Origin of the sequence: Arthrobacter sp. Bi26 (assembly GCF_918697925.1) — a bacterium.
Classification (GTDB): Bacteria; Actinomycetota; Actinomycetes; order Actinomycetales; family Micrococcaceae; genus Arthrobacter.
On record NZ_CAKKMF010000040.1, the window covers coordinates 1 to 41,761 of the forward strand.

Sequence of the window (41,761 nt, forward strand, 5' to 3'; positions counted from 1 at the left end):
GGGCGGGCATGGGCAATATCGACCCCGCCGAACTCGCCAAGGCCGCCGGCCTCCCGGACGATCCAAACCTCCTTGCCCAGATGTTCTCCCAAGTGCAGGCGATGATGAGCGCCCCCTCGGAGGGGCCCGTGAACTGGCAACTGGCGCATGAGAACGCCCGGCGGGTTGCGGCGAGCGGATCCGATCCCTCGGTCACCGCCCAGCAGTCGCGGGAGGTCGATGAGGCCCTCCGGCTGGCCGAACTCTGGCTCGACCAGGTCACCGGGCTTCCGGCCACGGGGCTGATCGGCCGGGCGTGGTCCCGTGCCGAGTGGGTCGAGGAAACCCTCGGCACGTGGAAGCGGCTGACCGAGCCCGTCGCCAACAGCATTGCCAATGCGCTCTCCGCCGCCATGACCGAGCAGATGCCCGAGGAAATGAAGTCCATGATGGGCGGCGCCTCCTCGATGATCCAGAACATGGGCGGGGCGATCTTCGGCATGCAGCTTGGCCAGGCGATCGGCGCACTCTCGGCCGAGGTGGTCAGCTCGACGGACATCGGTGTGCCCCTGGCAGACCTCGAAATGGCACTCCTGCCGGCCAACGTGGCGAAGTTCGGTGAGGGCCTCAGCCTGCCGGAGAACGACATCCGCCTGTTCCTCGCCGTGCGCGAGGCGGCCCACGCCCGCCTCTTCGTCCAGGTCCCCTGGCTGCGCGGGCATCTGCTCGGCGCGATCGAGGCCTACGCCCGCGGTATCCACATCGACACGTCCAAGATCGAAGAACTCGCACGGGAGATCGATCCCAGCAACCCCGAGGGCATCCAGGAGGCGCTCTCGCAAGGTGTCTTCATGCCGCAGCGCACACCTGCCCAGGAGCAGGCCCTCGAAAAACTGGAGACGGCCCTTGCCCTGGTGGAGGGCTGGGTGGACGAACTTTCTTGGGGAGCGACCGAGAAGCTGCTGCCCTCCGCCGCTGCGTTGCGCGAAACCGTCCGGCGGCGCCGGGCCACAGGCGGTCCCGCGGAGCACGCGTTCTCCTCTTTGGTGGGCCTCGAACTGCGGCCGCGCCGGCTCCGCGAGGCCGCCGCGCTCTGGGCTTTGCTCAAGGACGAGCGTGGCGTGGAGGGCCGCGACGCCGTTTGGCAGCACCCCGACCTGCTGCCCACGGCAGAGGACCTGGAAGATCCACAGGGCTTCAGCGAACGCCGGAAACTCGCCGAGGCCAGCGACAGCGAAGTGGATGACGCCCTGCAGAAGCTGCTCAGCGGAGGCTTTGACGAACCCGCGGGCACCGAGGCCACGGACGCCGGGAGCACCGACACCGGGGGCACCGCTAAGTCCGACGACGGTGCGGAGCCCACCGGGTCCGGCCAGGAACCGGCGGCCGACGACGACCGTCCGGCCAACGACGGGGACCGTCCGGAGGACGGCGGCAAACCGAAGGCCTAGCCGAAAGCTAAGGGGCCCCGGCCGGGATTTCGATTCCGTCCGGGGCTTCGTCGTATCCGCCGGGCGCCAGGCCGCGCGAGGTCGCGAACGAGACCCCGTCCAGGAAGGCCTTGGCGCGCTCCGTCTCCGGGTATGCCGCCAGCAGCCGCCAGAATGCGGCATCGTGGCCGGCCACCAGGAGGTGAGCGAGTTCGTGCAGCAGCACATAGTCGATTACCCATTGCGGCATGGGCTGCAGCTTCGCCGAGAGCCGGATGGTTCCTTCGGACGGTGTCGCCGAACCCCAGCGCGAATTCTGATTGGTGACCCAGCGGACCGAGGAGGGCACCGCCCTGCCGCCAAGGTACTTCGCCGACAGCTCGGCGGCGTGGGCGGCAAGCTCGGCATCACTGCGGGGGCGCCGCCGGCCGGAACCCCGCGCGCCCCGGGCCCCTTGGAGCCGCAGTTTTTCAAGCATGCGGTGAACCCATTCCCGTTCCTGGGCCCTGCTGAAGGAGGCGGGGATGGCGACGACGGCGGTGCCGTCTTCCCAGAACGCGGCGACCGTGCGTCGTCGGCGGGCGGACCGGCGCACCAGCACCGGGGCGCCGTCGGCAGTGGTCAGCGGTATGGCCGCCGGAACCGCGCCGGAACCCCCGGCACCGGACATCACTGAACCGGAACCCCCTGCACCGGACATCACTGAACCGCGCTTTCGGCCAGGACCGTCAGGACGGCCTCACCGTACTTCTCCAGTTTGGACGGGCCCACGCCGGCGAGTTGGGCCAACTGTTCCAGCGATTCGGGGCGAGCCTCGGCGATGGCGGTCAGGGTGGCATCGGTGAACACGACAAAGGCCGGAACGTCCGCCTCGAGGGCCACGTCCTTCCGCCATTGCCTCAGCGCGTCGAATGTCTGTTCCTCGTAACTGGGCGGGCACTGGTTGCAGCGCCCCACCTTCCGCTCGGCGCCGCTGGAGAGCATGCTGCCGCAGACCCGGCACGACGCCGGGACGGCCGCCTTCCGGCGCGGCGCCGGCCCCTTGCCCCTCAGCTGGGAGCTGGCCACCGAGTCGGGGCGCAGGCCATCCAGGAAGCGTGAGGGCTTCCGGTTGGACCGCCCGCCCGGTGTCCGGGCAGTGGACCAGGACAGGAACAGGTGTTCGCGGGCGCGGGTGATGCCCACGTACAGGAGCCGGCGTTCCTCGTCGACCGCTTCCGGAGTGTCCGCGAACGAGATCGGCACGAGTCCCTCGCTCAGCCCGACCAGGAACACGGCGTCCCATTCCAGTCCCTTGGCGGCGTGCAGGGATGCCAGGGTGACGCCCTGGACGGTCGGTGCATGCTGGGCCAGAGACCGTTCCTGGAGCTCGTTGACGAAATCCGGGAGTGAAAATTGCGGGCCCCTGGTGATCACGAGTTCGTCGGCCAGCGCCACGAGGGCGGCCAGCGATTCCCAGCGCTCCCGGGTCGCGCCCCCGCTGTGCGGCGCCGCGTCCGTGTAGCCCAGGGAGGCGACGATGTCGCGGACAAGCTGCCCGAGTGGCTCGGGCGTGGCGGTTTCGGCCACTGCCCGGGTGGCGGCCCGGAGCTGAAGGATGGCGTCCCGGACCTCCTTACGCGCGAAGAACCGCTCGCCTCCGCGCAGCTGGTACCCGATCCCTGCCGAGGCCAGCGCTTGTTCGTAGGCTTCAGACTGTCCGTTGGTGCGGAAGAGTACGGCGACCTGGCTCGCCGGTGTTCCGGCGTCGAGGAGTTCGCGGATCCGCGCGGCGACCGTGGCGGCTTCCGCCTCGTCATCCGAACATTCGGTGAACCGCGGCACCGGGCCTGCCGGCCGCTGCGCCACGAGCTGCAGCGGTGTGGCCCAGGCGGCGTCCGCCACGGGGCCGCCGCTGCGCCGGCCCCCGAGGAGGTCGTTGGCGAGCCTGACAACCTGGGGCGTGGACCGGTAATCCCGGATCAGCTTGACGACGTGGGCCTCGGGATACATGGCTTTGAAGCCAAGCAGGTGCTTCGGGGAGGCGCCGGTGAAAGAGTAAATGGTCTGGCTGGCGTCGCCCACGACGCAGAGCTCGTCGCGGCCGCCGAGCCACAGCTCCAGGAGCCGCTGCTGCAGCGGCGAGACGTCCTGATACTCGTCGACGACGAAGTGCCGGTACTGTTCGCGGACGGTCGCCGCCACTTTCGGGTCCTCCTGCAGGATGCCTACGGTGATCAGCAGCACGTCCTCGAAGTCGATGACGTTGCGGTCGGTTTTGACGTCCTCATAGGACTGGAAGACCCGCGCCACGGCCGTCAGGTCGAAGCCGCCCGGAGTGCCGCGGCCCTGGGCATTTTCCAGATAGTTCGCCGGGGTCAGCATGGACACCTTGGCCCACTCGATTTCGGAGGCGAGATCGCGGATGGAGGCGCGGTCCGTGCTGAGCCGGAGCCGCCTGGCGGCCTCGGCGATCATCTGTGCCTTGTGGTCCAGCAGGTTGGGCAAAGTGCCGCCGACCGCCTGCGGCCAGAAGAACTGCAACTGGCGCAGCGCCGCGGCGTGAAAGGTGCGGGCCTGAACGTTGCCGACTCCGAGGTCACGGAGCCGGCTGCGCATCTCGGCGGCAGCCCGGGCCGTGAAGGTGACGGCCAGGAGCCGTTGCGGGCTGTACACCCCTGAGTGCACGCCGTAGGCGATCCGGTGCGTGATGGCGCGGGTTTTGCCGGTGCCGGCTCCGGCCAGCACGCACATGGGCCCCTGGAGGGTGCTGGCGACCTCGCGCTGCTCGGCGTCGAGTCCGCCGAGGATCCGTTCCTCCAGCGATCGGGAGTCCGGTTCCCTCGCAACTTCGGACAGGGCATCGCCGGGTGTGGTACCGCCGGGTGTGGTGCCGCCGGACGGCTCCCCGCCGGGGATAGTGCTGAAATTCAATTTCTCTGTGGTCACTTTTGCTGCTCAGTCAGTAGTGGGTGTCCTGCGGATGGGGGCAGGCCGGGTCAGGCGCTGTCCGCGGCGTCCTCAATGACGCCGCCGTACCAGTGTTCGATGAGGGACCGGGCGATGGAGAGCCTGCTGGAAATGACGATCTCGCCGCTGAGGACCGCGTCCTGCAGTTCGCTCCGGCTGAACCAGCGCGCCCTGGTGACCTCGACGCCGTCGGGCCGGACTTCGGTGTCCGGTGTGGTGGCCGTGAAACCGAGCATCAGGGAGGCGGGGAACGGCCACGACTGCGATCCGAGGTACTGGGAGGCGGTGACGCGGACCCCGACTTCCTCGCCGATCTCGCGCTGCACCGCCTGTTCAAGCGACTCCCCCGGCTCTACGAAGCCGGCGAGGGTCGAGTAGTTCCGCGCGTCGAGCGGGCCCCCTCCACCCAGCAGCAGCCTCCCGTCGGGACCCACCACGGTCACGATGATGGCCGGATCCGTCCGGGGGAAGTGCTCGGAGTTATCGGCCGGGCAGCGCCGGACCCAGCCGCCGGCTTCCGGCTGCGTGGGGGTGCCGCAGCGGGGGCAATGCGTGTGGGTGGCGTGCCAGTTGGCGATGGCACTGGCCTCGACGAACAGTGCCGTGTCCGTGGCGTTCAAGCGTGCCGCGACTTCGCGGAAACCCGCCCACTGCGCATCGCTGGGGATGCCGGCCACGTGGGCCTCGAACTCCTCGGCCCGGACTTCGAACTGGAGCGGCAGGACGAACAGGACGAGTTCGGTGCCGGCGTCGAGGTCCGAACCTGCCAGGGCGGAACCGAGGTAGATCACGTGTTCCGGAGCGTACGGGGTGTTCGCCAAGTGCCCGGCGAGCTCTGCCGCGTCCAGGAGAACGAGGCTGCTGTCGCTGACGAGGGCCTGCCGGCCGGAGAGAACCATGGCCTGCGCCGAGCCTGAACCCACCAGCTCCGCCAGCATTCCGGGTTTCACGCGTGCCGCGGATCCGCGGTCGACCAGGGCCGGGCGCACGGGAAGGACCGTGTCCATCAGGTGGTTTGCCGGCAGAACCTGCACCGGCGGTGCCGCAGCGTCGGGTGCCGAGGATTCGGAGGGGGTTTGCTCTGATGTAGCTGACTCCGCAAGACTCATGTACCCACCGTACTGACTCGGGCAGACAATTGACATTTGCCGCCCACGCCGCCGCGCGCTCCACGGCGTGTGCGGGACAGGCCGTTTGCGGGGGTTTTCGCCCTCATTTAGTCCCTATCTCAAGACTCGCCGGAGTGCATCGCCGTCTTGGGCGCCGCTCAATCTACCGTGGAAGGGTGAGAAGGAAACCTATCGAACTGGCAGCTGTAGCAACAGCGGCGGTGCCCGGCCTGACCCCGACCGCCGTCAGCTCTGCGCCCGACGATCCGGCGGACTTCGACGCAGCCCTCCTGCTGGACTCCGAGGGCAAGCGTTGGCGTGTCCGCTCCCCCCGGCACGCCGAAGCCAGCGCCCGGCTGGAAACCGAATTCCTGGTTCTGCGGGCCTTTGCTCCCGGCATCCGGGCCGAGCTGCCGTTCCTGATGCCCACTGTGGCGGGAACTGTCCGGCAGGGCCAGCTCAGCACGTTTGTCTACTCGCACCTGGCCGGCGCCACCCGCTCCTTGGACGACCTCAGCAGCGGCTCCCCCGCCGTGGCCCGCGAAATCGGGGCGGCATTGGCCGCGATCCATGACCTCCCGCGGTCAATTGTGAGCAATGCCGATCTGCCCAGCTACACGCCCAACGAATTCCGCCAGCGGCGCCTCAATGAACTGGACCAGGCCGCCACGACCGGAAAAATCCCGCCGCTGCTGCTGCGGCGCTGGGAACACGCCATGGAAGACGTCTCCCTCTGGCGCTTCAATCCCTGTGTCGTTCACGGCGACCTCCACGAGGACAACCTGCTGGTCGACGGTGACCGGGTGACCGCCGTGACGGGCTGGACCGACCTGCGCATCGGCGACCCGGCGGATGACATGGCCTGGCTGGTCGCCTCGAACGAACTGGACTTTGTGAACGCGGTCCTGGATCACTACACCTCCAGCCGGCGCGATGTTCCCGATGCCCACCTGCTGCGGCGGGCTGCGCTGTCCGCCGAATTCGCCCTGGCGCAGTATCTGGTCAAGGGCATGGCCGCCGGCAACCAGGACATGATCGACGAGGCAGAGTCCATGCTCGCCACTCTGGCCGACGACGTCGCCGAACACGGCGGCCAGCCCATCAGCGTGGAACCGCTGCCGCAGCCGGTCGCGGCCCCCGAACCCGGCGCAGAACAAGCCAGTGCAGGTGCCGATGCCGATGCGCCGACGGCGACGCCCGCGGCTTCGGCCGCGCCGGCACTTCCGGCCAATCCGGCCAGCGGTGCGCCGCCCGCCGTCAGCAAGGTCACGCTGCTGCCCATGGAGCCGGTACCCGGTACCGGTCCGGCTGATGATGCTTCTGCTGAAATCAGTGTCAGGCCCGCCGTGCACGTCACGCCGATCCCGCGGGAGGCGGAGGCTGACGCCCCGACGGCCGTCGTACAGCCGGTCGCAGACACGGAAACACCCGAGGGCACAGCCGCGGACGCCGACGCCGGGCCGGTCGCCGGATCCGCGCCCAGCATCCCCGAGGCCCCCCGGAGCCCCGGCTCAGCCGATGCATCGGCTGCCGACGAGGCTGATGACACGCAGGACGATGCCCGGCAGGCAGGGGTCCCGGATTCCGACGCAGGTGAGGCCGGGCAAAGCGACGCTGAGACTGCGGTTCCCGCCGCCGAGGACACGTCGACGCAATCGATCGCCGTCTTGCAGCCGGATTCCGCAGTCCAGCCGGATTCCGCAGTCCAGCCGAAGTCCGCAGTCCAGGCGGAATCCGCAGTGGAGCCCGGCGCTCGTGACAACACGTCGACCGCCGCCATCACGGTGGTCGACACCACGTCCCGCTAGAACCCCCTGCTGGGCGAGTTCCGGCAAGCGCGATCCGGCCGGAAGAATCCGCCTAGGCGCCCCTCGCCGCTGCTGTCCTCCCCAGCGCGGCCGCCACGATTTCCTCAAGCTTTTCCGCTGATCCGAGGTCGTGCGGACGGACCACCTGGTTGTCGGCCACGTAGTAGAAGGCGGCCCGGACGTCCTCCAATGGGATCCCTTTGAGCCGGGCCCAGGCCAGGCGGTAGACGGCGAGCTGGACTGCCTTCACCTTCAGCTGGGCCGCCGAGGGGCGGCGACCGGTCTTCCAGTCCACAAGGTCCCAGCCGCCGTCGGCGTCACGGAACACGGCGTCGATCCTGCCCCGGACCACGACGTCGCCGATCCGTGTCTCGACCGGGACTTCGACATGGGCGGGGGCGCGGTGCGCCCACTCGGACTGGCGGAAAGTTTCCACCATGGAATCCAGGCCGTAGGCCTCGTCGATGTGGTCGTCAGCGCCGGCAGCCTCACCAAAGTCCAGCATCCCGGCGGCGCCGAAGTATTCCTCCACCCAGGCGTGGAAGGCCGTGCCCTTGCGGGCCGACATCCCCGGTTCGCGCGGGACCGGCCTGCGGAGGCGGGCCACGACGGAGCCTGCGTCATCTTCCAGGTCGACCAGAGTGGACGCCGAGATATGGCCCGGCAGATGCACGTCCTGGACCACTGAACGCCGGGAGCGGCGTTCCAGCAAGGTGGCCGCTTCGCTTGCCCATCCGGCCGCAGGGCCGCGCAGGACTGGCCGCCGTCCGCCGTCTCCACCGGCGTGCGCCGGGGCCGCAGCCGAGTCACTGTCCACGTGGCTGTCCGGGCCGGCGTCCATTGCCTGCAGGACGCGGGCTGCGGCGGATTCCATGGCCGCACGCCGGCCCGGGACAAGCCGCAGCCGTTTCCCTGTCCGGGGGTCATGCGGCCCCTCGAGGGGATCGTAGGGCCAGGCGGCGACTTCTAGTTCAGAGGTCAAGGGGCTATCCGCGGGCAGCGCGTCCTCGCTGACGGACAGCGGGTGGATTTCGGCTGCGCCGTCGGCGGTGAGGCCCTCCAGCCCGGAAAGAAAGGGTGACATCTCGGCCAAACCGGCCCGGGATCCCACCCACGCGGCACTTGAAATCCAGAGCACGTGTTTCGCACGGGTGTACGCCACGTAGGCCAGGCGCCGTTCCTCGGCTTCGCCGTGCGCCTGGACGGCAGATTTGAAGTCCTTCTCCGCGTCGAGCCAGCCTTTCTGGTCCGGCTGGTCGAGGTCCCATTGGGGCAAATCGGCGCGATCGCCGCGCAACGGCCACGGCAATGCCGCACTGCCGCTGCTCCACCGCGAGTCCCGGCTGCTGGGGAACGCTCCGGCGTTGAGCCCGGGAACGAACACGACATCCCATTCCAGCCCCTTGGACGCATGCACGGTCAGGAGCTGGACGGCCTCGTGGTTCACCTCCGGCGCTGCGGCATCGAGGCCGTTTTCCTCGGCCGCCGCGGCTTCAAGCCAGGCGAGGAACGCCAGGACGTCGACCCGGTGGGAGGTGTGCAGGAACCCGGCCGCTGCGTCCTGGAAGGCGTCCAGGTTGCGTCGGGCCTGATGGATGCTGATCCCGGGCCGCGCGGCAACTTCGATGTCCAGGAGCATCGCCCGTTCGACTTCGCCCAGCAAGGTGGTGAGATCGTCGCCCATGTAGCTGCGCAGCTGCCGGAGCTCGTCAGAGAGCCGCTGCAGCCGGCCGCGGGCCTCCGGGCTCAGCCTGCGGCCGTGCGCCGAGGTCCAGCCGTCGCGGGGCAGCCAGTCCAGGGCCTCGACCAGGCTGGCGGAATCCGTGATGTCGCCTTCAATCACTGCGTCATCGATCGTATCCTCGTCGGCACGCCCGGCGTCGTCGCCGTCCAGGCCGCCAGGGCGGCCCCGACGGCGGGCCAGGAAACTGGACCAGTCCCGCAGCGCCATCAGGTCCGCCGGGCCGATCCGCCACCGCGCGCCGGCCAGCAGGCGCATGAGGGAGTCCGAGCGGCCGGGGTCGGCCAGGACTCGGAGCGTGGCCACAAGATCGATGATTTCCGGTGTGTCCAACAGCCCGCCGAGCCCGACGATTTCATAGGGAATGCCCCGGACTTCGAATTCGCGGCGAATGCATTCCATTTGTGCCCGCCGCCGGCAGAGGACGGCCATGGCCGGCGGAACCGGGTCGGCGGGCTGCGCGGCGTCGAAGTCCGTCACGCGGAATTTCAGCACGTCTCCGGCGATCGCCGCGGCCTCGGATTCGTCCGTGGCGAACCGTCCCATCACGACCCTGCCCTCGACGGCGGCCGGGCTGGGCTGCAATGGCGGTACCTCGACGGCATCGGCAGTTTCCCGGGCACCGGCGGTCCCAAGGTTCGCCGCCGCCTTGCTCAGAGGAGCCGAAATGAGGTTGGCCGTGGCCAGGATGTTGCGCCCGTTGCGCCACGCGGTGGTCAAATACGAGGTCGGCGCCACGGCGAAGCGCCGGGCCGGGCCGGCCGGACCGCTTTCCTGGCCCCCGCCGGTTTCCTGGTCCCCGCCGGTTTCCTGGTCTCCGCCGCTGCTGTGGGCGGTGCCGTCGCCGCTGACGAGGACCGGGAATTCACGGACGAAGTGGAAAAGTTGCCCGGCGGAGGCTCCCCGGAATCCGTAGATGGACTGGTTCGGGTCCCCCACCGCGGTGACGGCATGGCCGTCACCGAAGAGCCGGGAGAACAGCACCAACTGGGCGTGCGAGGTGTCCTGGAACTCATCGAGCAGCACTACCTTGTAGCGTTGCCGTTCCGTTTGGGCGGCGACCGGAATCTCGTTGGCCACCCGGGCCGCCAGGGCCACGAGGTCGCCGAAGTCCAGGGCGCCGCGGGCGCGCTTCACCGCGGAGTAGCGGCCCACCATGTCCGCGACGCTGGCGCGGGTGCGCAGCATCGCGCTGAGCTCGCCCGCCGCCTGGGTGGGGTTCTTCTTGGCCTCTGCGACGTACGGCAGCGATTCGTACGCGGCGACCCGTTCCAGCAGCCAGCCACGGACCTCGGCCGGGTCCTGCAGGTGCTCCGCGCATTCTCCTGCCAGCTGGATCACGGCCTTGACGAGCGTCGATTTGGCGGACCGGAAGTGTTCGTAGTCCCCGTCAAAGGCTTCCACGACCTCGCTGGCGAGCTGGAACGACTGGGCGCCGCCGAGCAACACGACGTCGCGTTCGACGCCGAGGCGGAGGCCATAGTCGGACACGATGCCGCTCGCGTACGAGTGGTAGGTGGAGACCTTGGGTTCGAGCGCGTCCGTGCTCAGCAGCCCGGCCGGGAAGACAGTGTTCCCGGTGTCGGCCGCCGCGATGCGCGTCAGGGCGGCCAGCTTGGCCCGGATCCGCGAGGCGAGTTCACCGGCGGCCTTACGCGTGAAGGTGACGCCGAGGACCTCCTCCGGCCGGACCCGGCCGTTGGCAACGAGCCAGACCACCCGGTCCGCCATGGTGGCGGTCTTCCCCGAGCCCGCGCCGGCGATCACGAGCCGCGGCGTGAGGGGCGAGGAAATGATCAGGGACTGTTCGGCAGTGGGGCTGTTCTTCTCCCCCAGCAGTGCCGACAGCTCCTCCGGGCTGAACCGCGGTGCGGGAAGGGGATTCGGTGCCGGATGCAGGCCGGCCGGGCCGGTCGCCGGCGCCTCGGGGGTCATTCAGTAACCTGCTTTCCCCGCACGCACAGCGGGCACACTTCAGGGAGCCGGCAGCCGTGGCCGCCGTGGCCTCCCTTGGACGGATCGTGGCGGGCCTGAAAAACACTGCCGGACATCACACGGGCGGCGTCGCCGACCATCTCCAGCGCCCAGTTGTCCTGCGGGTCCAGTGGGGCCTGGGCTTGGATGCCGGGGCTCTTGGTTGTGGTGCCCAGCTGGGCCAGGACGGCCCCGCCTGGCAGCGGCGGCGGCCCGTCGTCGGGACCTGCAAAGCCCCCGGCCAGCACGGCGGCCTGATAGGCGCCCAGCTGCGGGTGGCGGTCCAGATCCGCCTTGCCGGGCTGGCGCTTGCCGGTCTTGAGGTCGATGATCACCAGCCGGCCCTCGGCGTCGATCTCGAGCCTGTCGACTTGGCCCCGCAGCACGGCGGGCCGCGCCGGTCCGAGGCTCCCGCCGTCGCCGGGTTCGGAGGCGGGTCCGGCGGTGGTCTCCGCCGGAACGTCCGGCAGTTTGACTTCAAAGTCCTGTTCGACGCCGATCAGGCTCCGGCCCTCGCTGCGCATCACGAGGACATACTGGGCGAGCTTGCGGACCATGGACTCGGCACGCTGGAAGTCCAGCTTGCCCTCCCAGTTGTCCTTCATCCCCAGTGTGGGCCAGCGCCGGACGAGTTCCGCGACGTATTCGCTTCCCGAGGCGTCCGGGAGGTCCTGCGCGATGGCGTGGACCAGAGTTCCCAGGCTGCGGGCAAAATCCGTCGCGGCTTCTCCGCCGGCGGCCTGGACAAACCAGTCCAGCGGCGATTTCTGCACGGTTTCGACCTTCGAGGGCGACACGAACACGGTACCGCCCGGCGGAACAACCGGCTCCTCCGAGGACAACTCGGCCAGTCCCCACCAGCTCGCGGGGTGTGCGCCCGGAACCGGCGGCTCAGTTGTGGCCAGGGCTCCCAGCACGGCCGCGGCTTCGGCCGACTCCGCAGCCTTGGGGTCGAGCTGGGCGTACTGGCGCAGTTCCGCCACCAGCGCCCGGAGGGTCAGCGGACGCTCGACCGGCGTAAAGCCCCGGCGGTCCTGCCCCGGCCGCAGCGGCGCCACATAGTCCAGGAACGAGGACGGCTGCTCATCCTCCGAGGACACGGCAGTGCAGATCAGCACCTCGCGGGCGCGGGACACCGCGGTGGAAAAGCTTCGGAGTTCGTCATAGCGGATTTCGCGCAGCCGGCTCTGCGGATCCAGTCGCAGGGCATATTCCACACCGTGTTCGACAGCGTCGGCGAACAAAGTGCTGCCGAGCAGTTCGCCGCGCAGCCGGGTGTTGGGCCACACGCCTTCCTGCAGTCCCGGCACGATCACCACAGGCCACTCCCGGCCGGCGGCGCTGGCAGGGGTCATGAGTTCCACCGCGTCCTCCAGCTGCGCCCGGGCGGCCAGGGTATCCATGGGCAGTTCCTGGCTCAGCAGGTATTCAAGGAATTGCTCGGGGCCGGAGCCGGGCAGCTGGTCGACAAAGCGTTCCGCGGTATGGAAAAGCGCCATCATGGCATCGAGGTCACGGTCGGCCCTGGCACCGGCCGACCCTCCGGCGAGGGCGGCCTCGGTCCAGCGGGAGGCAAGGCCGGTGGAATGCCAGAGCGCCCAAAGCACCGTCTCGGCGTTCCCTCCTGGGGCCTCGGCGGCGTCCTGCCCCGCCCGGATCATCCGGGCGATCCGGCGGGCCGAGTGCCCCTCGATGCCCAGCGTTGCCAGCGCCCCGGGCTCCAGCAGAGCTTCGACCAGGAGGGCGTCGCTGGTGCGTCCGCCGCCGCCCAGGAGTTCCTCCCGGCGCAGCGACTGCCGCAGCCTCCGCAATTCAATCGACGTGGCGCCCCCTATCCGGGACGTCAGCAAGGACACGGCCGACTCGGGCGTGAGCGCGGCGGGGTCCAGGGCCACCGCATAGGCATCCAGCAGTGGACGGACCGCGACCTCGTCCCGGACGGCGGATTCGGCGACGGGAATCCGGACCGGAATCCCCTGGCCGGCCAAGTACCGCTGCAGCTGGCTGAGCTGGCCGCCGTTGCGCACGATCACGGCAATGTCCCCAAGTTCCCGGGCGTCGTTCAGCTGTGCTTCGAGGATCCGCTGCGCCACGTACCGCAGTTCGTGGACCGGGGACGGCAGCAGGTGGGCCTCGACCGCCCCAGGGCGGCCGGCGGCGCGGGGCGCCCCGTCCGGCGTCGGGAGCTCAGATCCCGGCGCCGGGACCGGTTCAGGTTGTTCGAGCCGGCGTGCGGACTGTCCGCCGGACCTGCGGGAGATGCGCCCGGCCACCGACAGCCATGCCTCTGCCACGTCCGGGGCATGCCGATGCGCCGTCCACAGGGGACGCTCCAGGATCACTGCGTCAGGGGCCAGGAGGCGGGGAAGCTCCGCCACGAGATCCGGGCGCGCCCCGCGGAAGCCCTGAACCACAGTGTCCGGCGAGGCAGTGATGATGGCGTCCTTGCCGGCGGCGATGTCCGCCAGCAATTCGAAGACCGCGGGGTTCGCCTCCTGGATGTCGTCCACCAGAATCAGTTGCAGGCGGTCACGCTCGGCGGCGAGGAAATCCGGTGAGTCCTGGAAGATCTGGCGTGCGGCAGTGATGATGCCGGCGGGGTCAAAGGCCTCGGGCATGCGCAGGTCCAGGACGTCGCGGTACTCGGAGTAGAGTGCGGCCGCCGGAATCCAGTCGGGCCGGTTGCACTGCCGGGCCAACGCCACGAGGTCCTCGGCCGTCCGCCCGGATTCGATGATCCGGTCAAAGAGCTGGCGCACTTCCTGGCGGAAACCGCGGGTCTGCAGGGCAGCGTCCAGGTCCTCCGGCCACGGCAGTTCGAGGCCGGGCAGCGCATGGCCCTCCAGCAGCTCCTTGATGATCAGGTCCTGTTCCGGGCCGGAGAGCAGCTTCGGCTGGCGCGGCAGCGGCAGGAGGCCTTCTGCCTTGGCACGCCGGATCAGATCGAAGGCATATGACGCCCAGGTCCGCGCCGGCGTCGTGCTCAGGCTCCGGTCCAAGCGGGCCGTGAAGCGGTCGCGGAGCGTGTCCGCGGCGAGCCTTCCGGGAGCCAGGATGAGCATCCGCTCCGGGTCCAGGCCGTCCCGGAGAGTGCGGCGGACGGCAGCCTCGACGAGGACCGTCGATTTACCGGTGCCGGGTGCTCCTGGCACCAGGACGGGGCCGGAGCCGGACGGAACCTCGACGGCGCCGAGCTGGTCCAGCGACAGCACCGGGACCGCGCTGTGGTGGGTCCGGGGCGGCAGCAGGCGCAGTCCTGCAGACTGAGACTTTGCCTGCTGAAACTGTGCCTGCTCTGACTCTGCCTGTTCAAACTCTGCCTGTTTAATCTCTGCCTGTTCAAACTTCTGGCCGTGGCTGGGGGTACTCACACAGTCATTTCATCATCGGGTACCGACAATTTATGCGACTCCCGCTCGAGCCGCTCCGCGATGGCGTCGATCCGGTCGAAGTCGGCGTCGGTGGGCGCCCACCGGCCGGAGGCCAGGTCAACGCGCCAGCGTCCCTCGCCGGTCCGGAGGAAGTCGTCATAACGACCCAGCAGCGGGGTCCCCTCCTGGAGATAGAGGGCCAAGGCCTCGTGCTCGAGGCCGGGAGGCGCGTCCCCGCTGGACTTCAGGACGCGCCACCAGGGCACGCTGCTGCCATGGTGGCTCATGACCGAACCGACCTGGCGCGGGCCGCCGGAGCCGAGGAGTTCCGCAACGTCGCCATAGGCCACCGCAGTACCGGCCGGGATCAACGCCACGAGCTCCAGCACCGCCTCCACATACTCCGTCCGCATCGGTCCAGCCTAGCCGTTCCGGACGCTGGACCCGATCCCGGACGGCACGCGGGCACGGCGGTCAAGAACTGTCGGAGGCAGCAGGTAGCGTTGACGCATGAGCACTTGGAACAGCCTTCCCCGCGCAGCCTTCGACCTCGAAACAACGGGCCGCAACTCCCGCTCGGCACGGATCGTCACGGCGTCGGTCACAGTGGTGGACTCCGTCGGCGGAGTGATCAAGGAACACGAATGGCTAGCCGATCCGGGCGTTGAGATTCCCACCGAGGCCAGCGATATCCACGGCGTCACTACCGAGCAAGCCCGCCGCGAAGGCCGCCCGGCCGCCGAGGTGACGCGCGAACTCGCCGCCGTGCTGCAGGAGCTGTTCGACGCCGACGTTCCCGTCATCGCTTTCAACGCCAGCTACGACTTCACCGTGCTCGCGGCAGAGTCGGCCCGGTACGGCGTCCCGCAGTTGAGCCGCTTCCCGGTCCTGGACCCTTACATCATGAACAAGCAGGTGGACCGCTACCGCAAGGGCAAGCGCACGCTCACCGCCCTGTGTGAGGAATACGGCGTCAGCCTGGACAATGCCCACACCTCCGCTGCCGACGCCCTGGCAACCTTGCGCATGCTCGACGCCATGGCCGGCAAATTCCCCAAGCTCAGGATGCCGGCGAGCCACCTGCACCAGCTCCAGGTCGAATGGGCCTCGGCCCAGGCCGCGGATTTCCAGAGCTACCTGCGCAAAACGAAGCCAGCCGCCGTGATCGAAGGCGACTGGCCCGTCCTGCCGCCCGAGGACGCCAGCCGCGGCGACTTCTAGGATTTCCGGACGCCGGGACAACTGGACGCCGGGGCTCCTTGACGTCCGGAGCAGGGTGCGGGAGCACTTCTTAAAACGAAACGTTCGCCCTTGGAACGGCTTAACTAGACCCCCGCTGCACGTAAATCCAGCAATTGCGACGGAGCTCACACTGCCCGGGGCTTCCAACTGCCGGGTGCTCCTTTGCCGATGATTCCGCAGCCCCGTGCCGCCGCTGCCAGGATCACGGCCGATCACCCGGAATCCTGAAGATACTTCGTGAAACGCTTGCGCCAGCCCTGATTCGTTCGGATTGAATGGGCGTCCACGTCGGATGACACAATTATCTTTCGCGGTGTGCCTGCTCCACCCGGCGCCCAAATCAGCGGCCGGGGGCCCGATGAGCCTCCCGCGACCCTCTGAATTCAGACGAAAGTGATTGCGTGATGAAAAGCAAAGCCTTGAAGTGGCTGACAACCGTTCCCGTGGCCCTCGCCGTGGCGGTCTCCCTTGCAGCGTGCGGCGGCGGGTCGGCGCAGACAACGGCCTCACCCTCCGATGCCCTCCAGGGCAGCGACCAGAAATCCCTGGACAAATACACCACCAAGGACGTCACTCCCCTGGACAAGATTGACAAGTCCAAGCTCGGCCTGATCAGTGAGGGAACCCTGACTGTCGGAACGCTTTCGGACGCCCCGCCGAACATCTACATCGACGAGTCCGGCAAGTTCACCGGCTACGACAACGAGCTCCTGCGTGCCATTGCGGACAAGCTGGGCCTCAAGGTGGAGTTCAAGGCGACCGGCTTCGCGTCGCTGCTCGCCCAGGTCCAGAACAAGCAGTTCGACCTCGGGTCCTCCTCGATTTCCACCACTGACGCCCGCCGCGAGACCGTGGGCTTCACCAACGGCTACGACTTCGGCTACATGGCCGTGGTGGCGAAGAAGGACTCCAACATCAAAGGCTTCAAGGACCTGACTAAGGACACCCGCATCGCCGTAGTCCAGGGCACCGTGCAGGATGACTACGTCACCAACACGCTCCAGATCGAGCCGGTCCGCTTCGAGGACTACAACACCGCCTACGCCAACTTGAAGAACGGCCAGGTCGACGCCTGGGTCGCACCGTCGCAGCAGGCCACCGGCCAGGTCAAGGAAGGCGACGGCACCGTCATCGCCGAGTCGGTTGTGAACACCCAGAACTTCACCGCGTACGCCGTGAACAAGGAAAACCAGCCGCTCATTGACGCGCTGAACTCCGGCCTCGACGCCGTGATTGCCGACGGCACCTGGTCCAAGCTGACCAAGGAATGGTACCCGGACCGCGAGACCCCGGCCACGTGGTCCCCGGGCTCCAAGGCCGTCACCGTTCCGAAGTCCTAGTCCATGGATGCACTCGATCAACTCGTAAAGACCTTCTTTGACTGGGAGGCGATGGCGGCCGTCCTGCCGAACATGATCATGTTCGGCCTGCGGAACACCCTGATCCTGGCGGTCTCCTCGGGTGTGCTCGGGTGCATCCTGGGCATGGTCCTGGCCGTCATGGGCACATCCCGGAGCACTGCGCTGCGGGTGCTCTCCCGGATCTACACGGATGTGTTCCGCGGCGTTCCCGCCATTGTGGTCATCCTGCTGATCGGCCTCGGGCTCGGACCCATAGTCCGGGCACTGACCGGATCCACAAACCCGTTCCCGCTCGCCATCTTCGCCCTGACCCTCATGGCGGCGGCCTACATCGGCGAGATCTTCCGCTCGGGCATCCAGAGCGTGGAAAAGGGCCAGCTCGAGGCCTCCCGCGCCCTGGGATTCAGCTACAGCTCATCCATGCGCCTCGTGGTGATTCCGCAGGGCATCCGGCGGGTGCTCCCGGCCCTGGTCAACCAGTTCATCACGCTGATCAAGGACTCCTCCCTGATCTATCTGCTGGGCCTCCTCGCAAGCGAGCGTGAGATCTTCCGGATCGGTAACGATGCCGCCGCCAACACGGGGAACCTGTCGCCGTTGGTTGCCGCGGCCTTCATGTACCTCATCCTGACCGTTCCGCTGACCCACTTGGTCAACTACATCGACAAGCGCCTGCGTACCGGCCGTCCGGAGAAACGGCAGCCGGACGACGCCGCGGCCCTGATCGGGAAGGGAGCTCAGGCATGAGCGAATTCGCCTCCGGCTCACTGACCGGCAAGAATCTTCACCTGTCCTTCGGCTCAAACCATGTCCTCCGCGGCATCGACCTGCACGTCGCGACGGGCACCACCGCCTCGGTGATCGGCCCCTCCGGCTCAGGGAAGTCCACGCTGCTGCGGGTCATGAACCGCCTGATCGAACCGGACCAGGGCGACATCCTGCTCGATGGCCGCTCGGTCCTGAAGGACAACCCGGACGAGCTGCGCCAGCGGATCGGCATGGTGTTCCAGCAGTTCAACCTGTTCCCGCACAAGACCGTGGTGGACAACGTCTCGCTGGCGCTGCGGAAGCTGCGCAAGCTGCCGGCCGAGCAGGCCCGGGCCGAGGCGCTCGAGCAGCTCGACCTGGTGGGGCTCAAGCACAAGGCCGACGCGCGTCCTGCCAACCTCTCCGGCGGCCAGCAGCAGCGCGTCGCCATTGCCCGCGCCCTGGCCATGAAGCCGGAGGTGATGTTCTTCGACGAGGCCACTTCCGCCCTCGATCCGGAGCTCGTCAAGGGTGTGCTGGCGCTGATGGCCGACCTCGCCAAGGGCGGCATGACCATGGTGGTGGTGACCCACGAGATGGGCTTCTCCCGCAACGTCTCGGACACCGTGACCTTCATGGACGCCGGCGTCGTTGTCGAGTCCGGTTCGCCGGAACAAATCTTCACCAGCCCGCGGACTGAACGGCTGCAGGGGTTCCTCGCGGACGTTCTGTAGTTCGCCGGCCGCGGCATTAACGACTGATGGCACCCGCCGCGGCGGGTGCCATCAGTCGTTTAAGGGCTCAGGCTACGCCGTGGCGCCGGCTGCCGCCTTCGCCGCGGCCGGCAGGGCATCGAAGATCCGGTTCATCGCAGTGTCGTCGTGCGCGGCGGAGAGGAACCAGGCTTCGAAGACCGACGGCGGCAGGTAGACGCCGGAGTCCAGCATGGAGTGGAAGAACGGGGCATAGCGGAACACTTCCTGGCCCTGGGCGTCCTCGTAGTTGTGGACACCCCGGGCGCCCGTGCCGAACGCCACGGAGAACAGGTTGCCCGCGCGCTGGATGGAGTGGTCCACGCCGGCCGCGTCGAGGGCGGAGGACAGCGCCGCGGAGAGTTCCAGCGAGCGGGCGTCCACGAACGCATAGACCTCGGGGGTCGCGTGCGTGAGGGTCGCGACCCCGGCGGCCATGGCGACCGGGTTCCCGGACAGGGTCCCGGCCTGGTAGACGGGTCCCAGGGGCGCCAGGTAGTCCATGACCTCCGCGCGTCCGGCGAGGGCCGCCGTCGGCATGCCGCCGCCAATCACCTTCCCGAACGTCAGCAGGTCCGGGGTCCACGGCTCGGCGGCGTCGGCGGCCCCGCCGGTGAGGCCCCAGTAGCCGGAGTAGCCGGTGCGGAAGCCGGTCAGGACCTCGTCGAGGATCAGCAGGGCGCCGTGCTCGCGGGTGATCCGGGACAGGCCGGCGTTGAAGCCGTCGCCGGGGGTGACCACGCCCATGTTGGCGGGAGCGGCTTCGGTGATGACGGCGGCAATGCTGTCACCGTGCTTGGCGAAGGCGGCTTCGACGGCGTCGAGGTCGTTGTAAGGCAGCACGAGGGTCTCGGCGGCAGTAGCGGCGGTGACGCCGGCCGAGCCGGGCAGCGCGAGGGTCGCCAGGCCGGAGCCGGCGGCGGCGAGGAGGCCGTCGAGGTGGCCGTGGTAGCAGCCGGCGAACTTGATGATGAGGTTCCGCCCGGTGAAGCCGCGGGCCAGCCGGACGGCCGTCATGGTCGCCTCCGTGCCGGTGGACACCATCCGGACGCGCTCGGCGGCAGGGACGCGCTCCTTGACGATGGCGGCAAGGTTCGCCTCGTCCGGCGTGGAGGCGCCGAAGGACAGTCCGCGGTCGACGGCGGCGTGCACGGCGGCGAGGACGTCCGGGTGGGCGTGCCCCAGCAGCGCCGGGCCCCAGGAGCAGACGAGGTCGACGTAGTCGGCACCGTCGGCGTCGGTCAGGTAGGCACCCTTGGCGGACACCATGAACCGCGGCGTCCCGCCCACGGAACCGAAGGCGCGCACGGGTGAGTTCACGCCGCCCGGCATCAGCTGGCGGGCGCGGTCAAAGAGTTCCTCGTTGCGAGGCATGCTGGAAGTCATGGTTCCTATTCTTTCAGTTCGCGGCCAGCAGCGCGGCCACGCGGGGCGCCACGTCGGTGCCGAAAAGTTCGATGGAGCGCATCATCGCCTTGTGCGGCAGGGTGCCGTTGCTGTACTTGAGGTCAAAGCGGTCCACGCCCAGGTTCTTCTTGAGCAGGGCGATCTTCGCGGCCACGGTTTCGGGCGAGCCGACATAGAGGGCTCCCTCGGGCGTGCACATCGCGTCGAACTCGCCCCGGCTGGCCGGACCCCAGCCGCGTTCGGCCCCGATCCGGTTCCGCTGCTCGAGCCAGTGCGGGAAGAACTCCTCCCGGGCTTCCTCATCCGTCGCGGCAACGTGGCCGGGTGAATGCGTGGCCATCTGCTGCATCGGGTGCCCGTACTTTCCCATGGCCTCACGGTAGAGGTTGGCCAGCGGCGCGAAGGACCGCGGCTGGCCGCCGATGATCGCGAAGATGATCGGGTAGCCGTACTCGGCGCAGCGCAGCACCGATTCGGGGGTGCCGCCCACGCCGATCCAGGTCGGCAGCAGGTGGTGTTCCAGCGGCGGATAGACGCTCAGGCCGTTGATGGCCGGCCGGGTGCGTCCCTCCCAGTGGACCGGTTTCTGTGCCCGGACCTTGTCGAAGAGCTCAAGCTTTTCCTCGAAGAGGACCTCGTAGTCGGCCAGGTCGAGGCCGAAGAGCGGGAAGGATTCGATGAAGGACCCGCGGCCCAGCATGACCTCTGCCCGGCCGCCGGAGATGGCGTCCACGGTGGCGAAGCGCTGGAAGACCCGGATGGGGTCATCGGAGCTGAGCACTGTCACGGCGGAGCCGAGCCGGATGTTCTTGGTGCGGGCGGCCGCCGCGGCCAGGAAGACCTCCGGGGCCGAAACCGCGAAATCGCGGCGGTGGTGCTCCCCCACCGCGAAGGCGTGCAGGCCGATCTCGTCCGCAAGTTCGGCCTGTTCCAGGAGCTGCCGCAGCACCTGCGCGTGCGGAACGGGGTGGCCGTCCGGGAAGACGCCGACGTCACCGAAGGTGTTCAGGCCGAGGAGGATGCGGTTGGACCCCACCGGGGCAGTGGGCGTCGAGATCCGGGGCTCGGGGGCCGTGTTCACCGGGATTCCTTCAGCCAGCCGGCGAGCTCGCTCGCCCAGTAGGTCAGCACCATGTTGGCACCGGCGCGCTTGATGCCCAGGACGGACTCGGTGATGGCGGCACGGCGGTCGATCCAGCCGTTCGCGGCGGCGGCCTCGATCATCGAGTACTCGCCGGAAATTTGGTAGGCGGCCACGGGGACGGGGCTCATGGCGGCGACGTCGGCAAGGATGTCCAGGTAGCTCATGGCAGGCTTCACCATGACCATGTCGGCGCCTTCTGCCAGGTCCAGGTCGACCTCCAGGATCGCCTCCCGACGGTTCGCGGCGTCCATCTGGTAGGTGCGTCGGTCGCCGGTCAGCTGCGAGTCGACGGCTTCGCGGAACGGGCCGTAGAACGCGGAGGCATACTTCGCGGCGTAGGCCACAATGGCGGTGTTGGCGTGCCCGGCGTCCTCGAGGGCCTGTCGGATCACGGCGACCTGGCCGTCCATCATGCCCGAGGGGCCCAGGACGTGGGCGCCGGCCTCGGCCTGCGCGACCGCCATCTGGCCGTAGATTTCCAGGGTCGCATCGTTGTCGACGTAGCCGTTGGCGTCGAGGACGCCGCAGTGGCCGTGGTCGGTGAATTCGTCCAGGCACACGTCACTCATGACCACGAGTTCGTCGCCGACCTCGGCGCGGACGTCCCGGATGGCCTTGTTCAGCACACCGTCGGGGTCCAGGGAGGCCGTGCCGAGCGCGTCCCGGACTGCCGGGACGCCGAACAGCATGATGCCGCCGACGCCCAGCTGCACGGCCTCGGCCGCGGCGCGCCGGAGCGAATCGGTGGTGTGCTGCTGCACGCCGGGCATCGAGGCGATCGGGTTGGGCTCGCTCAGGCCTTCGCGGATGAAGGCCGGCAGGATGAGCTCCGAGGCCGAGAGCCGGTGTTCAGCGGTCAGCCGGCGCATGGCCGGGGTGGTGCGGAGCCGGCGTGGGCGGTGGGTCGGGAAGCTCATGTGGTGTCCTTTGCTGAGGGCTCTGCGACTGACGGATGAGGTGAAGAGTGCTGGTGGTCCAGGGACCGGACGACGGCGGCAACCAGGCCGGACGCCGTAGGCTCCTGGGCGACGGCGGCGACGGTGAGTCCGAGTGAGGCCGCCTCGGCCGCCGTCGAGCGTCCGATGGCGACGAAACGGCAGTTGCCCAGCGGGGCGAGGTCCGCGTGGATGCGGCGGACTGCGCTGGGCGAGGCGGCGACGACGGCGTGCAGCCGGCCGGCACCGATTTCCGCTTTCGCCTCGGCCACCGTGAGCACGGTGGGCGGCGGCGCGTCCTGCCCTGCGGGACCGGTCCCGTGCGGCGAGGTCTGCGGCGACGTCTGCGGTGAGGCCGGTGCAGACGCGGGCAGGGCCCGGCGCGGATCGGCCGGATAGTCGACCGTGTTGTAGGCGGTGACGGCCTGGACAGCCGCACCGCGGGCCTCGAGGCCCTTGCGCAGCCGCGGGTCGGCAATGTCCGCCTGGGGCAGGAGCACGCTGCCTTGGTTCTGGGGCCAGATGTCGAGCAGACCCGTTCCGGACTGCTGGCCTGTGGGGGCAAGGTCGACGCTGATGCCCCGGGATTCCAGGAAGCTGCGGGTCGCCGGGCCGATCGTGGCCACGAGAATGCTGCCGGGCAGCCAGCTGCTGAGGGAGGCGCCGCGTTCGGCCGCCTTCGCCTCAAGAGCCTGGACGGTGGTCACACTGCTGATCACGAGCCACGTGTAGGCCCCGGCGCCGAGGGCGTCGAAGGCGACGTCGAGGGAGTGCTGGTCACCGGCCTGCTCGAAGTCGATCAGCGGCAGGAGCAAGGGCTCGGCACCGACACGGCGGAGGGCAGTGACGAGCTGCCCCGCCCGGTCCGGGCTGCGGGCAACCAGCACACGGGCACCGTCCGGCACCCTCATGCCCGGTGTCCCGCCCGTGTGGTTATGGTCGCTGTGCCGTCCCATGAAGTGGTGGAATCCGCTGTTCAGGAAGCTGCCAGGTCCGCGATGTCGGCGGCGCCGCGGGCCAGCAGGACTTCCGCCAGCTCGATCCCGAGCAGCGTTGCCCCGACCTCGGTGAGGCCGTCGGTGGCCTTCTTGTCGCGGACGGTTGCCGTGCCGTCAACCGCGCAGACCACCGCTTCGAGGTACAGCATGCTGCCCTTGCGGTAGGCATAGGCGCCCACCGGGGCGGCACATCCGGCCTCCAGACGGGCCAGCAAAGCGCGTTCGGCCGTGACGGCGAGCCGGGTGTCCTGATCATCGAGGGCCGCGAGGGCCTGCGCCAGCACGCCCTGGGAGCCCTCCGTGGACCCGGCCCTGCGGGGAGCATCGGCGGTGCGGCATTCGATCGCCAGGGCGCCCTGCCCGGCGGCAGGGAGCATGACGTCCGTCTCGAGGTACTCGCTGACCGCGTCGAGCCGGCCGATCCGGTGCAGTCCGGCGGCGGCGAGCACGACGGCGTCGAGGTCGCCGGATTTGCCGTCAACGACGGCGTCGTTCGTGTTGCCCGCCAGGCCGGGAACGCGCCCCAGCCGGGTGTCCACGTTGCCGCGGATGTCGCGGATGTCCAGGTCCGGACGCACGGCGCGGAGCTGGGCCGCGCGGCGCGGGGAGCCGGTGCCGACGCTCGCCCCGCTGGGCAGGTCGGCAAGCTTGAGCCCGTCGCGGGCGCACAGCACGTCCCGGACGTCGACGCGTTTCGGTGTGGCCGCGAGGCTCAGGCCGAGGGCGGGACCTGTGGGGAGGTCCTTGAGCGAATGCACGGCGACGTCGCATTTGTCCTGCAGCAGGGCGTCGCGCAGCGCGGCGACGAACACGCCGGTGCCGCCCATCTGGGACAGCGAGCCTTTGAGGACATCGCCGTCGGTCCGGATGTGGACGAGCTCGACAGGGAACCCGCCGAGAGCGGCCAGCTGGTCCGCTGTCTGCTGGGTCTGGGTCAGGGCCAGTTTGCTGGCGCGGGTGCCGATCCGGACGGTCATGGGGTCACCCGGCCCGCCGCCGTCGCAGCCGTGCCCGAAGCCGTGGGCGCGGCCCGGTAGGGATCGTGTCCGGTCCCCACCATGGTGTCGGCGCCGGCGATGGTGGGCTTGTCGCCGCGGAAGTTCGCGCAGCAGCCGGGACGGCAGACGTCATACCAGGGGCCGAGCTTGGTCAGGTGCGGCCGCTCCGCGATGTTGTTCGCGGCGGTTCGCTCGCAGATGAGGTCCACGAGCCCGGCGACAAACTTGCGGTGCGTTCCGGGCGTGGGGACGCGGGTCGCGGCCAGGTCCAGCCTGGCGCAGGTCTCCAGCGCCTCGGTGTCCAGGTCCCAGACCACTTCCATGTGGTCGCTGACAAAGCCCACGGGCACAATCACGATGCCCTTGACGCCCTGGCCGGCGAGCTCCTCGATGGCGTCGTTGATGTCCGGTTCGAGCCACGGCACGTGCGGGGCGCCGGAGCGGGACTGGTAGACGAGCGACCACGGTGCGGTCAGGCCCGCCTCGGCCTCCACCCGGCGGATGATCTCGGTGCCGGAGGCCAGGTGCTGGGCCACGTAGGCGGAGGTTTCCTCGAAATCTCGGGGCTCACCCTCGGAGCGGCCGGCGGCCTCGGCGTCGCGGGTCGGGATGGAGTGCGTCGCGAACAGGATGTGCATGGGGGCGTCCGGGGTGCCGGCCGCGGCCAGCTGGGCGCGGACGTCGGCGATGCCGGCGGCGGTGCCCTCGATGAAGGGTTCCACGAAGCCGGGATGGTCGAAGTACTGGCGCACCTTGTCGACCTCGAGCTTGCCGTCGAGTCCGGTTTCGGTCAGCGCCATGCCGATGTCCTCGCGGTACTGGCGGCAGCTGGAGTAGCAGGAGTAGGCGCTCGTGGTGAGCATGAGGACCTTGCGGTGGCCGGCGTCGTAGATCTCCTGCAGGGTCTGCGGGATGTACGGGTCCCAGTTGCGGTTGCCCCAGAACACGGGCAGCCCGATGCCGCGGCCGGCAAGTTCGGCCTCGAGGCCGGCTTTGAGCTGACGGTTCTGTCCGTTGATGGGGCTGATGCCGCCGTTGGCGCGGTAGTGGTGCGAGACCTCTTCGAGCCGTTCGTCGGGGATGCCGCGGCCGCGGGTGACGTTGCGGAGGAACGGGATGACGTCCTCCTGGCCTTCGGGTCCGCCGAAGGAGGCGAGGAGCACGGCGTCGTACTCCTTGGGGGCCATCCGGCCGGCCTCGGTGACAGGGTTCACGGCGGTTACTGAGGCTGCGGATTCCTGGGGATCCAGCGGGCTCATGCCAGGACCTCGGCAATCTCGGCGGCGGTGACGCGGCGGCCGGTGTAGAACGGGATTTCTTCCCGGACATGGTGCCGCGCTTCGGTGGCCCGCAGGTGCCGCATCAGGTCCACGAGGTCCACGAGTTCGGGGGCTTCCAGCCCGAGGATCCATTCCCAGTCGCCCAGGGCGAAGGAGGAAACCGTGTTGGAGATGACCTGGGGGAAGTCGCGGCCCAGCATGCCGTGGTCGCGGAGCATGGCGCCGCGCTCGGCGTCCGGCAGGAGGTACCACTCGTAGGAGCGGACGAAGGGGTAGACGCAGAGCCACTCAGCAGGTTCCACACCGCGGGAGAACGCCGGGGTGTGGTTCTTGGCGAACTCGGCCTCGCGGTGCACGCCCATGGCGGACCAGACGATCTCCGTGCCGGCGAACAGCTTGCTGCGCCGGATGTCCCGGACTGCCCGCTGCAGCGCTTCCGGCCGGGGACCATGCAGCCAGACCATGATGTCTGCGTCGGCCCGCATCGCCGAGACGTCGTAGCTGCCGCGGTGGACGACGCCGGCGTCGGCGAGACTCTTCATCAGCGCGTCGAAGTCTTCGGCTGCGTCCGCGCCGCGCAAGATGTCCGCGGACCGCTTGAAAACGGTCCAGAGGGTGAAGAACTGCTCAGTTGAATCTTCGGGCGCCGGTGCCCCGGCGACTGATTCTCCGGGGACTGACATTCCGGTTTTAGTGACAGATTCGGCAGAAGTGTGGCTCATGCATACCAGTCTGCCTCCTCTCCCCAGCTAAGTCGAAAAAAAGCACTTCTACAACGCGTAGAAGTGCTTTATTTCACACCGGGAGGCTGGCCCGCGGGGACGGGTCCGTCAGCTCCGGTCCGCGGGGACGGGTCTGTCAGCTCCGGCGCATCCGGACGACCGCGACGCCGGCGCCGAGCGAGAGCGCCACCAGGCAGATGCCCCAGCCGATCAGCGGGGACGGCCCGGCGGGTTCCACCGCCGAGGTGGCCTGCAGGGAGGTGTTGCCGGAGTGGCCCTTGGCCGGGGCCGTGGACGAACCGGCCGAGCTTGAACTGGTTGCGGAAGGCCGCGGCGCGGCGGGCTTCGACGGCGCCTGCGTGCCGGTACCGCTGCCCGCGGCCGGCACAGCGGTTCCGGGCTGGGCCTCGGCGGCCGGGTCGGCGCCCGTGCTCCCCAGGGCTGGCTGGCCGGGAGCCTGCCCGGTGGCCGGCAGAGCCGGAGCAGAACCGCCTGTGGCGGGCGCTCCCGGCACCGGGGCTGTGGACGGCGGGCCGGCCGGCGGCGCAGCTTTCGCGGACGGGGTGCTGGACGGCGGGGTGCTGGTGTTCGGGGCCGTGGGTTCGGGCTCGTCGGGCTCGGGGTCGCTGGGCTCCGGGTCGCTGGGTTCCGGGCTGTTGCCGTGCGACGGCGGCTGCGACGGGGTGGACTCGCCCGAGCCGGCGGACGGCGAAGGGCTTGGCGTCGTCGAGGAGCCCAGCAGCCCGTTCAGCACGTCATCGAGGCCGAGCGACAGCGAGCCCTGCGTCGACGGAACGGTGGACGCCGCCGCGGACAACCCCGTGGCCGCCTGTGAGGCAGGAACCCCTGCGGTGGCAGCCAGCAGGGCCCCGAGTGCGACTGCCGCCGCACCGTGTCGAAGGCCCCGATGGCGCCCGGTCTTCATTGTGGACACCTTGGACCTGAAAATAACCATGGTCATCGACCCTAGCCGGAATCGACCTGCAGGAAAAACTTGCAAAAACCGCGAATTAACGACAGGAAACACACGGGATCGGAGGGGTTCAGGGTGCCCTTGGAGCAGCTGTGATTCGTGTGACTGAGGGTGCTTTTGGGACTCGCCGGACCGGGGTCAGGGCAGCCGATCTGAGACAGGCGTGTTCAGGGCAGGGGCACCCACAGCTGCAGCCTTGAGTGCGGCCGCGTTGAAGGCAACAGCCTTCAGGGCAGCGGCCTTCAGGACAACAGGGTGCGGACCTGCCCCGGGGTGTCGGCCACAATCGCGGCCAGGCCGTTGCCGGACAGCCAGCCGCCCACCACGGCAAGCGTGCCGTCAGCGGCACAGATGCTCCGGACGGCTGCGACGCGCTGCCTGTGGCCCAGCGACGCAAAGGGCAGTGCACCGGCCCAGCGGACCACGTCCCAGTCCGCCACGTCCCCGGCGCTGACGGAAACGCCCAGCAGGGCCGAGGCGTCGGCCAGTGCTGCGCGGAACAGTTCATCATCAGAGTGCGGCGCTGCGGCCGCTCCCCCGCCTCCGGACCCCGGCGCCGCCCCTGGGGCAGCGGCGCGCCCGTAGGAGAGCCGAAGCACATGCCGTCCCGGGCCTGTCCGCTCCGCCAGCCAGGCCCATTTGGCGGTGGCGTGGGTCAGCGCCTTGGCCTGCACGCCCGGGCTCTGCGGAGCCACAAGCACGCCGGTGCCGCGTGGCGCCCGGTCAAGGGCAGGCAGATCCACCACAAGGGTGACGAGGCTGACATCGGGTCCGGCGTCGGGGCGGAGGCCGGCAAGTTCCGGCAGGGTTTCCTCAAGCAGCCCGACGGCGGCGGGACCCTCCACCGCAACCACGAGGACCCCGGCGTCGAAGGTGGCCTGGTCTGTTGCGACGCGCCAGCCGCCGGCCGTGCGCTGCACTGACCGGGCCGGGGTGCCGCTGAGCAGGGTGACGCCGCGCTGGCGCAGATCGGCGAGCAGGGCGGCGACGAGGGTGTGCATTCCGCCGTGCAGCCCGGCGACGGCGGACCCGGCTTTCGCAAGCCCTGCGGACTGGGCCTTCGCAGACCCGGCTGGGGCAGCCGCCGCTCCCCTGCGCTGGGCCGCGACGGCGGCGGCGAGGGAACCGTGCTGACGGATGCCGGCCCGCAGTCCGGGGGCCACCATGTCGACGTCGAGCACCGAGGGATCGGCCGAGTGGACGCCGCCGACAACCGGTGCCACGAGTCGGTCCAGGACCCGGCTGCCCATCCGCCGGCGGACCAGGGCTGCCACGCTCGTGGCCGCGGCACCGGTGCCCAGCGAGGCCGGCAGCACGGCGTCGATGGAGGCGCGGAGGGAACCCAGCAAGCCCAGCGACCGGCGGACTTCCGGGTCCCACGGGCTGGCCGGGATGCCCAGCACTCCGGTCTTGGGCAGTTCCCGCGGGCCTTCGGGCAGCTGGACCCAGGCGCCGCCGGGGTTCGGCGCGACGATCTCGCTGGCCAGCCCGAGCTCCGCGGCGAGATCGGCTACGGCAGCGGTGCGGGTGGCGAACGACTCCGCCCCGCTGTCCAAGGTCAATCCGGCCACGGTATGGCTGCCGACGCAGCCGCCCCAGGCCTCCCCGGCCTCCAGGACGGTGGTGCGGACGCCTGCCCGGACAAACTCCCGGGCCGCAAGCAGGCCGGAGATCCCGCCCCCGATCACGACCGCGGTGCCCACCAAGGCAGTCCCGGTGGCGCCTGCGTCCATGCCCTTACTCCGGAGCGATGGAGTGGATGAGTTCGACCACGCGCGTGAGCACCGCAGGATCCGTCTCCGGCGGCACTCCATGGCCGAGGTTCAAGACGTGCCCGGGTGCGGCGGAGCCCGCCGCGATCACGTCGCGGACATGCGCTTCGAGGACCTCCCACGGTGCCGCGAGCAGGGCTGGGTCAATGTTGCCCTGCAGCGGAACGGTGCCGCCGAGGCGGCGGTTGGCTTCGTCCAGCGGCAGCCGGTAGTCGACGCCCACGACGTCGACGCCGACGTCGCGCATCGCGACGAGCAGCTCCGAGGTGCCGGTGCCGAAGTGGATCAGCGGGGCGCCAAGGTGCCGGACGTGGTCCAGGGCACGGGACGACGCCGGCGCAACAAAGCGCTGGTAGTCGGCCAGTCCCAGCGAACCGGCCCAGGAGTCGAAGAGCTGGCCGGCCGAGGCGCCGGCTTCCAGCTGTGCCCGGAGGAACATTCCGGAGGCGTCCGCGGCCCAGTTGGCCAGGGCAGTCCAGGTCTCGGGGTCGGCGTGCATCATGGTGCGCGGGCCGAGGTGGTCGCGGGACGGCTTGCCTTCCACCATGTACGCGGCGAGGGTGAAGGGCGCGCCGGCGAAGCCGATCAGCGGGGTGCTGCCGAGCTCGGCCACGGTGAGCCGGACGGCTTCGCGGATGGGCTCCAGGGCCGCCCAGGTCAGCTGCGGCAGGGCGGCGACGTCCGCGGCCGTGCGGACCGGTTTGTCCAGGACGGGTCCGACGCCGGGGACGATGTCCACGCCGACGCCGGCCAGCTTGAGCGGGATCACAATGTCCGAGAAGAAGATGGCGGCATCGACGTCGTGGCGTCGGACCGGCTGCAGCGTGATCTCGGACGCCAGTTCCGGGCGCAGGCACGAGTCCAGCATCGCGACGCCCTCGCGGATCTTGAGGTATTCGGGCAGCGAGCGGCCGGCCTGGCGCATGAACCAGACAGGACGGCGGGAGGGCTTGCCGCCGCGGTAGGCGGTGATCAGCGGGGAGCCCGCGGTGCGGCCGTCCATCAGCGGGTGCCCGGCATCGAGGCCGCCGGCGGCGGCATCCACGACGGCGTCATCGGTGGCAGCACTGCCCTCGGACATACTGAATGTGGTGGTGCCGGTTCGTGCCGCAGCGCTTGGAGTCATGCCTTCGATTGTGCCCAAATTTGTGCCCAAAAGATAACGACAGCCTGTCACGACGCCCATCCTGGGCCGCACCGTGGCGGGAATCACAGGCCAGCGTGCCCGAGCCCACGCCGGGCAGTTGTTCTACACGGAGACGAAAAAGCTATGATGGTGATGCTGTGGTTCTTTTTTCATTGGTGGCTACACACGCCGACATCGACCTCGAAACCGTTGCTCAGTTGAGCACCGGCGCTTCAGGGCTCGCCACATCCGCCCTCGCCGGATCGCCGGCCGTGGCGGGTGCCGTTGTCCTTGCCACCTGCAACCGCCTTGAAATCTACGGTGAAGCCCCGCATCCGGATGCCGTCGACGCCGCCCGGGCAGCGCTCATCACCCAGATCAGCGGAGCCAGCGGACTCAACGATCAACTCGTCTCCCGCGCCTTCAGCACCCGCACCGGTGCCGAGGTCAGCCAGCACCTCTTCGCGGTTAGTTCAGGACTGGACTCCGCCGTGGTCGGCGAACGCGAAATTGCCGGCCAGGTACGCCGGGCCTTGATCACGGCCCAACACGAGGGCACTGCCAGCTCCGGCCTGGTCCGGCTGTTCCAGGCCGCATCAAAGACTGCCAAGGACGTCGGCGCCCAGACGGCGCTGGGTTCGCGCGGCCTTTCCATCGTCTCCGTGGCGCTCGATCTCGCGACGGACCTGTCCGAAAACCCGGACTGGTCCACCAAGAAAGCCGTTGTCTTCGGGACCGGCGCCTACGCCGGAGCCACCATGTCGCTGCTGCGCGAACGCGGCTGCACCGATGTCTTCGTCTATTCCTCCTCCGGGCGCGCCGCCGGCTTCGTCGCCACCCGGGGCGGCACGGCCCTGGACGAGGACACTCTTCCGGCCGCAGTTGCCGCGGCCGACGTCATGATCGGCTGCAGCGGTTCCGACAGCCGGGTCGAAGCGGACGAACTCGCCCGGATCCGGGCGAACTCGCCCCAGGCTCTCATCGCGATCGACCTCGCACTGACCCATGACTTCGATCCCGCGGTGGGCGACCTCGACGGCGTCGAACTGCTCACGCTGGAATCCGTCCGGCTGGCCGCACCGCAGGAACAGGCCGAGTCGCTCGAGCAAGCCAGCAGCATCGTGTCCGGGGCGGCCAGCGCGTTCGAGCAGGAGCGCGAGGCACGGTCCGTTGACTCCGCCATCGTCGCCTTGCGCCGCCACACGATGAACGTCCTGGACGCGGAAATGGAAAAGGTCCGGGCCCGGCACGGCTGCACGGCCGCCGCCGAGGAAGTCGAATTTGCCCTGCGCCGCATGGTGAAACAACTGCTGCACGTCCCCACCGTCCGGGCGCGCGAACTGGCCTCCAACGGACAGCAGGACGCCTACGTTGCCGGTCTTGAGGCGTTGTACGGCATTACGGTGGAGCCCCCCGCCGGCGCAACGGCCTCAGGTACTGCCGGTTCCGCGGCCGCGTGCCCCGTGGACCACACCCCCATTGACCATAACCCTGGCGACCTCGGCCCCGCTGCGGGCGACATCCGCGAAACCGCGTAGCCTCCCCGCGCGGGCTCATCCAGGGCTTATCCGGCGAAGGCGTTGATCCCGGTCATTTCGGCCGACACCTGCCACAGCCGTGCGGCAGCCTCGCGGTCCACCGCATGGGCATCCACGCCCCTGATCCTCGCTTCGGGCGATCCCGGCACCGTGGCTTCGGCGATGTCGCAGTCCTCGCAGTAGACGCCGCCCATTCCCTCGAGCGCCGGCGCCGTCGCGGCCCAGACCGAGGTGGCGGCGCCCTGCGCCGGTGTTTTGAACCGGGGGTCGAGCGTGCCGTGCTCGTCCATCCAGCCCGCGGCGATCATCTCCTCCCGCGGCAGGTGCCGCTGGAGTTCGGTCATGATCCCGCCCGGATGCACGGCGAAGGCGCGCAGGCCAAAGTCCCGGCCCAGGGCGTCGAGTTGGACGGCGAAGAGCGCGTTGGCCGTCTTGGCCTGGCCGTAGGCGCGCCACTTGTCGTAGCCGGTGTCGAAATTGATGTCATCGAATCGGATCCCCGAGAGCTTGTGGCCGGTAGAGGACAGCGAGACCACCCGGGCTCCCCGCGCCGCGGCAAGGGCCGGCCACAGCAGGTTGGTGAGGGCAAAATGGCCCAGGTGGTTCGTGGCGAACTGCGATTCCCAGCCGGGCCCCACCCTCCGCTCCGGACTTGCCATGATGGCGGCGTTGTTGATGAGGATGTCCAGACGGACGACTGCGCCTGGCGCAGCGCCGGGCGCAGCACCGGCCAGGAAGCCGGCGGCGAACTCCTTCACGCTGGCCTGGTCCGCAAGGTCCAGTTCAGCAACGCTGACATCGCCGCCTTCGGCTGCCTGCGTCAGCCCGGCCGAAGCGAGGACGTCCCGGGCATGCTCCGGCCGGCGGGCCGGCACCACAACGGCGGCGCCGGCCCAGGCCAGTGCCCGCACGGTCTCCAGGCCCAGTCCCGAGTAGCCGCCCGTGACGATCGCGGTCTTCCCGGCCAGGTCGATGCCGGCAATGACCTCGGCCGCCGTCGAATCCCGGCCAAAGCCGGAGCCAATCTTGCGCTGGGACGTCCCGGTGGTTTCCTCGCTCATGACCAGGCCTTTCGTTGGGCGCCGCTCGGCGGAGTGTTTATCGGCGGCCGCGACGTGGCCGGCCGGATGGCCTCAGTCCAGGCTTCAGTACACAGGCTTCCCGGGTTCCACGTCCCGGACCCAGGCGAGAATGCCGCCTTCGAGGTGGCTGACGCGCTCGTACCCGGCGGCGCGGGCTGCGGACAGGACCGCAGCGGAACGCGTTCCGCCCTTGCAGTGGAAGACGATTTCGGCATCCTGGGGCAGTTCCTGCCACGCTTCGCCGGCAAGGATGCGGCCCTGCGGGATCAGCACCGCCCCGTCAATGCGGACGATCTCGTGTTCCCCCTGTTCCCGCACGTCCACGAGGTGGAAGTCCTTGAGGCCGGCCTTGCGTGAGGCCAGCATGGTGGCGAGCTGGGTCGCCGTCACTGTGTGCTCGGTGCCGGCATCCGCCGTTGGGGTGATGCCGCAGAAGGCCTCGTAATCGGTCAGTTCCGTGATCCGCGCCGCCTCGGGGTCCCGGGCCACCTTGATCTCGCGCCAGGTGCCGCCCAGCGCGTCGTAGAGCGCCAGCCGGCCCAGCAGGGACCGGCCGACGCCGGTGATCAGCTTGACGGCCTCGGTCACCATCAGTGCCCCGACGGCGGCGCACAGCATGCCGAACACGCCGCCTTCGCCGCAGGACGGCACCGATCCGGCCGGCGGCGCCTCCGGGTAGAGGTCCCGGTAGGTGGGCCCGAACTGCTCCCAAAAGACGCTGACCTGGCCGTCGAAGCGGAAGATCGATCCCCAGATGTAGGGCTTGCCGAGGATGGCGGCGGCGTCGTTGACGAGGTAGCGGGTGGCGAAGTTGTCGGCGCCGTCGAGGATGAGGTCGTAGCCGGCGAAGAGTTCCAGTGCGTTGGATGCGTCGAGCCGGACGTTGTGGAGTCGGACGTCCACGAGTGGGTTCAGGGCCGCGATGGCATCGCGGGCGGACTCGATTTTGGGCCGGCCCACATCCGCGACGCCGTGGATGATCTGGCGCTGGAGGTTGCTGAGGTCGACGTCGTCGTCATCGACGATCCCGAGGGTGCCGACCCCGGCGGCGGCGAGATAGAGCAGGGCCGGGGAGCCGAGGCCGCCGGCCCCGATGACGAGAACTTTCGCGTTCTTGAGGCGCCGCTGGCCGATCGCGCCGATCTCCGGAATGATCAGGTGGCGCGAGTAGCGTTCCACCTCGTCGGGGCTGAGGTCCCCTGCCGGAGCAACCAGCGGTCCGGGCCGCGGGTCCAGCTGCGGCCGGGGGGTTGCGGGGGCACCGGAAGCGGTGAACTTGGAAGCCATACTTCAATCTATGCCCCAAGATACCGCCAGGTCATATTACCCGCGCGTAAGGTGTAATTGAGTGCAAGGTAGTTCAGTACAAGTGCAGTTGAGTGCGATTGCGCGCAATTGGGGTGAAAAGGGAAAGAAGGCCGACAGTGGTTCATCAGGCACCGGCGGAGCGGGACGAGAACGGCAAGCCGCCGGCCGGACAGACGCGGAGCGGACAGCGTTCGGCCCGCCTCCCCCGTGACGAACGCCGGGCGCAGCTGCTGGCGGCTGCGCAGGAAGTCTTCGTCGCGAACGGCTACCACGGCGCCGCCATGGATGAGATCGCCGAGACCGCCCATGTCAGCAAGCCAGTGCTGTACCAGCACTTCCCTTCCAAGCGCGACCTCTACCTCGCATTGCTGGACAGCCACCTCAGCAAGCTCATCGATCTGCTGCTTGGCGCCCTGAATTCCACCACAGACAATGACGAACGCGTCCAGGCGGTCATGCGCGCCTACTTCCGCTTCATCGCCCACGACGACCAGGCGCACCGGCTCGTCTTCGAATCGGACCTGATTAACGATCCCGACGTCAGTGCACGGCTGGAAACGTTCAACAAGACCTTTGCCGACGCCGTCGCGCGCGTCATCGCCGAGGACACGAAACTGCCCGACCTCGAAGCCCAACTGCTGGGCCGCGGGCTCGCCGGAATGGCCCACGTGAGCGCCCGGTACTGGCTGGAAACGGACGGGAACCTGGACCTCGATGTTGCCAGCGACCTCATCTACCGTTTAGCTTGGCGCGGAATCTCCCGCTTCCCCAAAGAGACCTAGACTACAAATAGAGATTGACCTTAGACATTCTTTGGACGTTGATTGGCTGGGAGGCCTTGCTGTGGAAGTAAAGATTGGTATTCAGAACATTGGCCGCGAACTTGTCCTCGAATCGACCCAGGACGCCGACACCGTCGCCAAGGTAGTCGCCGAGGCGATCGCCAAGGGCGGCGAACTGCGGCTGAAGGACGACAAGGGCCGCCTGGTGATCGTCCCCGCCAATGTCCTGGGCTACGTGGAAATCGGAGCAGAAGAGGCCCGCCGCGTCGGCTTCGGCGCTCTCTAGCCCCGCCGTCCGAGCGGCCGCCGTCGGAGCAGCTTCCCGGCTGAATCCTTCGGTACCGCTTCGCTTTCTTCACTACCGTTTACTCACTGTCGTTTTCTTCACAAGCGTGAGGTGTCCTGAATGCTTTCTCTGATTGTGGTTGCCATGGTGACCGTTGCTGCGGGCTTCGTGGTGTGGGCTAACGACAAGCGGCACACGAAATACGGCGTCAGCGTCCCAGCCGGAGTCGCTGCGACCGTCGGCATGCTGAGCTGGATCATCTTCATTGCCGCCGGGCTCGGGTACCAGCCGGGCCTGACCTGGATCCCGTGGATCCTGCCGATGGTCCTGGGCACTGCGGCCTCGATCGCGGCCGTGGTGTACCTCGGCAAGACCCGGACCCGGCAGGACACCGAGCGGCTCACAACCATCCTGAAGCTCTGACCGGGCATTACCCCGTCAAGGGGGGCTGCCCTACGCCGGCAGGTCCGGCCCGTGGCCGTCTTCGGTGCACAGGCACAGACGGTTTCCCTGCGCATCCGTGACCACCACCCAGTTGGGTGCGTGGTCACGGTTCATTGAGGCCCCGGTAGCCGCGGTCTTCTCCAGTACGGAGCCGGACTCGGCCTTGCTCCGGTGGATGTCCAGGTGGATGCGGTTGGCGTTCGGGGTGGAGGTTTCCTGGAACCAGAGCGAGGGGCCGCGGCCGTAGGGGTCGGTGAGATCCCCGAACCTGCCCTTGCGGTAACCGAGGGCGACCCGCCAGAGCTCCGATATCCCGGCGGGATTGTCCGAATCGATGGCCACTTCCACCGTCCGGTACAGCCCCGGTTGCGCGGTGGCAGCGACTGCGGCGGCCGCCACGCTGGCCGCCGTCGCCGCTTTGACGTCCCTCGGCGTCACCTCGGTGCCGGCGTCATGGGAACTGTAGCGAAGAAAGACCCGGTTGTAGCGCCAGTCCAGGTCCGGGTGGTGGTTCTGCTCTTCGGCGAGGCGCCCGACGGCGCCGATCAGCTCCAGTGCCGCGGCCGCCGTCGGCGCCGTGTACACGGTCACCAGCCCGCCGAGGCGGTACCGCCAGTCCGGCAGGCCCGCCAGCGCTTCGTCGAGCTGGGGGCGGGTGAGGATGTCGTCCGTGGCTGCCATGACACTCTCCTTGACTGGTTGACCGACAAGACTGGCGGCCTGCCGGGAGCGGCCGGACTCAGAGGAATTCGGCCCGGCCTTCCATCGCCGAGGACGCCAGCGCATGCTCGCGGCGCGGGATCCTGCCAGCCTTTTTTGCCAGCCTACCGGCGATGACGGCGTGTTTGAAGGCCTCGCCCATGAGCACGGGATTCTGCGCCCGGGTCACGGCCGTGGCCAGCAGCACGGCGTCGCAGCCGAGTTCCATCGCCAGGGCCGCGTCCGAGGCCGTGCCGATCCCGGCATCCAGCACCACGGGCACGGACGCGCGCGAGACGATCAGCTCGATGTTGTGCGGGTTCAGGATGCCCAGGCCGGTGCCGATCGGGGCGCCCAGCGGCATCACGGCCGTCGCGCCGAGGTTTTCGAGCCGGAGGGCAAGCACGGGGTCGTCGTTGGTGTAGGCGAAGACCTTGAAGCCGCGGGCCACGAGCTGTTCGGTGGCGTCCACGAGTTCGACTGCGTCCGGCAGCAGGGTGTGCTCGTCGGCAATGACTTCGAGCTTGACCCAGTCCGTTTCCAGGGCCTCCCGGGCCAGCTCGGCGGTGAGGACAGCATCCTTGGCGGTGAAACAGCCGGCCGTGTTGGGCAGCACCCGGATCTGCTGGTCCTCGAGCAGCTGGAACAGCGAGCCCGTCTCGGCCGGCGAATAGCGGCGCATCGCCACCGTGGTCAGTTCGGTCCCGGAGGCCACGAGCGCGGCCCCCAGCCCGTCCAGGCTCGGCGCACCGCCGGTACCCATGATGAGGCGGGAGCTGAGCTCCACGCCGTCGACCACGAACGGGTCGGCCACCGCCCCGGTCACCGGTACGGCCGGTGTTCCTGCCAACGTCGTCTCGTTCATGCTGGTCATCCTCCCTGGACTGCCGTGACAAGTTCGACGTCGTCGCCGTCGGCGAGCGCCGTGGCGTGCCACTGGCTGCGCGGCACCACTTCGGCATTGCGGGCCACGGCGACACCGAGTTTGCCCCCGTCTGCAGCCCGGCCGTCGGGGCCGATGCTGCGGCCCGTGAGCTGGCTGACGAGTGTGCTGACGGAGGCGCCGTCGGCGACGCTCCGCTCCGTTCCGTTCAGTCTGATGTTCATGCTGCTTCCTTGTTGGGGCTGTCTCCGGACGTATCCGGGATGCGGGAAAAACGGTCGGGGCGGAACCCTGCCCAGCGCGCGTCCGGCGTCCCGTCCATGAGTTGCCGGCATACGGCGGCAGCGGCGGGGGTCAGCAGGACGCCGTGCCGGAAGAAACCTGTGGCGATGATCAGTCCCGGGACGTCCCCGCCGCCCGGGCGCGCGACCCGCCCCAGCAACGGGGCGTTGTCCGGGGTGCCGGGCCGGGCCCGGGCCGTGGCTTCCAGCAGCTCCAGCTCGGCGACCGCGGGCACCAGCTGCTGGGCGTCCCGCAGCAGCTGGTAGATGCCGCCGGCAGATACGGCATGCGGATTCGACGGTCCGTCCTCGCGCTGGGTGGCTCCGATCACCACGGTGCCGTCCTGGCGGGGAACGATGTACACCGGAACCCCGCGCACCATGCCCCGCACGGTTGCGGTGAGCAGCGGCTGAAGATGCGGGGGCACGCGAAGGCGCAGGATGTCGCCGTAGACGGGCCGCAGCGGCAGCGCCAGTCCGGCGGGCAGCTCCTCGAGCCCGGCGGCGCCGAGCCCGTTGGCGACGACGGTTTCTGCGGCCCGCACGAAACCGCCACCCGCCAGCCGTACGCCCGCAACCTGTCCGTCCTGCCACAGCAGGCCCGCCGCGCGCCGCCGGATCAAACTCCCGCCCTCCGTGCCGAGCACGCCAGCGAGCCGGGCGATCAGGAGGCGGGGGTCCACCTGGTGATCGGCCGGGATGTCGAAGGCGCACGAGATGCCGGGACTCAGCAGCGGCTCCCGGCTCCGCGCCTCGCGCACTGTCACCGGTTCGACGGTGAGGCCGCAGGCCTGCTGGACTTCCCTCAGGTCCGCGAGCGCGCGCCGGTCCGCCGCGTCGGCCCCGACGGCCAGGGTCGGCGTCGTCAGGTAGCCGGTACCGGCCCGGCATTCCGTGCCCCCGGCACCGGCGTCCATCCCCGCACCGGCGTCGACTTCGGCAGCGAATCCGGGCCACAGCCGGGAGGACTCAAGCATCAGCTCCAGGAGCTGCTCCTCCTGGTAGTGCAGCTCGCTCACGGGGGCTAGCATGCCGGCCGCGGCCCAGCTGGCTCCGCTGCCGGGAGCATCATCGATCAGCACCACGGACCGGCCCGCGCGGCTGGCCTCGAACGCGATGCCGTGGCCGATCACGCCGCCGCCGATCACGGCAACGTCTGCGGTGATGTCTGTGGTGATGCCTTCGGCGCTGATGTCCCCTGCGGTACCGGGCCCGGCGTCACAAACTCTGGAAGCGGCGTCATTTGCGGCTTCGGCTGCGCGGCCGGCTCGTGAGCCCATAAAAAAATTCCTTCCCTACGCCGGTACTAGCCGGATCAGGTCAAGCGGTCGGCTCTGACGCCCTCTCAGCCGTGCAGCGGCGACATGGCTGCTGCGGGCTCCCGCGGTATGCGCCCAGTTTAGAGGAACTAGGCTGGTGCCATGAGCCAGGACCCCCTCCACACCACCGCCCGCCTCTACCTCTGCACCGACGCCCGCAGGGACCGCGGCGACTTCGAGGACTTCGTTGACGCCGCCTTCGCCGGCGGCGTTGACATCATCCAGCTGCGCGACAAATCGCTCGAGGCGGCGGAGGAACTCGAACTCCTGGAGGTCCTTCACGCGGCAGCACAGCGCCACGGACGGCTGTGGGCCGTCAATGACCGGGCTGACATCGCCTCCTTGTCCGGGGCGCCGGTGTTCCATATCGGCCAAAAGGACATTTCGTTCGACGCCGCCCGCGGCTTCCTGGGCAAGGATGCCGTGATCGGCCTGTCCACCCACAGCCCGAAACAGGTGGACGCCGCCATTGCCGCCTCACCAGGCCGTAAAGGACTCGACTATTTCTGTGTGGGACCCGTGTGGGCGACGCCCACCAAGCCGGGACGCGCCGCCGTCGGCCTCGACCTGGTGCGCTACGCCGCCCAGGCAATCGGCCGGGCGGAAGCGGACGGCACCGGCAAAGTCGACGGGGTCGTGCCGTGGTTCGCGATCGGCGGGATCGACCTCAGCAACGTCGAGCAGGTAGTCCAGGCCGGCGCCCGGCGGATCGTGGTGGTCCGGGCGATCACCGACGCCGCTGATCCGGCCCACGCCGCGGGTGCACTGCTGGCGGCGCTGGACGCTGCGGAATCCTAGGCAGGTTCCCCGGCCCGCAAGCCCGCCGGCGTTCCGGGCCGCGGCCACCCTGGCCGGCAACCAGGCCTGCACCCTCGCCGGCAACGCGGCTGGCGCTCGGTACTGGACCTACCCGGCCAGCCCCAGCCCTGCCATCCTGCGCGCGTGGTTCGCTGCGAGTTCGGCCGTCAGGCCGCTGACCAGCTCTCTGGCGTCGGCGTCGTCCAGCCCCGAGAGCCCGGCGAGGAACTCGTGCTCAAGGCTGACCCGCTGGGCGTGGGTCAGGACCTCACCCAGCAGGCGCCTGGCCCACAGCGCCAGGCGCGACGCGAGCCGGGGGTCATCGGCGAGGGCCGCCTTGAGACGCTCCTGCAGCACGGCCGTAGACTCGCCCGTGGAGCGGACCTGCCCGATCAGCTCCCGGGTCCCGGCGTCGACGTACCGGCCGACGGCGCTGTAAAAGTCAGCGGAGACCGTGTCGATCACGTAGGCCTTCATGAGCGCCTCGTACCAGTCCGCCGGGCGCGTGCGCTCGTGGAAGTGGTCCACTGAGGGCTGGAACGGCAGCATGGCAGCCTCCGTGTCCAGGCCCATGTGCTCGAGCCGGGCGCGGACGAGTTCGTAGTGCTGGAACTCGTCCACGGCCATCCTGCCCAGCACTGCACGGTCATGCAGCGTGGGCGAATACCGGGCGCTCGAGGACAGCCGTTCGAAGGCAGAAAGCTCGCCGTACGCCATGACTCCCAGCAGATCCGCCAGGAAGCTGTTGTAGAGGGCAGGATCGTCCGCAGTTGCGCTCATCATCCAAGACTAATAGCGGAAATCGGGCTACCCTGATTTTCGTGTCCCATCATCGCCTGACCCCCAGTGTCCACGAGCAGCAGAACCAGCTTGCCGGGGCTCTCAAGGCGCTGCGCACCACGCTGGAACTTCCCGGTCCGTTCCCCGAGAACGTGTTGCGCGACGCGGAGGCGGCTGTGGCCGAGCACAAGCTGCCGGACCTGGACCTCACACATGTCGAGTTCGTGACCATTGATCCGGCATCGTCCACTGACCTCGACCAGGCCCTGTTCATCGAACGGAGCGACGGCGGCTACAAGGTGTTCTACGCCATCGCCGACGTCCCGTCCTTTGTCGCCCCGGGCGGCGCGCTCGACGCCGAGACCCGGCGCCGCGGCCAGACCTTCTACACTCCGGACGGCCGGATTCCGCTGCACCCGGAAATCATCAGCGAGGCCGCCGGCAGCCTGCTCGCCGGGCAGCTCTGCGCGGCCTTCGTCTGGGAGTTCGAGCTCGACGCCGCGGCAGAGGTGACCTCAGTCCTCGTGCGCCGGGCACAGGTCCGCAGCCGCGCGAAACTCAGCTACAAAGGCGTCCAGGCCGAGCTCGACGCCGGCACCGCGGCGCCAGTGCTGCAGTTGCTGAAAGAGGTAGGCATCAAGCGGGTGGAGCTGGAACGCCTGCGCGGCGGCGCAAGCCTGAACATGCCGGAACAGGAAATCCAGCAGCTGCCCGACGGCGGCTACCGGATCGTGGCGGCCCCGCCGCTGCCGGTGGAGGACTGGAACGCCCAGATTTCGCTCATGACCGGGATGGCCGCCGCCGCGCTCATGCTCCAGGGCAAGGTCGGCATCCTGCGCACCATGCCCGCCCCGGATGAGGCTTCACTGAGGCACTTCCACCGCCAGACCCACGCTCTCGGCAAGCCCTGGGACGGGGAAATGCGCTACGGCGAGTACCTGCGGACGCTGGACCCCACGGACCCCCGGCAGCTGGCCATTGTGCATTCGGCCGGGATGCTTTTCCGCGGTGCCGGGTACACGCACTTCGACGGCACGGTGCCGGGAGCCGCAGTCCAGTCCGCCATCGGCGCCGCCTACGCCCATTCCACGGCGCCGTTGCGGCGGCTGGTCGACCGCTTCGTGCTGGTGATCTGCGAGGCCCTGAGCAACGGCACCGAAGTTCCGGCCTGGGCCCGGGGTGCCCTGCCGTCCCTCCCGGCCATCATGGGCACCTCGGACCAGCTTGCCGCGAAACTGGAGCGGCTGTCGCTGGACACCGTGGAGGCGGCGCTGCTCGTCAACCACGTCGGCCAGGAATTCGACGCCGTCGTCATCTCCGGCCCCAAACCGGCGAAGAGCAACACCAATGGCAGCGGGAACGGGAATGGGAACGGCGGCAAAGCCAACGGCAACGGAAACGGCCCGTCCGGGATCGTCCAGATCGCCGAGCCCGCCGTGACCGCGCGATGCCCCGGCGAACTGGAACCGGGCACGCAAGTCCGTGTCCGGGTGGTGTCCTCAGACATCGCCACACGCGAAATCCAGCTGGAGCTCGTGGGCTGACAGTCCCTTATCAGTCCGCAGCCGGCACGCTCCCGGGGCGTGATGACGGGTCCAGTCGAGGATCCGGGCCTTGTACAGCTGATATGAGTTGAGTCTGTCCTTCACAAACACCTCCGGAGATGTCAGGACGGGATGTATCAGATTCCCTTGAGGACCCGGGGCTGATCCGCGGGGTCCTCCCGACGCCTTCGGAGGTGTT

The 41,761-nt window shown here is 69.2% G+C and carries 34 protein-coding genes, 1 pseudogene and 1 riboswitch; of the genes and pseudogenes, 12 read left to right on the plus strand and 23 right to left on the minus strand.

Going from position 1 to position 41,761, the window contains the following annotated elements:
- Positions 1-1,430, plus strand: a 1,430-nt coding sequence (locus tag LQV16_RS12145; protein WP_229994146.1) for a zinc-dependent metalloprotease, incomplete at its 5' end; no start/stop codon positions are given.
- A gap of 7 nt (positions 1,431-1,437) precedes the next feature.
- Here LQV16_RS12145 and LQV16_RS12150 read toward each other — a convergent pair.
- The 3 genes from LQV16_RS12150 to nudC all read right to left on the minus strand — a co-directional run bounded on the left by LQV16_RS12150 (position 1,438) and on the right by nudC (position 5,365).
- On the minus strand, positions 1,438-2,079 hold the full coding sequence (locus LQV16_RS12150) for a M48 family metallopeptidase (protein ID WP_229994147.1): 642 nt from the start codon (positions 2,077-2,079) through the stop codon (positions 1,438-1,440).
- A gap of 29 nt (positions 2,080-2,108) precedes the next feature.
- Positions 2,109-4,247 (minus strand): ATP-dependent DNA helicase UvrD2, encoded by a 2,139-nt coding sequence (locus LQV16_RS12155; RefSeq protein ID WP_229994173.1) that lies wholly within the window; start codon positions 4,245-4,247, stop codon positions 2,109-2,111.
- 140 nt (positions 4,248-4,387) lie between these two features.
- On the minus strand, positions 4,388-5,365 hold the full coding sequence (gene nudC / locus LQV16_RS12160) for an NAD(+) diphosphatase (protein ID WP_229994174.1): 978 nt from the start codon (positions 5,363-5,365) through the stop codon (positions 4,388-4,390).
- A 278-nt stretch (positions 5,366-5,643) separates the two neighbouring features.
- On the opposite strand from nudC, the pseudogene LQV16_RS12165 reads away from it, so the two are divergent.
- Positions 5,644-6,588: pseudogene (locus LQV16_RS12165) on the plus strand (macrolide 2'-phosphotransferase); the annotation flags it as partial.
- 739 nt (positions 6,589-7,327) lie between these two features.
- Here the strand turns inward: LQV16_RS12165 and LQV16_RS12170 are convergent.
- The 3 genes from LQV16_RS12170 to LQV16_RS12180 form a co-directional block, all read right to left on the minus strand.
- Positions 7,328-10,951 carry an ATP-dependent DNA helicase gene (locus LQV16_RS12170; protein ID WP_229994148.1) on the minus strand — a complete coding sequence of 1,208 codons (3,624 nt, stop codon included), beginning with the start codon at positions 10,949-10,951 and terminating at the stop codon, positions 7,328-7,330.
- Positions 10,948-14,244, minus strand: coding sequence for an ATP-dependent DNA helicase (locus tag LQV16_RS12175; RefSeq protein ID WP_229994175.1), 3,297 nt, complete (start codon positions 14,242-14,244; stop codon positions 10,948-10,950). Before LQV16_RS12175 ends, LQV16_RS12170 begins: the two co-directional genes overlap by 4 nt.
- A 113-nt stretch (positions 14,245-14,357) precedes the next feature.
- The gene (locus LQV16_RS12180) at positions 14,358-14,774 is read right to left on the minus strand and encodes an MGMT family protein (RefSeq protein WP_229994149.1); all 417 of its coding nucleotides are present in this window, start codon (positions 14,772-14,774) and stop codon (positions 14,358-14,360) included.
- 97 nt (positions 14,775-14,871) lie between these two features.
- Here LQV16_RS12180 and LQV16_RS12185 point away from each other — a divergent pair, with 97 nt between their 5' ends.
- The 4 genes from LQV16_RS12185 to LQV16_RS12200 all read left to right on the plus strand — a co-directional run bounded on the left by LQV16_RS12185 (position 14,872) and on the right by LQV16_RS12200 (position 18,445).
- Positions 14,872-15,582, plus strand: a complete 711-nt coding sequence (locus LQV16_RS12185) for a 3'-5' exonuclease (protein WP_229994150.1) — start codon at positions 14,872-14,874, stop codon at positions 15,580-15,582.
- Positions 15,583-16,007: 425 nt separating this feature from the next.
- The gene (locus tag LQV16_RS12190) at positions 16,008-16,943 is read left to right on the plus strand and encodes an ABC transporter substrate-binding protein (RefSeq protein ID WP_229994176.1); all 936 of its coding nucleotides are present in this window, start codon (positions 16,008-16,010) and stop codon (positions 16,941-16,943) included.
- 3 nt (positions 16,944-16,946) lie between these two features.
- Positions 16,947-17,711 carry an amino acid ABC transporter permease gene (locus LQV16_RS12195; protein ID WP_229994151.1) on the plus strand — a complete coding sequence of 255 codons (765 nt, stop codon included), beginning with the start codon at positions 16,947-16,949 and terminating at the stop codon, positions 17,709-17,711.
- A complete protein-coding gene (locus LQV16_RS12200) occupies positions 17,708-18,445 on the plus strand; it encodes an amino acid ABC transporter ATP-binding protein (protein ID WP_229994152.1) in 738 nt (245 codons plus the stop codon). Before LQV16_RS12195 ends, LQV16_RS12200 begins: the two co-directional genes overlap by 4 nt.
- Positions 18,446-18,517: 72 nt before the next feature.
- Here LQV16_RS12200 and hemL read toward each other — a convergent pair whose 3' ends face one another.
- The 10 genes from hemL to hemE all read right to left on the minus strand — a co-directional run bounded on the left by hemL (position 18,518) and on the right by hemE (position 29,773).
- Positions 18,518-19,849 carry a glutamate-1-semialdehyde 2,1-aminomutase gene (hemL, locus tag LQV16_RS12205; RefSeq protein WP_229994153.1) on the minus strand — a complete coding sequence of 444 codons (1,332 nt, stop codon included), beginning with the start codon at positions 19,847-19,849 and terminating at the stop codon, positions 18,518-18,520.
- A 13-nt stretch (positions 19,850-19,862) separates the two neighbouring features.
- Positions 19,863-20,951 (minus strand): LLM class flavin-dependent oxidoreductase, encoded by a 1,089-nt coding sequence (locus LQV16_RS12210; RefSeq protein ID WP_229994154.1) that lies wholly within the window; start codon positions 20,949-20,951, stop codon positions 19,863-19,865.
- Positions 20,948-21,931: a porphobilinogen synthase gene (gene hemB / locus LQV16_RS12215; RefSeq protein ID WP_229994155.1), complete on the minus strand. Its 984-nt coding sequence runs from the start codon at positions 21,929-21,931 to the stop codon at positions 20,948-20,950. Before hemB ends, LQV16_RS12210 begins: the two co-directional genes overlap by 4 nt.
- On the minus strand, positions 21,928-22,860 hold the full coding sequence (locus tag LQV16_RS12220; protein WP_229994156.1) for a uroporphyrinogen-III synthase: 933 nt from the start codon (positions 22,858-22,860) through the stop codon (positions 21,928-21,930). Before LQV16_RS12220 ends, hemB begins: the two co-directional genes overlap by 4 nt.
- 65 nt (positions 22,861-22,925) lie before the next feature.
- Entirely contained in the window at positions 22,926-23,924 is a 999-nt protein-coding gene (hemC, locus tag LQV16_RS12225) for a hydroxymethylbilane synthase (RefSeq protein WP_229994157.1), read from the minus strand.
- Positions 23,921-25,204 carry a ferrochelatase gene (locus LQV16_RS12230; RefSeq protein WP_229994158.1) on the minus strand — a complete coding sequence of 428 codons (1,284 nt, stop codon included), beginning with the start codon at positions 25,202-25,204 and terminating at the stop codon, positions 23,921-23,923. Before LQV16_RS12230 ends, hemC begins: the two co-directional genes overlap by 4 nt.
- Positions 25,201-25,947: a hydrogen peroxide-dependent heme synthase gene (gene hemQ / locus LQV16_RS12235; RefSeq protein WP_229994159.1), complete on the minus strand. Its 747-nt coding sequence runs from the start codon at positions 25,945-25,947 to the stop codon at positions 25,201-25,203. The genes LQV16_RS12230 and hemQ overlap by 4 nt, the downstream gene beginning before the upstream one ends.
- 136 nt (positions 25,948-26,083) lie before the next feature.
- Entirely contained in the window at positions 26,084-26,872 is a 789-nt protein-coding gene (locus tag LQV16_RS12240; RefSeq protein WP_229994160.1) for a hypothetical protein, read from the minus strand.
- Positions 26,873-27,162: 290 nt separating this feature from the next.
- Positions 27,163-28,653, minus strand: coding sequence for a protoporphyrinogen oxidase (gene hemG / locus LQV16_RS12245; protein WP_229994161.1), 1,491 nt, complete (start codon positions 28,651-28,653; stop codon positions 27,163-27,165).
- Between the two features lie 4 nt (positions 28,654-28,657).
- Positions 28,658-29,773 carry a uroporphyrinogen decarboxylase gene (gene hemE / locus LQV16_RS12250; protein ID WP_229994177.1) on the minus strand — a complete coding sequence of 372 codons (1,116 nt, stop codon included), beginning with the start codon at positions 29,771-29,773 and terminating at the stop codon, positions 28,658-28,660.
- A gap of 203 nt (positions 29,774-29,976) precedes the next feature.
- On the opposite strand from hemE, the gene LQV16_RS12255 reads away from it, so the two are divergent.
- Positions 29,977-31,356 (plus strand): glutamyl-tRNA reductase, encoded by a 1,380-nt coding sequence (locus LQV16_RS12255; RefSeq protein ID WP_229994162.1) that lies wholly within the window; start codon positions 29,977-29,979, stop codon positions 31,354-31,356.
- A 26-nt stretch (positions 31,357-31,382) separates the two neighbouring features.
- Here the strand turns inward: LQV16_RS12255 and LQV16_RS12260 are convergent, their stop codons facing one another.
- Positions 31,383-32,417, minus strand: a complete 1,035-nt coding sequence (locus LQV16_RS12260) for an SDR family NAD(P)-dependent oxidoreductase (RefSeq protein ID WP_229994163.1) — start codon at positions 32,415-32,417, stop codon at positions 31,383-31,385.
- Between the two features lie 84 nt (positions 32,418-32,501).
- Positions 32,502-33,725: a molybdopterin-synthase adenylyltransferase MoeB gene (gene moeB / locus LQV16_RS12265; RefSeq protein WP_229994164.1), complete on the minus strand. Its 1,224-nt coding sequence runs from the start codon at positions 33,723-33,725 to the stop codon at positions 32,502-32,504.
- Between the two features lie 248 nt (positions 33,726-33,973).
- Here moeB and LQV16_RS12270 point away from each other — a divergent pair, with 248 nt between their 5' ends.
- The 3 genes from LQV16_RS12270 (at position 33,974) to LQV16_RS12280 (ending at position 35,237) form a co-directional block, all read left to right on the plus strand.
- Entirely contained in the window at positions 33,974-34,528 is a 555-nt protein-coding gene (locus tag LQV16_RS12270) for a TetR/AcrR family transcriptional regulator (RefSeq protein WP_229994178.1), read from the plus strand.
- 61 nt (positions 34,529-34,589) lie between these two features.
- Positions 34,590-34,814, plus strand: a complete 225-nt coding sequence (locus LQV16_RS12275) for a DUF3107 domain-containing protein (RefSeq protein ID WP_229994165.1) — start codon at positions 34,590-34,592, stop codon at positions 34,812-34,814.
- Between the two features lie 120 nt (positions 34,815-34,934).
- On the plus strand, positions 34,935-35,237 hold the full coding sequence (locus LQV16_RS12280; protein ID WP_229994166.1) for a hypothetical protein: 303 nt from the start codon (positions 34,935-34,937) through the stop codon (positions 35,235-35,237).
- A gap of 30 nt (positions 35,238-35,267) precedes the next feature.
- On the opposite strand, the gene LQV16_RS12285 is transcribed toward LQV16_RS12280, so the two are convergent.
- The 4 genes from LQV16_RS12285 to thiO form a co-directional block, all read right to left on the minus strand.
- Entirely contained in the window at positions 35,268-35,939 is a 672-nt protein-coding gene (locus LQV16_RS12285) for a 4a-hydroxytetrahydrobiopterin dehydratase (protein ID WP_229994167.1), read from the minus strand.
- Positions 35,940-35,997: 58 nt separating this feature from the next.
- Positions 35,998-36,822 (minus strand): thiazole synthase, encoded by an 825-nt coding sequence (locus LQV16_RS12290; protein ID WP_290369369.1) that lies wholly within the window; start codon positions 36,820-36,822, stop codon positions 35,998-36,000.
- Between the two features lie 5 nt (positions 36,823-36,827).
- A complete protein-coding gene (gene thiS / locus LQV16_RS12295; RefSeq protein ID WP_229994168.1) occupies positions 36,828-37,064 on the minus strand; it encodes a sulfur carrier protein ThiS in 237 nt (78 codons plus the stop codon).
- A complete protein-coding gene (gene thiO / locus LQV16_RS12300; RefSeq protein WP_229994169.1) occupies positions 37,061-38,401 on the minus strand; it encodes a glycine oxidase ThiO in 1,341 nt (446 codons plus the stop codon). The genes thiS and thiO overlap by 4 nt, the downstream gene beginning before the upstream one ends.
- Positions 38,396-38,516: riboswitch (TPP riboswitch) on the minus strand. (Overlaps the previous gene by 6 nt.)
- A gap of 26 nt (positions 38,517-38,542) precedes the next feature.
- Here thiO and thiE point away from each other — a divergent pair.
- The gene (thiE, locus tag LQV16_RS12305; protein WP_229994170.1) at positions 38,543-39,238 is read left to right on the plus strand and encodes a thiamine phosphate synthase; all 696 of its coding nucleotides are present in this window, start codon (positions 38,543-38,545) and stop codon (positions 39,236-39,238) included.
- Positions 39,239-39,346: 108 nt separating this feature from the next.
- Here thiE and LQV16_RS12310 read toward each other — a convergent pair whose 3' ends face one another.
- Positions 39,347-40,018, minus strand: coding sequence for a ferritin-like fold-containing protein (locus LQV16_RS12310; protein WP_229994171.1), 672 nt, complete (start codon positions 40,016-40,018; stop codon positions 39,347-39,349).
- Between the two features lie 41 nt (positions 40,019-40,059).
- Between LQV16_RS12310 and LQV16_RS12315 the strand changes: the two genes are divergently transcribed.
- On the plus strand, positions 40,060-41,562 hold the full coding sequence (locus LQV16_RS12315; protein ID WP_229994172.1) for an RNB domain-containing ribonuclease: 1,503 nt from the start codon (positions 40,060-40,062) through the stop codon (positions 41,560-41,562).
- Positions 41,563-41,761 lie beyond the last annotated feature (199 nt).

What these genes read in the sequence shown, in the direction of transcription:
- LQV16_RS12185 (WP_229994150.1), top strand. Translation starts at nt 14,872, where the DNA reads ATGAGCACTTGGAACAGCCTTCCCCGCGCAGCCTTCGACCTCGAAACA.
- nudC (WP_229994174.1), bottom strand. Translation starts at nt 5,365, where the DNA reads ATGGACACGGTCCTTCCCGTGCGCCCGGCCCTGGTCGACCGCGGATCC.
- LQV16_RS12200 (WP_229994152.1), top strand. Translation starts at nt 17,708, where the DNA reads ATGAGCGAATTCGCCTCCGGCTCACTGACCGGCAAGAATCTTCACCTG.
- LQV16_RS12240 (WP_229994160.1), bottom strand. Translation starts at nt 26,872, where the DNA reads ATGAAGACCGGGCGCCATCGGGGCCTTCGACACGGTGCGGCGGCAGTC.
- hemB (WP_229994155.1), bottom strand. Translation starts at nt 21,931, where the DNA reads ATGAGCTTCCCGACCCACCGCCCACGCCGGCTCCGCACCACCCCGGCC.
- LQV16_RS12310 (WP_229994171.1), bottom strand. Translation starts at nt 40,018, where the DNA reads ATGAGCGCAACTGCGGACGATCCTGCCCTCTACAACAGCTTCCTGGCG.
- moeB (WP_229994164.1), bottom strand. Translation starts at nt 33,725, where the DNA reads ATGGCTTCCAAGTTCACCGCTTCCGGTGCCCCCGCAACCCCCCGGCCG.
- thiS (WP_229994168.1), bottom strand. Translation starts at nt 37,064, where the DNA reads ATGAACATCAGACTGAACGGAACGGAGCGGAGCGTCGCCGACGGCGCC.
- LQV16_RS12170 (WP_229994148.1), bottom strand. Translation starts at nt 10,951, where the DNA reads ATGACCCCCGAGGCGCCGGCGACCGGCCCGGCCGGCCTGCATCCGGCA.
- hemQ (WP_229994159.1), bottom strand. Translation starts at nt 25,947, where the DNA reads ATGAGCCACACTTCTGCCGAATCTGTCACTAAAACCGGAATGTCAGTC.
- hemL (WP_229994153.1), bottom strand. Translation starts at nt 19,849, where the DNA reads ATGACTTCCAGCATGCCTCGCAACGAGGAACTCTTTGACCGCGCCCGC.
- thiO (WP_229994169.1), bottom strand. Translation starts at nt 38,401, where the DNA reads ATGGGCTCACGAGCCGGCCGCGCAGCCGAAGCCGCAAATGACGCCGCT.
- LQV16_RS12280 (WP_229994166.1), top strand. Translation starts at nt 34,935, where the DNA reads ATGCTTTCTCTGATTGTGGTTGCCATGGTGACCGTTGCTGCGGGCTTC.
- LQV16_RS12285 (WP_229994167.1), bottom strand. Translation starts at nt 35,939, where the DNA reads ATGGCAGCCACGGACGACATCCTCACCCGCCCCCAGCTCGACGAAGCG.
- LQV16_RS12260 (WP_229994163.1), bottom strand. Translation starts at nt 32,417, where the DNA reads ATGAGCGAGGAAACCACCGGGACGTCCCAGCGCAAGATTGGCTCCGGC.
- LQV16_RS12180 (WP_229994149.1), bottom strand. Translation starts at nt 14,774, where the DNA reads ATGCGGACGGAGTATGTGGAGGCGGTGCTGGAGCTCGTGGCGTTGATC.
- hemE (WP_229994177.1), bottom strand. Translation starts at nt 29,773, where the DNA reads ATGTCCGAGGGCAGTGCTGCCACCGATGACGCCGTCGTGGATGCCGCC.
- LQV16_RS12290 (WP_290369369.1), bottom strand. Translation starts at nt 36,822, where the DNA reads ATGAACGAGACGACGTTGGCAGGAACACCGGCCGTACCGGTGACCGGG.
- LQV16_RS12230 (WP_229994158.1), bottom strand. Translation starts at nt 25,204, where the DNA reads ATGAGCCCGCTGGATCCCCAGGAATCCGCAGCCTCAGTAACCGCCGTG.
- thiE (WP_229994170.1), top strand. Translation starts at nt 38,543, where the DNA reads ATGAGCCAGGACCCCCTCCACACCACCGCCCGCCTCTACCTCTGCACC.
- LQV16_RS12195 (WP_229994151.1), top strand. Translation starts at nt 16,947, where the DNA reads ATGGATGCACTCGATCAACTCGTAAAGACCTTCTTTGACTGGGAGGCG.
- hemC (WP_229994157.1), bottom strand. Translation starts at nt 23,924, where the DNA reads ATGACCGTCCGGATCGGCACCCGCGCCAGCAAACTGGCCCTGACCCAG.
- hemG (WP_229994161.1), bottom strand. Translation starts at nt 28,653, where the DNA reads ATGGACGCAGGCGCCACCGGGACTGCCTTGGTGGGCACCGCGGTCGTG.
- LQV16_RS12220 (WP_229994156.1), bottom strand. Translation starts at nt 22,860, where the DNA reads ATGAGGGTGCCGGACGGTGCCCGTGTGCTGGTTGCCCGCAGCCCGGAC.
- LQV16_RS12190 (WP_229994176.1), top strand. Translation starts at nt 16,008, where the DNA reads ATGAAAAGCAAAGCCTTGAAGTGGCTGACAACCGTTCCCGTGGCCCTC.
- LQV16_RS12150 (WP_229994147.1), bottom strand. Translation starts at nt 2,079, where the DNA reads ATGTCCGGTGCCGGGGGTTCCGGCGCGGTTCCGGCGGCCATACCGCTG.